Annotated in this window: 51 protein-coding genes and 3 pseudogenes (1 of these 54 only partly in view); 29 read left to right on the top strand and 25 right to left on the bottom strand. The window is 73.2% G+C overall.

Features of this window, described 5'->3' with window-relative positions; genetic code table 11:
* On the top strand, positions 1 to 1,318 hold the 3' portion of the coding sequence (locus tag E6R62_RS04140) for an APC family permease (protein WP_136211438.1). It extends 242 nt beyond the left edge of the window; 1,318 of the gene's 1,560 nt are visible here — the last part of the coding sequence; the start codon falls outside the window, past its left edge; its stop codon occupies positions 1,316 to 1,318.
* 19 nt (positions 1,319 to 1,337) lie between these two features.
* Positions 1,338 to 1,763: a universal stress protein gene (locus E6R62_RS04135; protein WP_136211436.1), complete on the top strand. Its 426-nt coding sequence runs from the start codon at positions 1,338 to 1,340 to the stop codon at positions 1,761 to 1,763.
* A gap of 73 nt (positions 1,764 to 1,836) precedes the next feature.
* Here the strand turns inward: E6R62_RS04135 and E6R62_RS04130 are convergent, their stop codons facing one another.
* Both E6R62_RS04130 and E6R62_RS04125 read right to left on the bottom strand, forming a co-directional pair.
* Entirely contained in the window at positions 1,837 to 2,022 is a 186-nt protein-coding gene (locus E6R62_RS04130) for a hypothetical protein (RefSeq protein WP_136211434.1), read from the bottom strand.
* 162 nt (positions 2,023 to 2,184) lie between these two features.
* A pseudogene (locus tag E6R62_RS04125) lies at positions 2,185 to 2,384 on the bottom strand (DUF5988 family protein).
* Positions 2,385 to 2,538: 154 nt separating this feature from the next.
* Between E6R62_RS04125 and E6R62_RS04120 the strand changes: the two are divergent.
* The 5 genes from E6R62_RS04120 (at position 2,539) to E6R62_RS04100 (ending at position 9,663) form a co-directional block, all read left to right on the top strand.
* Positions 2,539 to 4,638, top strand: a complete 2,100-nt coding sequence (locus E6R62_RS04120; protein WP_136211432.1) for a SpoIIE family protein phosphatase — start codon at positions 2,539 to 2,541, stop codon at positions 4,636 to 4,638.
* A 40-nt stretch (positions 4,639 to 4,678) separates the two neighbouring features.
* Positions 4,679 to 5,422: a PP2C family serine/threonine-protein phosphatase gene (locus E6R62_RS04115; RefSeq protein WP_136211430.1), complete on the top strand. Its 744-nt coding sequence runs from the start codon at positions 4,679 to 4,681 to the stop codon at positions 5,420 to 5,422.
* 272 nt (positions 5,423 to 5,694) lie between these two features.
* Positions 5,695 to 7,188 (top strand): FUSC family protein, encoded by a 1,494-nt coding sequence (locus tag E6R62_RS04110; RefSeq protein WP_136211677.1) that lies wholly within the window; start codon positions 5,695 to 5,697, stop codon positions 7,186 to 7,188.
* Positions 7,189 to 7,399: 211 nt separating this feature from the next.
* On the top strand, positions 7,400 to 8,539 hold the full coding sequence (locus tag E6R62_RS04105) for a nitric oxide synthase oxygenase (protein WP_136211428.1): 1,140 nt from the start codon (positions 7,400 to 7,402) through the stop codon (positions 8,537 to 8,539).
* A 53-nt stretch (positions 8,540 to 8,592) separates the two neighbouring features.
* Complete coding sequence (locus E6R62_RS04100) at positions 8,593 to 9,663, top strand: lactonase family protein (RefSeq protein ID WP_136211426.1); 1,071 nt, start codon at positions 8,593 to 8,595, stop codon at positions 9,661 to 9,663.
* A gap of 79 nt (positions 9,664 to 9,742) precedes the next feature.
* Here E6R62_RS04100 and E6R62_RS04095 read toward each other — a convergent pair whose 3' ends face one another.
* The 3 genes from E6R62_RS04095 to E6R62_RS04085 form a co-directional block, all read right to left on the bottom strand.
* Positions 9,743 to 10,663 carry a sirohydrochlorin chelatase gene (locus E6R62_RS04095; RefSeq protein WP_136211424.1) on the bottom strand — a complete coding sequence of 307 codons (921 nt, stop codon included), beginning with the start codon at positions 10,661 to 10,663 and terminating at the stop codon, positions 9,743 to 9,745.
* A 130-nt stretch (positions 10,664 to 10,793) separates the two neighbouring features.
* Entirely contained in the window at positions 10,794 to 11,480 is a 687-nt protein-coding gene (locus tag E6R62_RS04090) for a uracil-DNA glycosylase (RefSeq protein WP_136211422.1), read from the bottom strand.
* Between the two features lie 31 nt (positions 11,481 to 11,511).
* Positions 11,512 to 12,603, bottom strand: coding sequence for an exo-alpha-sialidase (locus tag E6R62_RS04085; protein ID WP_136211420.1), 1,092 nt, complete (start codon positions 12,601 to 12,603; stop codon positions 11,512 to 11,514).
* Between the two features lie 224 nt (positions 12,604 to 12,827).
* Between E6R62_RS04085 and E6R62_RS04080 the strand changes: the two genes are divergently transcribed.
* Both E6R62_RS04080 and E6R62_RS04075 read left to right on the top strand, forming a co-directional pair.
* Positions 12,828 to 13,928, top strand: a complete 1,101-nt coding sequence (locus E6R62_RS04080; protein WP_136211418.1) for an NADH:flavin oxidoreductase/NADH oxidase — start codon at positions 12,828 to 12,830, stop codon at positions 13,926 to 13,928.
* Positions 13,929 to 14,088: 160 nt separating this feature from the next.
* Complete coding sequence (locus E6R62_RS04075; protein WP_136211675.1) at positions 14,089 to 14,454, top strand: helix-turn-helix transcriptional regulator; 366 nt, start codon at positions 14,089 to 14,091, stop codon at positions 14,452 to 14,454.
* A gap of 69 nt (positions 14,455 to 14,523) precedes the next feature.
* Here E6R62_RS04075 and E6R62_RS04070 read toward each other — a convergent pair whose 3' ends face one another.
* From E6R62_RS04070 to E6R62_RS04050, 5 genes are all read right to left on the bottom strand, one after another.
* The gene (locus E6R62_RS04070; RefSeq protein WP_136211416.1) at positions 14,524 to 15,879 is read right to left on the bottom strand and encodes an FAD-dependent oxidoreductase; all 1,356 of its coding nucleotides are present in this window, start codon (positions 15,877 to 15,879) and stop codon (positions 14,524 to 14,526) included.
* Between the two features lie 112 nt (positions 15,880 to 15,991).
* Positions 15,992 to 16,615: a TetR/AcrR family transcriptional regulator gene (locus E6R62_RS04065; RefSeq protein ID WP_136211414.1), complete on the bottom strand. Its 624-nt coding sequence runs from the start codon at positions 16,613 to 16,615 to the stop codon at positions 15,992 to 15,994.
* A gap of 301 nt (positions 16,616 to 16,916) precedes the next feature.
* Complete coding sequence (locus tag E6R62_RS04060) at positions 16,917 to 17,192, bottom strand: hypothetical protein (protein ID WP_136211412.1); 276 nt, start codon at positions 17,190 to 17,192, stop codon at positions 16,917 to 16,919.
* A gap of 116 nt (positions 17,193 to 17,308) precedes the next feature.
* Positions 17,309 to 18,247 (bottom strand): M56 family metallopeptidase, encoded by a 939-nt coding sequence (locus E6R62_RS04055; protein WP_136211410.1) that lies wholly within the window; start codon positions 18,245 to 18,247, stop codon positions 17,309 to 17,311.
* A gap of 79 nt (positions 18,248 to 18,326) precedes the next feature.
* Entirely contained in the window at positions 18,327 to 18,908 is a 582-nt protein-coding gene (locus E6R62_RS04050) for a DUF5134 domain-containing protein (protein WP_240801458.1), read from the bottom strand.
* A 131-nt stretch (positions 18,909 to 19,039) separates the two neighbouring features.
* On the opposite strand from E6R62_RS04050, the gene E6R62_RS04045 reads away from it, so the two are divergent.
* Positions 19,040 to 19,579, top strand: a complete 540-nt coding sequence (locus tag E6R62_RS04045) for a GNAT family N-acetyltransferase (RefSeq protein WP_136211406.1) — start codon at positions 19,040 to 19,042, stop codon at positions 19,577 to 19,579.
* A gap of 89 nt (positions 19,580 to 19,668) precedes the next feature.
* Here E6R62_RS04045 and E6R62_RS04040 read toward each other — a convergent pair whose 3' ends face one another.
* Both E6R62_RS04040 and E6R62_RS04035 read right to left on the bottom strand, forming a co-directional pair.
* The gene (locus E6R62_RS04040) at positions 19,669 to 20,352 is read right to left on the bottom strand and encodes a glycerophosphodiester phosphodiesterase family protein (RefSeq protein ID WP_136211673.1); all 684 of its coding nucleotides are present in this window, start codon (positions 20,350 to 20,352) and stop codon (positions 19,669 to 19,671) included.
* A 417-nt stretch (positions 20,353 to 20,769) separates the two neighbouring features.
* Positions 20,770 to 21,135: pseudogene (locus tag E6R62_RS04035) on the bottom strand (methyltransferase domain-containing protein); the annotation flags it as partial.
* 107 nt (positions 21,136 to 21,242) lie between these two features.
* Here E6R62_RS04035 and E6R62_RS04025 point away from each other — a divergent pair.
* Together E6R62_RS04025 and E6R62_RS04020 are read left to right on the top strand one after the other, a co-directional pair.
* Complete coding sequence (locus E6R62_RS04025; RefSeq protein WP_136211404.1) at positions 21,243 to 21,557, top strand: 4a-hydroxytetrahydrobiopterin dehydratase; 315 nt, start codon at positions 21,243 to 21,245, stop codon at positions 21,555 to 21,557.
* A 133-nt stretch (positions 21,558 to 21,690) separates the two neighbouring features.
* A complete protein-coding gene (locus E6R62_RS04020; protein ID WP_136211402.1) occupies positions 21,691 to 22,308 on the top strand; it encodes a hypothetical protein in 618 nt (205 codons plus the stop codon).
* Between the two features lie 16 nt (positions 22,309 to 22,324).
* Here the strand turns inward: E6R62_RS04020 and E6R62_RS39350 are convergent, their stop codons facing one another.
* On the bottom strand, positions 22,325 to 22,696 hold the full coding sequence (locus E6R62_RS39350; protein ID WP_168713954.1) for a hypothetical protein: 372 nt from the start codon (positions 22,694 to 22,696) through the stop codon (positions 22,325 to 22,327).
* Between the two features lie 838 nt (positions 22,697 to 23,534).
* Positions 23,535 to 24,395 (bottom strand): glycoside hydrolase family 25 protein, encoded by an 861-nt coding sequence (locus E6R62_RS04010; protein WP_136211400.1) that lies wholly within the window; start codon positions 24,393 to 24,395, stop codon positions 23,535 to 23,537.
* 938 nt (positions 24,396 to 25,333) lie between these two features.
* Between E6R62_RS04010 and E6R62_RS04005 the strand changes: the two genes are divergently transcribed.
* The 5 genes from E6R62_RS04005 (at position 25,334) to E6R62_RS03985 (ending at position 30,252) form a co-directional block, all read left to right on the top strand.
* Positions 25,334 to 26,185 (top strand): LLM class flavin-dependent oxidoreductase, encoded by an 852-nt coding sequence (locus E6R62_RS04005; RefSeq protein ID WP_240801457.1) that lies wholly within the window; start codon positions 25,334 to 25,336, stop codon positions 26,183 to 26,185.
* Between the two features lie 153 nt (positions 26,186 to 26,338).
* Entirely contained in the window at positions 26,339 to 27,745 is a 1,407-nt protein-coding gene (locus E6R62_RS04000) for a DUF6421 family protein (protein ID WP_136211396.1), read from the top strand.
* Between the two features lie 26 nt (positions 27,746 to 27,771).
* Positions 27,772 to 28,533, top strand: a complete 762-nt coding sequence (locus tag E6R62_RS03995) for an SDR family oxidoreductase (protein ID WP_136211394.1) — start codon at positions 27,772 to 27,774, stop codon at positions 28,531 to 28,533.
* Positions 28,530 to 29,606, top strand: a complete 1,077-nt coding sequence (locus E6R62_RS03990) for a low specificity L-threonine aldolase (RefSeq protein WP_136211392.1) — start codon at positions 28,530 to 28,532, stop codon at positions 29,604 to 29,606. The genes E6R62_RS03995 and E6R62_RS03990 overlap by 4 nt, the downstream gene beginning before the upstream one ends.
* Positions 29,607 to 29,649: 43 nt before the next feature.
* Positions 29,650 to 30,252 carry a transglutaminase family protein gene (locus tag E6R62_RS03985; RefSeq protein WP_136211391.1) on the top strand — a complete coding sequence of 201 codons (603 nt, stop codon included), beginning with the start codon at positions 29,650 to 29,652 and terminating at the stop codon, positions 30,250 to 30,252.
* Here the strand turns inward: E6R62_RS03985 and E6R62_RS03980 are convergent.
* A complete protein-coding gene (locus E6R62_RS03980; RefSeq protein ID WP_136211389.1) occupies positions 30,188 to 31,438 on the bottom strand; it encodes an MFS transporter in 1,251 nt (416 codons plus the stop codon). The two genes, E6R62_RS03985 and E6R62_RS03980, sit on opposite strands and share 65 nt — an antisense overlap.
* Positions 31,439 to 31,545: 107 nt before the next feature.
* A complete protein-coding gene (locus E6R62_RS03975) occupies positions 31,546 to 32,268 on the bottom strand; it encodes a 1-acyl-sn-glycerol-3-phosphate acyltransferase (protein ID WP_136211387.1) in 723 nt (240 codons plus the stop codon).
* 224 nt (positions 32,269 to 32,492) lie between these two features.
* Between E6R62_RS03975 and E6R62_RS03970 the strand changes: the two genes are divergently transcribed.
* From E6R62_RS03970 to E6R62_RS03950, 5 genes are all read left to right on the top strand, one after another.
* Positions 32,493 to 32,819 carry a thioredoxin family protein gene (locus tag E6R62_RS03970; RefSeq protein ID WP_240801456.1) on the top strand — a complete coding sequence of 109 codons (327 nt, stop codon included), beginning with the start codon at positions 32,493 to 32,495 and terminating at the stop codon, positions 32,817 to 32,819.
* A gap of 290 nt (positions 32,820 to 33,109) precedes the next feature.
* The gene (locus tag E6R62_RS03965) at positions 33,110 to 33,646 is read left to right on the top strand and encodes a flavin reductase family protein (protein WP_136211383.1); all 537 of its coding nucleotides are present in this window, start codon (positions 33,110 to 33,112) and stop codon (positions 33,644 to 33,646) included.
* A gap of 202 nt (positions 33,647 to 33,848) precedes the next feature.
* The gene (locus tag E6R62_RS03960) at positions 33,849 to 34,634 is read left to right on the top strand and encodes an electron transfer flavoprotein subunit beta/FixA family protein (RefSeq protein ID WP_136211381.1); all 786 of its coding nucleotides are present in this window, start codon (positions 33,849 to 33,851) and stop codon (positions 34,632 to 34,634) included.
* A 95-nt stretch (positions 34,635 to 34,729) separates the two neighbouring features.
* On the top strand, positions 34,730 to 35,692 hold the full coding sequence (locus E6R62_RS03955; RefSeq protein ID WP_136211379.1) for an electron transfer flavoprotein subunit alpha/FixB family protein: 963 nt from the start codon (positions 34,730 to 34,732) through the stop codon (positions 35,690 to 35,692).
* A gap of 174 nt (positions 35,693 to 35,866) precedes the next feature.
* Positions 35,867 to 37,165 carry an aldolase/citrate lyase family protein gene (locus tag E6R62_RS03950; protein ID WP_136211377.1) on the top strand — a complete coding sequence of 433 codons (1,299 nt, stop codon included), beginning with the start codon at positions 35,867 to 35,869 and terminating at the stop codon, positions 37,163 to 37,165.
* 32 nt (positions 37,166 to 37,197) lie between these two features.
* On the opposite strand, the gene E6R62_RS03945 is transcribed toward E6R62_RS03950, so the two are convergent.
* Entirely contained in the window at positions 37,198 to 38,184 is a 987-nt protein-coding gene (locus E6R62_RS03945) for a LacI family DNA-binding transcriptional regulator (RefSeq protein WP_136211671.1), read from the bottom strand.
* A 219-nt stretch (positions 38,185 to 38,403) separates the two neighbouring features.
* Between E6R62_RS03945 and E6R62_RS03940 the strand changes: the two genes are divergently transcribed.
* Positions 38,404 to 39,441 (top strand): NUDIX domain-containing protein, encoded by a 1,038-nt coding sequence (locus E6R62_RS03940; RefSeq protein ID WP_136211375.1) that lies wholly within the window; start codon positions 38,404 to 38,406, stop codon positions 39,439 to 39,441.
* Between the two features lie 50 nt (positions 39,442 to 39,491).
* Here the strand turns inward: E6R62_RS03940 and E6R62_RS03935 are convergent, their stop codons facing one another.
* Both E6R62_RS03935 and E6R62_RS03930 read right to left on the bottom strand, forming a co-directional pair.
* On the bottom strand, positions 39,492 to 40,190 hold the full coding sequence (locus tag E6R62_RS03935; protein ID WP_136211373.1) for an MBL fold metallo-hydrolase: 699 nt from the start codon (positions 40,188 to 40,190) through the stop codon (positions 39,492 to 39,494).
* Between the two features lie 121 nt (positions 40,191 to 40,311).
* The gene (locus tag E6R62_RS03930; protein ID WP_136211371.1) at positions 40,312 to 41,676 is read right to left on the bottom strand and encodes a dipeptidase; all 1,365 of its coding nucleotides are present in this window, start codon (positions 41,674 to 41,676) and stop codon (positions 40,312 to 40,314) included.
* Positions 41,677 to 41,945: 269 nt separating this feature from the next.
* On the opposite strand from E6R62_RS03930, the gene E6R62_RS03925 reads away from it, so the two are divergent.
* A complete protein-coding gene (locus E6R62_RS03925) occupies positions 41,946 to 43,130 on the top strand; it encodes a geranylgeranyl reductase family protein (RefSeq protein ID WP_240801470.1) in 1,185 nt (394 codons plus the stop codon).
* A gap of 635 nt (positions 43,131 to 43,765) precedes the next feature.
* Here E6R62_RS03925 and E6R62_RS03920 read toward each other — a convergent pair.
* Positions 43,766 to 44,230 (bottom strand): nitroreductase/quinone reductase family protein, encoded by a 465-nt coding sequence (locus E6R62_RS03920; protein WP_136211367.1) that lies wholly within the window; start codon positions 44,228 to 44,230, stop codon positions 43,766 to 43,768.
* Between the two features lie 166 nt (positions 44,231 to 44,396).
* Here E6R62_RS03920 and E6R62_RS03915 point away from each other — a divergent pair, with 166 nt between their 5' ends.
* Together E6R62_RS03915 and E6R62_RS03910 are read left to right on the top strand one after the other, a co-directional pair.
* The gene (locus E6R62_RS03915; protein ID WP_136211365.1) at positions 44,397 to 45,122 is read left to right on the top strand and encodes a TetR/AcrR family transcriptional regulator; all 726 of its coding nucleotides are present in this window, start codon (positions 44,397 to 44,399) and stop codon (positions 45,120 to 45,122) included.
* Between the two features lie 173 nt (positions 45,123 to 45,295).
* On the top strand, positions 45,296 to 46,348 hold the full coding sequence (locus E6R62_RS03910) for a spherulation-specific family 4 protein (RefSeq protein ID WP_136211363.1): 1,053 nt from the start codon (positions 45,296 to 45,298) through the stop codon (positions 46,346 to 46,348).
* A gap of 143 nt (positions 46,349 to 46,491) precedes the next feature.
* Here the strand turns inward: E6R62_RS03910 and E6R62_RS03905 are convergent.
* Positions 46,492 to 47,252 (bottom strand): annotated as a pseudogene (locus E6R62_RS03905) (maleylpyruvate isomerase family mycothiol-dependent enzyme).
* A gap of 50 nt (positions 47,253 to 47,302) precedes the next feature.
* Between E6R62_RS03905 and E6R62_RS03900 the strand changes: the two are divergent.
* Positions 47,303 to 47,953 (top strand): alpha-ketoglutarate-dependent dioxygenase AlkB, encoded by a 651-nt coding sequence (locus tag E6R62_RS03900; protein ID WP_136211361.1) that lies wholly within the window; start codon positions 47,303 to 47,305, stop codon positions 47,951 to 47,953.
* Positions 47,954 to 47,993: 40 nt separating this feature from the next.
* Positions 47,994 to 49,292, top strand: coding sequence for an ROK family protein (locus E6R62_RS03895; RefSeq protein WP_136211359.1), 1,299 nt, complete (start codon positions 47,994 to 47,996; stop codon positions 49,290 to 49,292).
* Between the two features lie 175 nt (positions 49,293 to 49,467).
* Here E6R62_RS03895 and E6R62_RS03890 read toward each other — a convergent pair whose 3' ends face one another.
* Positions 49,468 to 50,010 (bottom strand): ATP-binding protein, encoded by a 543-nt coding sequence (locus tag E6R62_RS03890; RefSeq protein WP_136211357.1) that lies wholly within the window; start codon positions 50,008 to 50,010, stop codon positions 49,468 to 49,470.
* A 330-nt stretch (positions 50,011 to 50,340) separates the two neighbouring features.
* Between E6R62_RS03890 and E6R62_RS03885 the strand changes: the two genes are divergently transcribed.
* Positions 50,341 to 51,468: a PLP-dependent cysteine synthase family protein gene (locus tag E6R62_RS03885; protein ID WP_136211355.1), complete on the top strand. Its 1,128-nt coding sequence runs from the start codon at positions 50,341 to 50,343 to the stop codon at positions 51,466 to 51,468.
* A gap of 46 nt (positions 51,469 to 51,514) precedes the next feature.
* Here E6R62_RS03885 and E6R62_RS03880 read toward each other — a convergent pair whose 3' ends face one another.
* The 3 genes from E6R62_RS03880 to E6R62_RS03870 form a co-directional block, all read right to left on the bottom strand.
* Positions 51,515 to 51,991, bottom strand: coding sequence for an SRPBCC family protein (locus E6R62_RS03880; RefSeq protein WP_136211353.1), 477 nt, complete (start codon positions 51,989 to 51,991; stop codon positions 51,515 to 51,517).
* A 104-nt stretch (positions 51,992 to 52,095) separates the two neighbouring features.
* Positions 52,096 to 54,546 (bottom strand): right-handed parallel beta-helix repeat-containing protein, encoded by a 2,451-nt coding sequence (locus tag E6R62_RS03875; protein ID WP_136211351.1) that lies wholly within the window; start codon positions 54,544 to 54,546, stop codon positions 52,096 to 52,098.
* A gap of 126 nt (positions 54,547 to 54,672) precedes the next feature.
* Entirely contained in the window at positions 54,673 to 55,287 is a 615-nt protein-coding gene (locus E6R62_RS03870; RefSeq protein ID WP_136211349.1) for a hypothetical protein, read from the bottom strand.
* Between the last annotated feature and the right edge of the window lie 110 nt (positions 55,288 to 55,397).

Genomic DNA, 55,397 nt, shown 5'->3' with positions numbered 1-55,397 from the left:
GATCGCCGCCGCCTTCTACTACCTCAACAAGGTCGACCAGGACTGCGGGACCACCTTCTCCTGGGTGACGCGGGCGATGGGCCCCTGGGCGGGCTGGTTCGGAGGTTGGGCGATCACCATGACCGGCGTGCTGGTCGTCGGCTCGCTCGCCGACGTCGCGGTGCGCTTCGGGCTGCTCGCCGCCGGCCTGGACGGGGCGGCCGCGAACGAGGCCGTCCGCCAGACGCTCGCCGTCGTCGTCATCCTGATCATGACCGCCGTCTGCGTCATCGGCACGGAGATGTCCGCCCGCGTCCAGGACGTGCTGATCCTGGCCCAGGTGTTCTTCCTCCTCGTCTTCGCCGTGGTCGCCCTCTACCGCGTCTACGCCGGCACCAGCAGCCTCGACGCGATCGAGCCGTCCGTCGAGTGGCTCAACCCCTTCGGGGCGGGTGGCGCGGCGCTCACCGGCGGACTGCTGCTCGGGGTGTTCATCTACTGGGGCTGGGAGTCCGCCGTCAACCTGACCGAGGAGGTCGAGGACTCCGCCACCGCGCCCGGCAAGGCGGGCATCTGGTCGACCGTCGTGCTGCTGGTGACGTACCTGTCGGTCGGGTACGCCGTCGTCGCGTACGCCGGGACCGGGTTCCTGACCCGGAACGCGGGCCAGGAGGAAGCGGTCTTCGGCGTGCTGGCCCACGAGGTGATGGGCGGTTGGGACTGGATGGTGCTCCTCGCGGTCTGCACCTCCGCCCTCGCCTCCACCCAGACCACGATCATCCCCGCCTCCCGCACCGCCCTGTCGATGGCCCGCCGGCACGCGCTGCCGCCGTCACTGGCGCGCGTCTCCCCCCGGTTCCGGACCCCGGACGTGAGCACCTGGTGGGTGGCCGGGATCGCCATCGGCTGGTACCTCGTGGTCAACCAGATCAGCGAGAACGCGCTCCTCGACTCGCTGACCGCGCTCTCGCTGCTGATCGCCTTCTACTACGCGCTGACCGGGCTCGCCTGCGCCGTCTACTACCGGCGCCATCTGCTGGAGAACCTCCACAACCTCCTGCTGATCGGGCTCGGGCCCGTGGTCGGCGCGGGACTGCTGATCTGGTTGCTCGTCGAGTCCGTCCACGACATGTCGGACCCGCGGACCTCGGCCGGGGGCGTCTCCTGGCTGGGCATCAGCCCGCCGCTGCTCATCGGGATCGGCATCGCCGTCGTCGGGGTGCTGGTCATGTGCTTCTGGCGGATCAAGGACGGGCGGTTCTGGCAGGAACGGCGCGGGGTGGCCGACCCGGCGCTCGTCCCGGGCCGGCACCGACCCAGACCCGAGAGCCCGGTGTGAGGCAAGGGAGGAGTACACGATGTCGTCCGTGGTCCTGGGATACGACGAGTCGCCCGGCGCGGAACGGGCCCTGCGGGTAGCCCTGGAGGTCGCCGCCGCCTTCGGCGAGCCCCTCGTCCTCGTCTTCGGCGCGGCGGCGCCGGGCGGCGCCGGAGAGGAGTACCGCGCCCACCGCGAAGCCGTCCGGCAGGCCGGGCGCGGCGCCCTCGCCCGCGCCGTGGCGGCCGCGGACGAGGCGGGCGTCCCCTCGACGGTCGAAGTGGTCGACGAGAAGCCCGCCCAAGCCCTCCTGGAGGCCGCCGACCGTCACGGGGCGCGGGTCATCATCGTCGGCACCTGGGGCGAGGGCCCCCTCCGCGGCGCCCTCCTCGGCTCGACGCCGCACAAGTTGCTGCACCTGTCGTCGGTACCGGTGCTGTGCGTGCCGACCGGGGAACGGGCCTGACCCGGGAGTCCGGGGCGTATCCGGGAACTCCCGCCCGGCCCGCGGGCGCCCGGCGCCACCCTCGCGCCACGCCTCAGTCGTAGATGTGCCCGGCGTACCGCGGGCCGTAGTGCAGCTCCCGCTTCCACCGGTCGGAGCGCAACAGCGCCTTGCCGCAGCGGAAGAACACCGAGTCGATCTCGACGACCAGCGCGACCCTCGGCCGGTTGCCCGGGGACCACCATCTCGTCGAACCGGGTATCAGGAAGAGCAGCCCCACCCGTGGATTGGCCAGGACATCGCGGAAGCTGTCGACGCGCCTGTGCCCGTGGTCGCTCCCCCGTACGACTGGTGGTCAAGACCCTTCCAGCCTGCGTCGGGGGGCGGACACATCGGGCGGCGGGCACGGGAAACGGGGCGGGGGACCGGGAAGGCGGTCCGGTCACTCGGCGATCTCCGTGCGCTCCCACCACTCGTACACGGGAACCCGCCCCTGCGGGGCGTCCCGGAACCGGGACGTGGCCTTGAAGTGCTCGTATCCGCCGCGGTGCGCCACCTTCACGTCTCGCCCGGCGCGGGGGCCGGCACCAGACGCTCCGGCAGGTCCTCCGGGCCGCCCTCCAGGGCCGCCGTGGTCGCCATGGTCGTCATGGGACCAGTCTCGCCACCCATCCGGCCCGGCGCACCTCGGCGGGCCGCTCCCCGACGCGGCGGGCAGAATTGAAGAGGCCGCCCGGGCCCGCCGCGCGGGCGCCGCACAGCCACCGCCACACTCGGCGCGCAGAAGGGGGCAGCGATGCCACCGGACCGACAGGGGGACGGCGACGCGGACCCCGGCCCCGTGCGGGGCGAGGCGGACGCGGGCCCCCTGCGGTCGGAGCCGGGCTCGCTGCTGGAGCACGTGCCGGTCGCCGTCCTCGGCTTCGACGACGAGGACCGGATCTGCTACTGGGGTCCCGGCGCGCGCAGCCTCTTCGGACACGAGGCCGCCGCCGTACTGGCCCGGCCCGCGCGGATGCTCTTCCCCGGCCGCGACCCCGGCGCCGCCGCGCTGCTCGCCGAGCGCGCCCGCAGCCTCGGTTACTGGCGCGTGCGGATGCCGGCGCTCCACCGGGACGGCACGGTCTTCGACTGTGGCTTCCGCGTCTTCCCGCTCACCGGCAGCACGGGCCGCTCGGTGGTGATGGGCCTGGCGAGCAGGAGCGTCGAGCTGGACCGGGTCAAGACCAACCTGGCGTTCCTCGACGCCCTCTTCGAGACCTGCCCGATCGGCCTGGTCATGCTGGACGAGGAACTGCGCTACGTCCACCTCAACCAGGCCCTCGCCGACATGGACGGCATCACGGTCGCCGACCACCTGGGCCGCCGGATGACGGACGTCATGGTCACCTCCGACGCCGGGGAGTTCCAGCGGCTGCTGCGGGCCGTCGCCCGGGAAGGTCGGACGGTGGTGGACACCCTCGTCGGACTGCGCACCCGAGGTCACCCCGACCGCGACCAGGTGCGGTCCGTCAGCCTCTTCCCGCTGAGCGGCGCGGTGGGCAGCCGGCGGGGCGTGGGCGGCCTCCTGGTGGACGTCACCGACCGCGAACGGGCCATCATGGAGGCCACCGCGGCCCGGCAGCGGCTGGCGCTCCTGGACCGCGCGGCCGCCGGCATCGGCACCACCCTCGACCTGAACGTCACCGCGCGCGAGCTGGTCGACGCGGTGGTCCCGGAGTTCTGCGACGCCTCCGTGGTGGAACTGGTGGAGTGGATGTACGAGCCGGAGATATTCGACCCGCGACTGCCGCTCGTGACCCGCCGGATCGCGCGGGGCACCACCCTCCCCCCGCCCGCCGAGGAACTGCTGACAGGCCTGGAACGGGTCACGTATCCGCCCGGCTCCAGCATCCACGCGATGCTCGACAGCGGCCGCCCCCTCTCGGTCCCGGTGAACGACGACTTCGTGACCAGGACCGTCGCCCACCGGGAGCGCGCCCGGCTGCTCCTGGAGAGCGGCCTCGCCTGCATCCTCATCGCCCCGCTGATCGCACGCGGCACCGTCCAGGGCATCACCATGTTCGGCCGCTCCGCGGCCCGCCCCGCCTTCACCGAGTCCGACCTCGCCCTCGCGAGCGAGTTGGCCTCGCGGGCCGCCCTGTGCCTGGACAACGCCCGCCTCTACGGCAGGGTCCAGGACATCGCGCTCACCCTCCAGCGCGCCCTGCTGCCCAGCGCACCCGTCGCGGGCCCCTACGCGGACATCGCCCACCGCTACCTGCCCGGCAGCCGGGTCACCGAGGTCGGCGGCGACTGGTACGACGTCATCCCGCTGCCCGGTGACGAGCTGGCCCTGCTCGTGGGGGACGTGATGGGACACGGCGTCCCGGCCGCCGCCGCCATGGGCCGGCTCCGCATCACGGCCAAGACGCTCGCCCGGCACACCCGCGACCCCGAGGCCCTGCTCGCGGAACTCGACACCTGCGCCCAGGAGGCGGGCATCGAACTCGCGACGTGCCTCTGCATCGGCTACGACCCCCACACCGGCCACGCCCGCGTCGCCAGCGCCGGCCACCCCCCGCCCCTGCTGCGCCACCCCGACGGGACCGTCGAGCGGATCGGCGGGGTGCTCGGCGTCCCCCTAGGGGTGGGCGGCGTGCCGTTCCGCTCGACCGGGGCGCTGATCCCCGACGGCGCCGTCGTCGCCCTCTACACCGACGGGCTCATCGAGGCCCGCGGCCAGGACATCGACGCCGGCATCGACGCCCTGTGCGACCAACTGCGCGGCCCATTGGACTGCCTGGAGGAGGCGGTAGACCGCATCTTGGCCCACCTGCTGCCCGACACCGCGACCGACGACACCGTCCTCGTGCTCGCCAGGCTCCGCCGCGCCCCTCCCACGGGGCCACAATGAGAAGGGAGAGCTCCCCGCGGGCGCCGGAGAGGCGGGACCGATGCCGTACGCAGCCGTCAGCGCACTGAGCCACGCAGGACTGCTGCGCGAGCACAACGAGGACAGCCTGGTCATCGGACCGTGGACGTTGTGCGCCACCGAGACCCGCAATCCACAGCTGCTGGTGTTCCCCCTCGGCGCGCCCCTCGTCGTCGCGGTCGCCGACGGCATCGGCGGACAGCCGGCCGGCGAGGTGGCCAGCGCGCTCGTCGTACGGCGGCTCGCGGAACTGGGGCCGTCGCTGGACGGCGAGGACGCAGTCCGCGAGGCGCTGGAGTCGTGCAACCGCGCCGTGTACGGCGCCGCCGAGCGAACGCCGGAGCTGGCGGGCATGGGAACCACCGTCGCCGGTACGGTCGTCCTGGAGGAGTCCGTGCTGACCTTCAACGTGGGGGACAGCCGGGTGCTCGACGCTTCCGACGGGGCGCTGCGCCAGGTGAGCGTCGACGACAGCCCGCCGCTTCCCCCGGGCCGCCGGACGACCTCCCTCATCACCCAGGCGCTCGGCGGTGCCCGTGACTTCCACCCCGTCACGCCGCACGTCCGTACCTCCCCCCTCACCGTCGGGGGCCGCTACCTGATCTGTACGGACGGGCTCACCGACCCGGTGCCCGAGGACGTCCTCGACGCGTTGCTGCGGGAGCACGACGACGGCCGCGCCGCCTTCGAGATGTGGCGGGCCGCCATCGACGCCGGGGGACCGGACAACATCACCCTCGCGCTGGTGCGCATCGGCGAGGCGTGACGGGCCTGGTCCGTTGGCATCCGACGGCCGACCGGAGGCCCGGTTCCCCGGGCCAATGGCACAGCCCGACGAGCCGGGGTTGAGCCAGTGGGCTCCCGGGTGGTTATCTGTGTCGTATCCATGTACTTACGGCGCCACGCAGCGCCGGACGGCAACGAGGCCGTTCCGGACGGTGGCGCCTTCGCCGTGCCCGTACGCCGCCCACCACCCCCGGGCGGACACCGGCCCGGCGCGCACCATCGCAAGGGGGGCGGCACACCGCCGTGAAGAGGATGTTCGTGGCTCCGGACCCGGGGCTGATGAGACTCAGGAACTCACTGCGCGCCGTCGTGGGCGTGGGGCTCGCCGTCGCCGCCACCCAGGCCGTGGGGCTCTCGCTGGTCGCCTCCATCACCGGGGGACTGGCCGCCCTGCTGGCGCTGTTCACCGTGCTCGACGCGAGCGTGCGCGCCCAGCGGGTGACCACCGCGCTGCTCCCCGTCGCCGGGTTCCCCGTCCTCGCCCTGGCCACCGCCCTGCACGGGCTGCCGCTCGCCCGCGACCTCGCCTTCCTGACCGTCGTCTTCGTCGGCGTCTACGCGCGCCGCTGGGGGCCGCGCGGCCACGCCCTCGGCGTCTTCGCGTTCATGAACTTCTTCATCACGCAGTTCCTGCACGCCGTGCCCGCGCAACTGCCCGAGTTGTTCGCCGCCGTCGGGTTGGCGCTGGCCGCGGCCGGCGCCGCGCGGTTCGTGCTCTGGCCCATCGAGCGACGTACACCGCCGCCGGCCGCCCCGCCCGGTCTGCCGGGCACCGGCCTGGCGCGGCCCACCACCCGGCAGGCCTTCCAGGCCACCGCCGCCTGCGCCTTCGCGCTCGGCGTCGGCCAGGTCCTCTCCCAGGACCGCTGGTACTGGGCCGTGGGCACCGCCTGGTGGATCTTCGTCAACACCGCCTCGCGCGGGGAGACCCTCGTCCGCGGCTTCCGCCGGGTCGTGGGCACCGTCACCGGGATCGCCGCCGGACTGCTGATCGCCGTACCGCTGCACGGCGCGCCCGCGCCGACGGCCGCACTGGTCGCCGTATGCGTCTTCGGGATCTTCTACACCGCCGGGCCGTCGTACTCGTGGATGATGTTCTTCGTCACCGTGATGGCCGGCCTGCTCTACGGCCTCCTCGGCGTGCTGCACCCCGGCCTGCTCCTGCTGCGCTTCCAGGAGACCGCCATCGGCGCGCTCGGCGCCGCCCTCGCCGTGGTGCTGGTGCTCCCCGTCACCACGCACGCCGCCAACGACGCCTGGATCCGGCGCGCCCTGCACTGCGTCCGGGCCTGCGCGGCGGCCTGCCACGACCGTCTGGCCGGCCACCCCGACGCGGACCCGGCCCCGCACGCCGCCGAACTCGAACTGCTGCTGGGACGCGTCCGGATGGCCCTCGCGCCGCTGGTGCACCCGCTGAGCCCGCTGCGCGCCCGCAAGGCCCGCGCGAGGCAGGTGCTGGAACTGCTCGACGCGTGCGCACGCGAGGTACGGGGCCTGGCGGCCGTCGCCGCCGACCCGCAGGCCTCGCACGACGCCCGGCTCGCGGCGGCGTGCCGGCGGGTCGAGGCGGCGGCGGAGGCGCTGACCGCCCCGGGCGCCGCCGGCCCCACCGTTTCGGCCATTGCGTCCCGGCCCGATCCCGCGGAGCCGGTCCTCGCGCACCTGCACGGTCTGGAGCACGCCCTCGTGGCGCTGCACGTCCCGCTGCGGACGCATCCGCGCGCCCCGCTCGTCGTCAGCGCCTGATCCCGGGTCCGCCGCGCGGTCGAACAGGCCCGCATGTTAGTTGACTTGCAGAAACCTTTCCGGGTCGTTCCGGAAAGATCACCCAGAGGGGTGTTCCGGCCGTCGGCCGCCCCCGCCGCTGACCTGCCCCGTGTACAACGGGTCAGGTTCACCGCACATTCATCCGGCATGTACAGGGTGGATCTGAACGGACAGGGGGTAACGGCCCGAAATGGAAATCCTTCGACAGCGCCCGGGCACCGCTCAGGTGTGGGAGGCGGCCGAGGAGTTCGTCCGGCTCTTCCACCGGGAGAACCCGGATGCCGGCGATCCGCGGGACCGGCTGGCCGCCGTGCGCGCCGAACTGGCCGAAACCGGAACCTACCGGCACACCCCGGCCGAGCTCGTCCACGGCGCCCGGGTGGCCTGGCGCAACAGCAACCGTTGCATAGGCAGGCTCTACTGGAACTCGCTGCGGGTCCGTGACCGTCGGGAACTCGCCGACGCCGACGCCATCGCCGAGGAGTGCTTCGAACACCTGCGGGAAGCCACCAACGGCGGCCGGATACGTCCCACCATCACGGTCTTCGCGCCCGATGCCCCGGACCGCCCCGGACCGCTCATCTGGAGCGAGCAGCTCATCCGCTACGCCGGGTACGGCGACCACCCCTCCATAACCGTCGGCGACGCCCGCAACGCCCCGCTCACCAGTGCCCTGCTCGACCTCGGCTGGGCGGGCGGCCCCGGCACCCCCTTCGACCTCCTGCCCCTCGTCGTACAGGGCGTCGACGACAAGCCACGCTGGTTCGACGTCCCGGCCGACTCCGTGCTGGAGGTGCCGATCCGCCACCCCGACGGCCCCGACCACTGGGACGACTGGGGCCTGCGCTGGCACGCGGTCCCGGCCATCTCCAACATGTGCCTGGAGATCGGCGGTATCCACTACCCGGCCGCCCCGTTCAACGGCTGGTACATGGGCACCGAGATCGGCGCCCGCAACCTCGCCGACACCGACCGGTACAACCTCCTCCCCGCCGTCGCCCGCAGGATGGGGCTCGACACCTCCAGCGACCGCTCGCTCTGGAAGGACCGGGCGCTGGTGGAGCTGAACCGGGCCGTCCTGCACTCCTTCGACGGGGCCGGGGTGAGCATCTCCGACCACCACACCGAGTCCCGACGGTTCCTCTCGCACCTGGAGCGCGAGGAGCGCAAGGGCCGTGCGGTGGGCGCCGACTGGTCCTGGATCGTCCCGCCGATCTCCGGGGCGGCGACGCCGGTCTTCCACCGCACCTACGAGGACCGGCCGAGCGCCACCACGTACGTACACCACGCAGGGTCCCACGAACGGGCCAGGGGACGGGACTTGGTCTAGACCTTCTGTTACCGTCGTTGCGACCGGATCCGGGACGGCGGAATGAGGCACCTGTGGATGGCGCGCGCAGCACGGACCAGGGCGGCGGACACCGGGCCTACATCGGCTCTTTCACCTCGGGGGGCGGCCGCGGCATCACCACCGCGGCCGTGGATCCGGCCACCGGGGCGCTGACGCCCCTGGCCGTCACCGAGACGGCCGCTAACCCGTCCTGTCTCACCCTCGACCGGCACACGGGCGTGCTGTACGCCGTGAGCGAGGCCGAGGACGGCGGGGTCGCCGCCTTCCGGACCGGAGGCGAGGGGCTGACCGCCCAGGGACCGCTCGCCCCGGTCGGCGCGTCGGGCCCCACCCACCTCAGCCTGGCGGGGCGGCGGCTGCTGACCGCCAACTACACCTCGGGCAGCGTCAGCAGCCTCCCGCTCGACGCCGACGGCATCCCCTCCGGGCCCCCGGCGGTCCTGGCCCACCAGGGCTCGGGGCCCGACCCGGAACGGCAGGAGGGTCCGCACGCCCACCACGTGGCGCCCGACCCGAGCGGGCGCTGGGTCCTCAGCGTGGATCTCGGGGCCGATTCCGTCCGGGTCCACGCCCTCGACCCGGCCGACGGCCGGCCGCGCCCGCACGAGGACACGGTGCTCCGGGCGGGCTCGGGGCCTCGCCATCTCGCCTTCCACCCGGACGGCGAGACGGTCTACGTCCTGCACGAGCTGGAGCCGATGTTGACCGTCTGCCGCTGGGACGCGCGGGACGGGCGGCTCGAAGCGGTCACGGAGGTCCCGGTGCTCTCCGAGGCCGCCCCGGCGGACACCCGGCCCTACCCCTCGGTCGTCGCCGTCTCTCCCGACGGGCGGTTCGCGTGGGCCGCCGTGCAGGGCGTCGACACGATCGCCGTCCTCTCGCTCGACGACGGGCCCACCAAGCCCCGGCTCACCACGAGCGTGGGCTGTGGCGGCGTCTGGCCGCGCGACCTCGTGGTGGATCCCTCGGGGCGCAGGCTGTACGTGGCCAACGAATGGTCCGGGGATGTCACCTGGTTCGACCTGGACCCGCTGACCGGCGAGCCGCGCGCGGCGGGCTCCGTCGAGGTGCCGGCGGCCGCCTGCGTGGTCTTCGGGCCGTAGGGCCGGTTCCCGGGAACGCCCGAGGGGCCCGCGTACCGGTGATCGGTGCGCGGGCCCCTCGACGCTTCGTGGAGTCGGATCAGTGGGCGGAGGCGCCCTGGGTGATGCCGAGGGCCGCGCTGTACTGGGCGACGGCCAGCTTGCCGAGCGCCGGGTAGGCGCCGAGCACCTCGCCGGTGGCGCAGCCCGCCTCCTTGCAGGCCGTGTCCAGCAGCCCCTCGGCCACCTCCGGGCCGATCAGGTACGGCGCCAGGGCGAGCTGCGTCGAACCCTCGGCGCGCAGCTGCTCGGCGATCGCGGCCACCGAGCCCTCCTGGTCCAGCGCGGCGGCCTTCACCGGCACCGCCAGGCGCGCGGCCAGCAGCATGCCGGTGATCCCGGCGGCCTGGACGGCCTCCTCGCCGCCGGTGGTGGCCAGGATGATGCCGTCGGCGGCGGTGGTGACGGTGAACAGCCGGGCCCGGTCGGCGCGCGCCAGGCCCGCCTCGGAGAGCCGCACGTGCAGGCCCTCCGCGAGCAGCGGGTGCGGACCGAGCACGTCGGCCAGCTCGGCGGCCGCGGACGAGTCCATCAGCGCCTGCCGGGCGCGGCGCAGCAGGTCGCCGTCGGGGCCGACGAGCAGGGGCACGACCACGGCGTCCGGGCCCGTCGGCGCGGGCACCTCGTGGCCGGCGGCGCGGGCGAACTCGGCACGCGCCGAGCGCTCCTGCGCGACGGCGGTGAGGACACCGGCCAGCGAGGGGAACTCGGAGCCGTCGGAGTCGTCACCCTCCAGGTAGCCGATCCGCCCGTCCAGGCCGGGCAGCTCGGAACGGCCGATGCTCAGGATCTCTTCCGCGAGCCCGCGCGAGGCGGCCGAGGGGGCACCGGGCACGGCGAGCACCAGCGCGGGCGCGCCCTCGGGCGCCACCGCGGGCTCGGGGCGGCGGTGCCGTCCGGCAGGGCGGGGTCGCGGCATTCGTACGGGCAGGCCATTCGCGGGCCCAGTGGGGGAGCTCATGGCGCCGCATGCTACTGGTTTATCGGAACCGGTTGTTCAAGCAGGGTCATTTCCGGCGGCTTCTGTCCGTATTTATCCGCTGAATGTGAGACACGGTCGGCTGTAGAGGCCACCTATCGACCGGAGTGGTTCAACCGGCGGTCGGCAGACGCCAGTCCACCGGCGCCACGCCCTGTCGCACCAGCAGGTCGTTCACCTTGCTGAACGGCCGGGAGCCGAAGAACCCGTTGGCGGCCGACATGGGCGAGGGGTGCACGGACTCGACCGCCGGCAGTTCGCCCAGCAGCGGTCGCACGTTGCGGGCGTCCCGACCCCACAGCACCGACACCAGCGGCTTCCCGCGCGCGGCCAGCGCGCGGATCGCCTGCTCGGTGACCGCCTCCCAGCCCTTGCCGCGGTGGCCGCCGGTCTTGCGCGGGGCGGTGGTGAGCGCGCGGTTGAGGAGCAGGACGCCCTGGCGGGTCCACGGGGTCAGGTCGCCGTTCGCCGGCCGGGGCACGCCGAGGTCCGCGTTCAGCTCGCGGAAGATGTTGTCCAGGCTCGGCGGCCACGGGCTGACGTCGGGCGCGACGGAGAAGGACAGGCCCATGGCGTGGCCCGGCGTCGGGTAGGGGTCCTGCCCGACGATCAGCACCTTGACCTCGTCGAAGGGCTGCTGGAAGGCGCGCAGCACGTTCGGCCCGGCCGGCAGGTAGGTCCTGCCCGCCGCGATCTCGGCGCGCAGGAAGTCGCCCATCGCGGCGACCTGCGCCGCCACCGGCTCCAGAGCCCGGGCCCAGCCCGGCTCGACGATCTCGTTCAACGGTCGTGCTGCCACGGGCAGTCACTCTACTGGCCCATTCGCCGCCCTATCGACGCAGGGCCGCCGCCCGCACGCAGAGCACGTCCGGCAGGTGCTCCGCCAGCAACTGCCAACTGTCCCCGTCGTCATGGCTCGCGTACAGCTCGCCGTTGCGGTTGCCGAAGTAGATCCCGGCCGGATCCGCGTCGTCCGTGCACAGCGCGTCCCGCAGCACGGTGCCGTAGTGGTGTTCGGTGGGCAGGCCGTTCGACAGGGGTTCCCACGTCGCCCCGGCGTCGCGGGTGCGAAAGACCCGACAGCGGCGCTCCGCCGGGACGCGGTCGGAGTCGGCGTTGAGCGGGAAGACGTAGGCGGTGTCGGGCCGGTGGGGGTGGGCGGCCACCGCGAAGCCGAAGTCGGACGGCAGCCCCGCGCCGATGTCGGTCCAGGCGGTGCCCGCGTCGTCGCTGCGGTACACCCCCCAGTGGTTCTGGAGGTACAGCCGGTCCGGGTCGGCGGCGTCCCGGGCGATCTTGTGGACGCACTGCCCGAACTCGGGCTGCGGGTCAGGCAGGAACACCGCGGAGACCCCGTGGTTGGACGGGGCCCAGCTCTCGCCGCCGTCCTCGGTCCGGAAGACGCCCGCGGTGGAGACGGCCACCGTGACCGCGTCCGGGTCGGCCGGGTGGGTGATCACCGTGTGCAGCCCCTCGCCGCCGCCGCCCGGCACCCAACGGGACCGGGTGGGGTGTTCCCACAAGGCGCGGACCAGGGTGAAGGATTCGCCGCGGTCGGTCGAGCGGAACAGCGCCGCCGGTTCCGTCCCGGCATAGACCACGTCAGGTGCCTCCGGCCCCGCCGGCTGGAGCTGCCAGACCCGTTCCAGCGAGGCGCCGGTGTCCTTCGGGAACCTCACGGCGGCGGTGGCGGGTTCGCGCCAGGTGGCGCCGAGGTCGTCGGAGGTGAAGACGGACGGTCCCCAGTGCGCGCTGTCGCCGCCCACCAGGAGGCGCGGCGCGGGCGCCCGTACGTCGATGGCGACGGCGGACACGGCCTGGGCGTTGAAGTGGGGACCGTCGAACCTCCAGGGGCCGGCGTCCGCGCGCCGGCCGATGAAGAGCCCCTTGCGGGTGCCCGCGAGCAGTAGCACGTCGGACATGGCCGACACCTCCGGACGTTCTCGTCGTGCACGGCAGCTTTCCGGCCAGTGTGCACCCGACCGCCGACAGCGGCGCGGAGCGGCGGCCCGTGGCGGCGGCGTGGCGGTGTCGGGCCACTAGTACGAGAGGTCTCGTAGTACGAGGAAATTCGTAGTACGGTGACCCTCGTACTTGCCGCCGGGTCGTCCGGTGGCGCGCGTCCCGGTGATCCCTGGAGAGACTGATGAGTGCCGCCCCGGCCGACTTCGCCGCCTTGTTCCAGCCCTACACCGTGCGGTCGGTGACCATCCCGAACCGTGTGTGGATGGCCCCGATGTGCCAGTACAGCGCCGAGCCCGACGGCCCCCGCGCGGGCGTGGCCGACGAGTGGCACGTCGCCCACTACGCGGCCCGCGCCGTCGGCGGCACCGGCCTGATCATCCAGGAGGCCACCGCCGTCTCCCCGGAAGGCCGGATCACCCCCTACGACCTCGGCCTCTGGAACGACACCCAGACCGAGGCGCTGCGCCCGATCACCGCCTTCGTCAAGGCGCAGGGCGCGGTCCCGGGCATCCAGATCGCGCACAGCGGCCGCAAGGGCTCCACCGAGCGCCCCTGGAAGGGCGGTCGGCCGGTCGGCGCCGAGGCGCACGGCTGGCAGCCGCTCGCCCCGAGCCCGGTGCCGTTCGCCGAAGGCGACCCCGTACCGCACGAGCTGACGGGGGAGGAGATCCGTACGATCGTCGCCCAGTTCGCCGGCGCCGCCCGGCGCGCCCTGGCGGCCGGCTACGAGCTCCTGGAGATCCACGGCGCCCACGGCTATCTCATCGGCGAATTCCTCTCCCCGCACAGCAACCGGCGCACCGACGAGTACGGCGGCTCCTTCGAGAACCGCACCCGCCTCGCCCTCGACATCGTGGACGCCGTACGGGAGGTGTGGCCCGAGGAACTGCCGCTGTTCTTCCGGATCTCCGCCACCGACTGGCTGGAGGAGGGGGGTTGGACCGCCGACGACACCGTCCGTCTGGCCGGACTGCTCCGGGAGCACGGTGTGGACCTGCTGGACGTCTCCACGGGCGGACTGGCCCCGCGGGTCGGCATCCCGGTCGGCCCCGGCTACCAGGTGCCCTTCGCCGCCCGGGTCAAGCGCGAGACCGGCCTGCCGACGGCCGCGGTGGGACTGATCACCGAGCCGGCCCAGGCGGAGAAGGTCCTGGCCAACGGCGAGGCCGACGCGGTCCTGCTCGGCCGCGAACTGCTCCGGGACCCCTACTGGGCCCGCCGCGCCGCCGTCGAACTGGGCGTGGAACCCCGCACGCCCGCCCCCTACCACCGCGCCTGGTGAACGCCGGGCGGCGCCGGTCGCCGCCCGCCGGCGCCCCCGCGTGTCCTACGATGGTTCTCGTACCTCGGTGCGGGCGTCCCGCGCCGTCGGCCGGCCGTGCCGACCGGATGACCGACCGGTGACCGACCGACCATGGACGAGCGAGCGAGTGGAGGAGCAGATGCCCGAACCGGCCGCCGCCACCCGCCCGCTCGCCCATCCCGAGACCGCCGAGATCAGGCTGGAGGGTGTCCTGCACGCCCTTTCCGATGCCGTCCGGCTGTCCATCGTGCGGGAACTGGCCACCGTCGACGAGGAGCTGGCCTGCTCCCACTTCGAGCTGCCGGTGACCAAGTCCACCACCACCCACCACTTCCGCGTCCTGCGCGAGGCCGGTGTCGTGCGCCAGACCTACCGGGGCACCACCAAGCTGAACGACTTGCGCCGCGCCGACCTGGAGTCCCTCTTCCCGGGCCTCCTGGACGCCGTCCTCACGGCGGCCACCGCCGAAGCGGCCCGCCTGACCGGACCGGGCGCGCACGCCTGAGGGCCGCGTCACCCGCCGTACGCCCGAGGGCGACCACCGCGGCTACCCAACCCGACGCGCGCCCGAGGGCTACGAACCGGCCGCGCCCAGCAGGCCCGCCCAGTCCGGGATCTTGACCGAACGGCGCCCCAGCGAGCGGCCCAGATCGGCCTCGGCCGTCTCGATGGCCAGCCATCCGGGCCACAACACGGGCCGCAGCCCCGCCGCGCGCATCGTGTCCAGGGGGTCCGGCCCCGGCTCGCGGCGGGCCAGCGCCCCCGCGTCCTGGAGCAGGGAGGACGCCGTCTCCTTGGCGCACGGCCGGTTGGTGCCGATCACCCCGGTGGGACCGCGCTTGATCCAGCCCGCGACGTACTCGCCGACCGAGGCCCGTCCGGCGCGCAGCACCCGGCCCGCCGCGTGCGGGACGGTGCCCGTCGTCGGGTCGAAGGGCAGCCCGGGCAGCGGCACGCCCCGGTACCCCACCGAGCGCAGCACCAGGCGCGCCTCGACGTCCTCGTACACCCCCGTGCCGCCCACCCCGCCCCGCCCGTCGGGCGCGGTCCGCTCGAACCGCACCGCGGCGGCGCTCCCGTCGGGCCCGGCCAGCACCTCCACCGGCCGCAGGTAGAACCGCAGCGTGATGTCCCGCTCCGCCGGGTCCGGGTCGGCCGCGCCCCAGGCGCGCAGCACCTCCAGGTTCCGTCGGGCCACAGCGGGCAACGCGGCGGCCGCCCCCGGGTCCGCGTACGCGGGGTCCAGCGCCAGTTCGGCGGGCCTCACCCGGACGCCCACCCCCGGCAGCGTGCCCAGCTCCCGGAGTTCCTTGGTGGTGAACTTGCCCTGGGAGGGGCCCCGTCGGGCCACCATCGACACCGCGCGCACCCCACTGGCCGCGAGCGCGCCCAGGGCGGCCTGCGGCATGTCCGTCGGGGTCAGCTCGGGCACGCCGCGGGCCAGGATGCGGGTCACGTCGACCGCGACGTTGCCCGCGCCGATCACCACCGCGGACGTGACGCCGGACAGGTCGAAGGCCGCGTCCGCCGCGTCGGGGTGGCCGCTGTACCAGGAGACGAAAGCCGTCGCCGAGTGGACGCCGGGCAACTCCTCGCCGGGGACGCCCAGATGACGGTCCTCGGCGGCGCCGACGCAGTACACGACCGCGTGGTACAGCTCACGCAGCCGGGTCACCGGCAGGGCCGGACCGCCCACCTCCACGTTGCCGAGGAAGCGGATCCGCTCGTCCTCCAGGACGGAGCGCAGGCTTCCGGTCAGCGACTTGATCTTCTCGTGGTCGGGGGCCACCCCGTACCGCACGAGCCCGTACGGCGCCGGCAGCCGGTCCAGTACGTCCACCCGGACGCCCGGCACCTCGCGCTGCTGGACCAGGGTCTGCGCGGCGTAGACCCCGCTGGGGCCCGAACCGACGACGGCGACACGAAGCACGGCGGAGCTCCTCCCGCAGGTGCTCCCAGCATGACACCGGGTGCCGTGCCCGTCAGCCCGCGGCGCGCATCCGGTGGACATCGGCGTCCCGGGTGGCCGCCGCCCCGGTCACTCAGCGCGGAAAGGTTCCCTCGGGCGGCCCTCCGGCCGGCGGGAAGCCGAGCTCCCAGTCCAGCCCGTACCGCTGGAACAGCTCGGCCCGCAGTCGAGCGGCCGGCATCGGCGCCCCCGGCAGCAACACCGCCACCACGGCACCCATCAGCAGCGCCCGCAGGAGGGGGTAGTCGGTGTCCACGTCCGTCGAGCCGTACCGGACGACGGTGTCCCGCAGCAGCTCCGCGAGGCGCTGCTGCTCCGCGCACCGGACGAAGCCGTCGGCTTGGAGGATGCCGGCCATGTGGGTGCGCATCAGGCGGGGCCGGTCCACGGCCAGCCCGAGGACGGCGTCGATGGCGCGGGCCATCCGCTCGCGGCCGTCGTCGGTCCGGGGCGGCCGCTCCAGGGCCGCCTCCAGGGTCAGGTGCATCAGCCGGTGGACGGCGGACTGGAGCAACTGGCGTTTGCCCGGGAAGTAGTACGAGATCAGGCCCCGGGCGGCTCCGGCCCGGTCGGCGATGTCGCCGAGGGTGGTGGCTTCGTAGCCGCGCTCGCCCACGAGTTCCACCGCTGCCTGGAGCAGTCGTTCCCGGGAACGCCTGCGCAATTCTTCATTGACCGATGCGCTGCGCGGGACCATGCTTACTCCTGCGTTGACTGGCTCCGGGCCAATATACTCAGCGCGCGGTCTGTTGTTCTGGGCGACGCGGGGGATCGCCCAGAACAGCGGGCCACGGCGGGCCCGAGCCGGCCGGCCCCCACGCTCGCCGGTGCCGCGCGAACGCCCGGGGCGTGTCTCAGTTCCGCCCGGGGCCCGGCAACTCGAAATGGGCGCCGACGCCCGCACCGTCCACATGGACGACGTGCCGGCCGACGCGGACGGTCTGGCTTCCGCCCGCGCGCCAGGAACCCTCGGGCCCTTCGACGCCGCCCAGGGGGGTCTACACCTCCAGGAACGTGCTCCCGTCGGTGTTCGTGCCGGTCTCGACCAGTCCGTCGCCCTCCGCGCGCAGCGCTCCGACGTCCTCGCCGGGGGAGCCGACCTCGTGGTGGAAGGTGACCCGCCGCCCGTCGTAGGACGTGGTCCCGGCGAAGCCGCGGCTGTCCGCGTAGCAGGGGCCGCTCTGGAGCCAGACGACGTGCTCGTCCTCGCGCAGCGGTCCGCCGTCGCGACTGATGCCCGCGCGCAGCCATGCGCCGGGGGTGGGTGCGTCCATGGCACCAGCCTGCCAGGCGCCGCGGTCCCGGGCGCCTCCCGGAGGCACCGGTCGGGGGAGCGGCTTTCGCGGACGGGACCGGGCCGCGGGCGCGGCGCGATCCGGAAGGGTGCGGCCTACGTGAGCGCGCTCAGGCCCGGGACGAAGGCCACCGCCAACGGGAGCGCGGGCATCAGCGTCGCCAGTGCCGTCAGCCGCAGCCGCCGGGCGGGGGACAGCCGCGGAGCGGCGGACAACAGGCGTCGCACCCGCTGGGGCACGTGCGCCTCCGGGGCGGCGCCCAGGGCGAACACCCCGCGGTCCTCGTTGAGCCCCACCAGGGCCAGCGCGACGGTGAGCCGCCCGAACCGCCGCGAGGCGACGTCGTCGGCGGCGAGCTCCACCAGGCGGTGCATCTCCGCCTCGAACGCCGCGAACACCGGCACCTGCGGGAAGCCCCCGGCCAGCGCCCGCGAGCAGTGCAGCAGCCAGTCGTGGCGGGCCGCCACGTGTCCCTGCTCGTGGGCCAGCACGGCGTCCAGTTGGCTGCCCTTCAAACGGCCCAGCGCGGCGGTGGTGACCACCAGCTGCGGGACCGTACCCGGTTGCCACCACGCCTCGGGGCGCGGCCCCTCCAGTACCACGAGACGCGCGGCCTGCGGGTCCTCCCCGGGCAACAGCGGTGCCCGCTCGCGCAGTTCGGCCCCGCGGGCGCGCCGCCGGGCCCGTGCGCGCAGCACCTCACGGGTCAGCATCGCGCCGGTCCACAGGCCGCCGGCCGCCAGTACCAGCGCGGTGGCGGCGGCCCACGCACCGCCCGCCGCGCCCAGCGCGTAGGCGTCGACCACCCCGCGCGGGGCGGCGGCGAAGAGCCGTCCGCGCACCGCCTGCCAGGCCGCCGCCGCGCTCAGCAGCATCGACAGCGCCAGGCACAGCAACACCGCGCCCACCACGCACTGCCACACCCACAGCGCCACGACCGGCTCGCGGTCGGGCCACTCGGCCCGGGCCAGCAGGCGGGGGGCGAGCACCGCGGTCAGTGCGCCGAGCAGCAGGAGAACGGCGGGGACCATCATGGCCGCCACCCTATGAGGGGGGCGCTACCTGCGGGTACGGTCCGCGCCATTGGTGACGCAGGACACGTTTCGCGACCGGTCACATGCTCAGCAGCATCGCCAACATCCCGATGCCCATGGTCAGTCGACAGGCCCGGGTCAATTCGCCGGGGGCCTCGACGACCGGCCCCGCCCCCACGGTGGCGGCCTGCGTACCGCCGGCCGCCACCAGCCGGGCCCCGCCCAGCAGGACGTACCCCGCGAAGTACACGAGCAGGGCCCCGGTCACCAGGGGCGGCCCCGCGCCCTGGCCGTGCCCGTGTACGTGCCCGGCGCCCGCCGAGAGCCCGAGGTACGCCATGTAGGCCATCGCCAGCGAACCCACGGCGTGGTGCGCGTGGTGGGCGTGGCGGGGGCCGCTCCGCAGCAGCCACAGCGCGTGCGCGGCGGCCGCGCAGAAGACGCCCAGCAAGATCCGGGGCCCCCAGGTCCCGACGCCGGAGGGCGCGGCCATCACGGCCATCCCGAGCCCCATCAGGGCCTCGGCCGCGGCCGCGCCGCGCGAGGCCCGGCCCGCTCTGCTCGCCCGCAGCAGGCAGTACGTACCGCTGGTCGCGCAGAGGGCGACGAGCAGCCAGCCGGAGACGGCGGAGGCGGTGGAGGGCAGCGGGGATTCGTGCACGGCGGAACCTCCCGGTTCGTCGGCGTCAGGGGAAGAGATGCCCCTGCGGCGGGGACCGCACGCCGCCCCGGGATAGGCTCTGCGTGCCGTACCCGGCATGTCATATGCCGATCAGATGAACGGAGTCGTCGATGTCGACCGCCCACCCCGCCGCCCTGAGCTTCCGGCCCGCCGTCGACGCGGACGTACCGGACCTGGTGGCGCTCGTCGAGTCGGCCTACCGCGGTGACGCCAGCCGGGCCGGCTGGACCACGGAGGCGGACGTCCTCGACGGTCAGCGCACCGACCCCGACGGCGTCCGCCAGATCATCGACGCCGCCGACGGCGTCCTGCTCGTCGTCGAGCGCGCGGGTGAACTCGTCGCCTGCTGCCAGCTCGAACACCGTGATGACCACGCCTACTTCGGCATGTTCGCGGTGCGCCCCGGGCTCCAGGGCGGCGGCCTCGGCAAGGAGGTCCTGGCCGAGGCCGAGCGGCGAGCCCGCGAGCAGTGGGGCGCCAAGGAGATGCGGATGACGGTGGTCAACGTACGGGAGGAGCTCATCGCCTACTACGAGCGCCGCGGCTATCGGCGCACCGGCGAGCTGAGCCCCTTCCCGTACGGCGACGAGCGCTTCGGCATCCCGCTCCGCGGCGACCTGGCCTTCGAACTGTTGGTCAAGCCGCTGTAGCCCCGCTCACCCGGCACGCCGCGTACCGCCGGGGTCGCGGGGCGCCGGGCCGGCAGCGGGGGCGGGGGGCGGACGTCCCGGCCGCCGGCTCAGGCGGTGAAGCGGCCCGTGCTGCGGATCTCCGGGAAGCCGGTGAGCGCGCCGTCCAGTTCGAGCGCCCGCGCGAGGCGCAACTGGTCCAGGGAGTCCACCGTCCAGCCGGTCACCCGCAGCCCGGCCGCGTGCGCCGCCTCCACCGTCTCCAGCGTGATCCGGCGCAGCCGCAGGGCGACGGTCCGGGCGTGGGCGGCGAGCGCCCGTTCCACGACATCGGTGCCGTGCGGGTCGGCGTACAGGATGGTGCGCAGGCCCGGCACCCGTCGGGCCGTCCCGGCGAGGACCGCCTCCTGGTGTGAGGCCACCTCCACGCGGGCGCTCAGGTCGCGGCGCAGGACCAGTTCCGCGAGCGCCCCAGCGGCGGCCTCGTCCCGCACCGAGACCTGGAGCGGAACGCGCACCGCTTCCAGCACCTCGTCCAGGACCGGTACGCGTTCGCCGTGGCCGGCGTCCAGCTCGCGCAACTCGGCCAGGGTCAGTTCGGCGACGGCTCCCGCGCCGTCGGTCGTGCGATCGACTTCTTCGTCGTGGAGGACGACGAGCCCGCCGTCCTTGCTCAGGCGCACGTCCAGCGCGATGGCGTCCATACCGCAGCGTTCCGCGCGGACGAAGGACCGCAGGGTGTTCTCCGGTTCGACACCCATGACCCCGCGGTGACCGATGGTGAGGAAAGTCAAGGTTCTCTCGCTTCCGTCGACGGCGGCTCCCGCGCGGTCGCGGTGTCCCGACCGGCCGCGCGCGGTGAGGTCGCATGCTAGTGCGCCGCGGACGGGATGGGACCGCCCGTGCGGCGCCCCGAAAGGGCCGACCGGCCGCTTCCCGTCAGGGCCGCGGGTCCCGTCCGGCCGGTGCGCCGTCACCCGCGGGTGGGCGCGTCCCCCACCCGTTGACGACCACGCCCGCCGGCCTCTACGGGAGCGGTCGGTCCCGTAGAGGCGAAGCACTTCCTGACTCGGGACGCGTCGGGCGCGGCCCTGGAGGCATCGTGAAATCCTCCGTGATCTTCGAAGTTGGGTGACGAACCGGCCTTCGGCCGTCCCGTCGTCGTTCACGGTGACCTTGGCGAGGCCGGTCCCGGTGAGCAGTGATCCGATGGTGGCGAGGATGATCCCGCCGGGGCGCGTCTGTCGCACCCACGTGGAGGGGATGCGACGGACTCCGCAGGTGGCGATCACCCAGTCGTACGGTGCGCGCCGGGGAAAGCCGAGGAGCCCGTCCCCGGTGACGGTCCAGGTGGAGTACCCGATCGCTTCCAGGGCTGTGTCCGCGCGTGCGGCGACATCCGGATCGACCTCGATCGTGGTGACGTTGTCCTCGCCCAGGCGGTGGCACATCAGGGCGGTGGAGTAGCCGGTCCCGGTGCCGATCTCCAGCACACGGTGCCCGTCCTCGACCTCCAGTTCCTCGGAGATCGCGCGGGTCGCTGCCGAGATCGCCGTCGAGACTGGTTCCGCACGCATGCGCCGTGAGCTGATCACCCTGGAGCGGGCCATGAGGCCATGGCACGATGCCCCCGTAGGCCGGGACCTTGCTGAGATCCTGGCGCCTGTCAAGGAGGGGAACTGACATGGGCGTGCCGAAGCCGATGACGCATGAGGAAATCGCCGAACACCTGGCCGGGCTGCCCGGGTGGGAGCAGGACGGTGACGTAATCACCCGTACCTATCCGATTCGCTATCACGCGGCGGTGGCAGCGATCGTCACCATTGCGGACCGGTCCCGGCGAATTCAGCACCACGCCGATCTCGACCTCCGCATCGACCACCTACGCGCGTCGATCACCACGCACGATGCCGGAAACCGTTTGACCCGGGCTGACTTCGACCTGGCGCACCGCATCGACGCGATAGTGGCCGCGCACCAGGCGCTCCCGCTGGACTGACCCTGGACGCACGAAAGCGCCCCCTCCCGGCCCGAAGGCCGAGAGGGGGCCCGTCGCAGTTCGGCAACTCGCGTCACCCGGCGGCATACCGGGCGCTACGGTCTCCCCGCCCCCGCGACCTCAGGAGCCGACCATGCGCGTCCGACTCACCGTCATCCTCGCTATCGCCGCGATCACCCTCACCGCGTGCAGCTCAAGCGACCCGAAGCCCTCGGACAAGTCGGCCCCGCGCCCCAGCTCCTCCGCGCCAGCCATAGCGCCACCGCAGCCAGCCCCCACGGCCGCGACGCTCCAACTGGGGCAGGCCGCCGAAACAGTCGGCGCCGGAGGCACTGGCCGGCTGGAGATCACACCGACGAACATCGTCTACTCCACCGGTAACAGCGTCATCAAGCCGACGAAGGCGACGTTCGCTTTCGTCGGCTACAAGGCGCGAGCGGTGACCGCGGTCGCGGCCGACCAGGCCGCGCCCATCGATGGCGGCGGCTGGAGCTGGGTAGCCCCCGACGGGCAGGCCATCGCCCAGGGCAACGGGGAAGCCTTCAACGTGGTCGCTGACTCCTTCAACGCAGGCCGCACCGTCCAGCCAGGCTCATTCGTTTTGGACGGGGCTGTGTTCGACCTGGAGACCGTCCAGGCTGGCGGCACCCTCATCTACACGGATGGGGAGGGGAAGGCGTACCGGTGGACGATGCCGAACCAGGACACAGGCCCCGAGGCAGCACAGGTCAAGAAGGAACTCACCTCGTAACGCGCGAAAGCGCCCCCTACCGCTGCCCGAAGGCGGCGCAGGGGGGCGTTGTTTTGCTCAGGGATGCCGTTACCGAGCGTCGGGCGGTCCCGGGCACTTCTCCTGCGGGTGTCGACTGGGCGCGTACAACCGTCCACGTCCGCTGGGTCATCAGCGCGGTGATCGCGACGAGGACCGCAGTGCGCATGCCGCGCACGACCACCGCCGCGCAACCCGCCGGCCACACCGTGATCAGGATGGTGTAGAGGCACAGGGCGCCGACGGCAGCCGCGAATGCCATGAGGTTGCGGCCGACGGCACTACGCCACCAGGGAGCACTGAAGTGGTAGGAGATCGCGAACACCGCGCACGCGCCGGCGGCGATCCCGGAGGCGATGACGTTGCCCACTGGTCTGCACTCAGGTGCGTCACGTGGCCCCTCCTCGCAGCGCCGCAGCGATCCGCTCGGCGAAATGGTTCTCAAGGCGGGCCGCCCGCAGCATCCTCGCAGCGGCCTCGACCTCCGGGCGCCCGGTCCTCCGCCTCTTGGCGCGCGCACCGCGCTCGATCCAGACTCGGCGGCGCGTTGGCCGGCGCGCGGCCTACCCCTGCACCCGGTCAGTCGCTTCCACCAGCGCATCGCCGCCCACCTCCCTCGCCCGAGGCAGGGAGGTCGGGACGTGTCCGGCCGTCCGGGACGGTTCCAGCAGTTCTGTGACCTGCTCGTTGTTACGGCTTGGCGGGCGGCCTCCGATTCCGTGTGTGCTGAACGCCAGGTGTCCCGCTCGTCGCGCATGTCGAGGAGCGTCGAGCGGGGGACGAGGCGGCCGGTGAGGATGAGGAGGACTACGAGGACGAGCAGGCCCGCCGCGCCGAGATTTGTCGGGCTGACCCCGATAAGCTCGTTCGCGCCCACCTCCCGGCGTGGGCCCGCATCAGACGCCCTTGGCGAGGCGAGGCTCGCGGAGTTGGTCACGTCCCGCCAATGGGCGGCGAGGCCCTTGAGGAGCGAGGTCGACGCGGCGGCTCCGGCGAGAGCGGCGGTGCGCCACATGCCGAGGTCGAGGGGGTGGTGACGACGATGGTGGCGTTGGCGCCCTGGAGGCCGGTGGAGACGACGCGTTCGGCGAGGTCTCGGGCGTATGCCGCGCCGGTCCTGATCACCAAGTCGGCGGAGGGAAGAGTTCGGACGTGGACATGCGGATCTCCTGCTCGGTCGATTCGGGTGGGACGGGAGCCGCGGCCGGTCAGGTGCCGGACGGCTTGGCGACGACGGAGACTTCGACCTTGAGCGTGCCGTTGACGAGTGCCTGCTTGATCTGGTCCGGGGTGAGGGCTGCCGCGTGGATGGCGTTGATCGTCTGGACCTGGAAAACGTCCTGCCAGACCAGCCACCAGAAGGCCGCTTTGGACGTGCCGGTCCGGGTTCCGTCCTCGTTCAGGTTCGGGAGCTGGTAGTTCCAGACGGCCGCGGCCACGGCCTGGATGTCCTCAGGGGTCACGATGTCCTCCTGGTGTGTGGGTGAGGCGAAGGAGTGCGCCCAGGCGCGGAGTTCCGCGGTACTGGCGAGCGGGCAGTAGTCCTTGTCGACCGGGCTGTCGCCGTACTGGTGGAACATCCACTTGGCCTGAATGCCGGGGTCGCCTGCCTTGCGGCCGGCGGTGGCGATCCACAGGAAGTCGCCGCAGAAGCTGGTGTTGTCGACGTTGCGCCAGTAGTCGACGTTGCAGTACATGCCGACCGGGTTGTGCGGCATGCGGCTCTTGACGTACCGGAGCCACTGCTCCTTGTACTGGAGTTGCCGGGCGTGGGAGATGTCGGTGTTGGCGTCGTCGTAACCCTCCCAGTCGAGAACGAGCAGATCGCCGGGCTGCCAGGCGACCTGCTTGAGGAAGTAGTCGGCCTCGGCTTCGACGTCGTTGCCCATGTGGGGGTAGTGGTAGGCGCCCCAGACCAGGCCGGCGGCCTTGGCGTGGTTCCGCTGGCCGAGCCACTTGGGGTTGATGTAGCTCAGCCCTTCAGTGATCTTGGTGAAGGCGAACGACAGCCCTGCGGTGTCCGGCGTGCTGCTCTGGTAGGACGCCCAGTCCTGCCCGTAGATGCCCATCGGGGTCTCACTTTCTGGTGCGTATGGCCTTCTGGGCGCGCGAGAGCCAACACCTGTGCGGCGTGGGCGCGGGAGAGATCCGGACGGGGACGGTGACGTCGCCTTGCCGGGAGAGGAGCCGGCTGAGATCGGCGGCGGTGAGATAGCCGGAGCCTGACTGTCCCCATGAGGCTCCCCAGGAATTGGTGAGCCAATACGCTCCGGTTCCGTCGTATCGGTTCAGCTCGACCTCGTGGCCACCGGCGACGCCGGAGGAGCGGTCGACGCGATCCGCCCGTCTGCCGTGGGCTCGAACATCGAGTTCAGCCAGGGAATACCCGCGGGCCGGGCCGAGCGTCTTCAGCGCCTTCGCGACCCCCAGCCCGACGAGCCGGTGTCGGTGGGCGGGTACTGGCGCCGGGGACCGCATCGAGGACGGTGGCAAGGGAGGGCAGGCCGACTGCGTACGCCTCGTCGAGGGCGTGGACTCCGGCGGTGAACCCGCCGTGTGAGGCGGCAGCCGCGGCCGGGGTGACGGTGACAGACGTTCGACCCTGCCGCCCGGCCGAGTCCGTGCCGAGGAGGCCGGTACCGGCCTTGCCCGTGCACGCGCCGAGCCGGCCCTGGTCGAGAACGGGTATCCGCCGGGTCCGGTCCACCGGCCCGATCGCGACTCCGGGGAGGACCCCGTGCGCGTAGGCCGGCGACCGTGGATCGTGTTCGACGTGCCGGCCGAGCCTGGAGGCCTGGGCCGGCAGTAGTTCGATGTGGGTCATGCACCCTCCAGGGTCATGCACCCTCCAGGGCAGAGCGAGCCGGGCTGGGCTCGGGGTGGGGGTTACCAGCCGGGCGGCAGGCGCTTCTCTGGCTTGGCGGGGTCGCCGGGGAAATCCGGTGCGGGTGCCTGTTCCGGAGTGCGGTCTGGCGGAGTTCCTTCCCGGGCCCGTTGGCGGGCCGCGATGCTCGACCTGCTCTCCGGCGGGCGGCTCGACCCGGGCGCCGGGTCGCGGCGGCACCACGCAGGAGACCTCGCTGTTCGGCGTCGACAAGGAACGGACGACCGCCGAGGCGAGGAGGCGCTGCGGATCATCGGGCGGCCCTGGCGGGAGGAGGAATCGGAGTACCACGGGGAGCTGATGGACGTCGGCCCGCATCCGATCCTGCCCCGGCCGGCCCGGACGCCGCGCCCGCCGCTGTTCCTGGCGTGCAGCCGGGCCGAGACGCCGGCGCAGGCCGCCGAGCTGGGCGTGGGCGCCCTGGTCATGGACTTCGCCGGGCCCGACTCGATCGCGGGGATGCGGACCGTCTACGACGCCGCGATCGCCCGCCGGGACGGCGGCCGCTTCGTGTCGAGCGTGGTGAACGACCACTTCGCCGTGCTCTGCCCGACCATCGTGCTCGACGACCCGCGCGAGGCCCGCCGCGTCGGCGTCCGCGGGCGGCGGTTCTTCGCCCAGTCCATCGGCCACTGGTACGGCGGTGCCGGCGTCCCGGACGAGGCGGTGGTGCCCGGCGCCGACGGGGCGGCGGGCATGCGCGAGGCGGCCGAGCAGGTCGTGGCCCGGCTGCACGAACAGGAGATCCCGGTGCGCCCCACGTCGACGGCCCCCTTCAACGCCGACCACGCCTACGGGAGCGCCGACGTCGCCATCGCGTACGTCGAACGGCTCCGCGCGGCCGGGGCCGACGAGGTGATGTGCCTCATACGGATGGGCACGGTGCCCCAGGAGGCCTGTCTGGAGACCTTGCGGCAGCGGGGCGACAAGGTGATCCTCCACTTCGCGAACGCGTGGGCCCGCAAGGCCGAATGAGGGACGGATGCGACCGTCTGCGCACCGGAGGACGGGAAGAATTCCCGTGGAGTGGGGGGTAGCGCAGGATATTTTCCCGAGTCTCCTCTTGAACAGGAGAGCCTCGCGCCCTTACGCTGCTCTGACGTGAGGTTCTCCTGTGGAGGAAGTGACATGACGGAAACTCTTGTGCCGGGCACCGGTGGCGCCGTGATAACCGCCGGGACGCGGGTGGTCGACCACCCGGCGTGGCCCGAGCTCAAGGCCGCCGTGGAGGAGATCCGCCCCTGGCAGGCCCCGGACGGTTCGATCGACTTCGACGCGGAGGGAGCCCCCGACCGGGCCGACGCCGCCGCCGCCGTCGAGCGCGTGGTCGCGGCCGTGGAGACCCTGTCGCCGCTGCTCCCGCACGCCACCGCATACCACCGCGCGCTCGCCGCGGACCTGCGCAAGTGGGCCGAGGCCGGTTTCCCCGTGCCGGACTTCCTGGACTCGCTGCTGGCCTTCCAGCCGGCCGCCCAGCGCGCCGACGGGCTCCAGCACCTCGTGGTCTTCCCGATGTACACGCAGAACGGGAACCCGGACCGCAACCTGGAGGCCGTCGTCCTGAAGATGGTCTGGCCCGAGTGGCTCTCCGAGCTGGAGCGCACCCGGTACGACAACCCGCTCTTCCTCGGCATCACCTTCGAGGACTTCACCCCCGGTTACGACACCCACTCCGCGGTGCTCTTCCCGGAGACCATCGCCGTCCGCGAGGCCCCCGAGCGCTTCACCTGGGGCGGCATCTTCTGCGACCGCGAGGCCGCCCGCTACCGCAAGGTCACCGCGGCCGCCGTCGACATCCTGGGCATCGAACTGCCCGAGGACATCGCCCGGATGGTCGAGGACCAGGAGCGCTGCGAGAAGGCCTTCGTCCTGTGGGACATGGTCCACGACCGCACGCACAGCCACGGCGACCTGCCGTTCGACCCCTTCATGATCAAGCAGCGCCAGCCGTTCTGGATGTACGGCCTGGAGGAGCTGCGCTGCGACCTCACCGCCTTCAAGGAGGCCGTGAAGCTGGAGTCCGAGGGCAACGAGCACGGGCGCGACGTGCAGTACGCCGTCCTCTTCGACCGCATGTTCCGCTTCCCGGTCTCCGGTGACCGCAACCGGAACTACGACGGCCTCGGCGGGCAGCTGCTCTTCGCCTACCTGCACAAGCACGACGTCGTGCGCTGGACGGACAACACGCTCAAGATCGACTGGATGCGCGCGCCGCAGGTCACCAACCAGCTCTGCGCCGAGATCGAGGACCTCTACCGGGCCGGCATCGACCGCCCCAAGCTCGTCCACTGGTTCAAGGCGTACGAGCTCGTCTCCACCTACCTGGCCCCCCACCCGGGCTCCAAGTGGGCCAAGGGCCCCGACGCCCTCGACCTCACGCAGCCGCCGCGCAAGCTCGTGGACGACGTGCTTCCGGACGAGTTTCCGCTGAGCATGTTCTATGAGGCGCTCGCCAAGAAGCTCAAGGGAGTGATCGCCTCCACGAAGGGCATCACTGCTGTGAACGCTGACGACGCGCAGCGAGTGGTCGCGTGACCACTCGCCCTCAGGAGGCTGCACGGATGAACGGCTCGGGGAACGACAACGGGACGCTCCAGGGAGCGGTGGTGGCGGTGGCCGGCGCCGGCGGGCCCGCCGGGCGCGCCGCCCTGCTCCGTCTCGCCGAGGCGGGCGCGACCGTCGTCGCGTCGGACGCCGACCCGGCGCGTCTGGCCGAGGCCGTGGACGCGGCCCGGTACGCGCACGGCGGCGCCACCGTCATCGGTGACACCGTCGACCTGCTCGACCTGGCCGCCACCAAGGCCTGGGCCGAGCGGATCGAGAAGGACTTCGGGCACGTCGACGGCCTGGTCCACCTCGTCGGCGGCTGGCGCGGGAGCACCTCCTTCACCGAGACGGACCTCGCGGACTGGGACTTCCTGGAGAAGCTGCTGATCCGCACCGTCGCGCACACCTCCATCGCGTTCCACGACGGCCTGCTCCGCAGCGACCGCGGCCGATACGTCCTGATCAGCCAGTCCGGCGCCCACAAGCCGGTCGCCAACAACGCCGCCTACAACGCGGGCAAGGCGGCCGCCGAGGCCTGGACGCTGGCCATGGCGGACTCCTACCGCAAGGCGGGGGGCGAGGACGGCCCGCAGGCCGCGGCTGCGATCCTGGTCATCAAGGCATTGGTGCACGACGCCATGCGCGCGGAGCGCCCCAATGCGAAGTTCGCGGGCTTCACCGACGTCAAGGAGCTGGCCGAGGCCATCGCCGGCGTATGGGACCGGCCCGCCTCCGATGTGAACGGACAGCGTCTGTGGCTCACTCCGCAACCGTGAGAACCGCGAGCGGGACGACCGACGCGCGCCGCCACCACGACCCGGCGGTGCGCGGATTCGCCAGTGACAACTACGCGGGGGTGCATCCGGAGATCCTGGAGGCCGTCGCGCTGGCCAACGGAGGCCACCAGGTCTCCTACGGCGACGACGAGTACACCGAGTACCTGCAGAAGATCTTCCGCAGCCACTTCGGCCCGTACGCGCAGGCCTTCCCCGTCTTCAACGGCACCGGCGCCAACGTCACCGCCCTCCAGGCGATGACCGACCGCTGGGGCGCCGTGGTGTGCGCCGAGTCGGCGCACATCAACGTGGACGAGGGCGGCGCGCCCGAGCGGATGGCCGGTCTGAAGCTCCTCACCGTCCCCACGCCCGACGGCAAGCTCACCCCCGAGCTCATCGACCGGCAGGCATGGGGCTGGGAGGACGAGCACCGCGCCATGCCGCAGGTCGTCTCGATCACCCAGAACACCGAACTCGGCACGGTCTACACCGTCGAAGAGATCCGGGCGATCTGCGAGCACGCGCACTCCCTGGGCATGAAGGTCCATCTCGACGGCGCCCGGATAGCCAACGCCGCGGCCTCGCTCGACGTGCCCATGCGCGCCTTCACCAACGCGGCCGGTGTGGACGTGCTCTCGTACGGCGGCACCAAGAACGGCATGATGGCCGGCGAGGCCGTGGTCGTGCTGAACCCCGACGCCGTGCGGCAGATGAAGCACATCCGCAAGATGTCGATGCAGTTGGCGTCGAAGATGAGGTTCGTGTCGGTGCAGCTCGAAGCGCTGCTCGCCAAGGACCTGTGGCTGCGCAACGCCCGCCACGCCAACGCGATGGCGCAGCGGCTCGCGGCCGGCGTCCGCGAGACGGACGGCGTCAAGATCCTCTACCCGGTGCAGGCGAACGCGGTGTTCGCGCGGCTGCCGCACGAGGTGTCGCGGCGCCTGCAGGAGCGTTACCGCTTCTACTTCTGGAACGAGATCGCCGGCGACGTCCGTTGGATGTGCAGCTTCGACACGCAGGAAGAGGACGTCGACGGCTTCCTCCAGGCGTTGAAGGAAGAGCTCGCCCGCTAACTCGATAGTCATGCGTTATGGCGCATAGGTATGCTCCTGGGTCATGGAACTGATCCAGGAGCATTCCGACATCCGCGCGTACTTGGCCGCCGACGAGGCGATCGATCACGGGCATCCCCTCGTCCGCGAGACCGCCGACGCGCTGTGGACCGCCGCCGACGGCGACCCGTACGCCTACGCCGAGGCGGCCTTCGAGTTCGTCCGCGACACCATCCCGCACTCCGGCGACTCCGGGGACACGCGCGTCACCTGGCGCGCCTCGGACGTGCTGGGCACGCGCAACGGCATCTGCCACGCCAAGTCCCACGCCCTCGTCGCCCTGTTGCGCGCCAAAGGCGTCCCGGCGGCCCTGTGCTACCAGCGCCTCACGGAGGACGACGGCTCCCAACCCCTCCTCCACGGGCTCGTCGCGCTCCGGTTGCCCGGCGGGAACGGCTGGGCCCGACTGGACGCGCGCGGCAACAAGGAGGGCGTCGACGCCCGGTTCGACCTCGACCGGGAGCGACTCGCCTTCCCCGTCCGCCCCGAGCTCGGGGAGGTGGACTACCCGACCCTCCACGCCACCCCGCACCCGGGCACGCTCACGGCTCTCCGGGAGTCCGCCGACCGGCCGGAGCTGTGGCGCAGGCTCCCGACGGCCCTGTGACCGCCCCGCCCCCGCTCCCGCCGCCACGTGCCCCGGGCCGGGCCAGCACGACGTGCAGCAGGGCCGCGGCCGCCTGGAGCCCGGCGATCCCGAGCAACAGCGCCCGCGGCGGCGCCCCCGCCGCCAGCCCCACCAGGGCGGCGCCGGCGGAGGCGGCCGTCAGCTTGAGTCCGGCGCCCAGGGTGAAGACCTGCGTCCGCACCGCCGCGGGGGCGTAGTCCGAGCGGATGCGCAGGGTCGCGGTGAGCAGGGGGCCGTCGCACACCCCGGCCGCGGCGAAGGCGGCGGCCGTCCAGGCCACCGAGGGCGTGAACGCGGCCGCGGCCAGGGCCACCGCGGTCCCGGCCAACGCCCCACAGGCCAAGGGGCCCGGTGCGACGGTCGTGACCCGGCCCAGCGTCAGGGAACCGGCGAGCGCGCCCACCGCGAAGGCCGTCATCAGTACCCCGCCGGCGTCCGGGCTGCCCAGGGCCGAGGCCAGCAGCACCGAGGTGGTGGTGAGGGAGCCGACCCCGACGAAGGCCAGGGTCGTCGCGGAGGTGATGGCCCGCAGTTGCCGCACCCGCCACAGGGCGGCGAGCCCGGCGCCGATCCCGGCCCGGGGTCCCTCGGGCGCCGAGCCCGCGCCCCGGTCCTCGTAGCGCAGGCCGGCGGCCAGGGCCGCGGCCACCGCGCCGGAGGCCCCCAGCAGGGCCATCGCCGGCCCCGCCGAACCCAGCGCAGCCACCACGCTGACGGCCGCCGGCGCGGTGACCGCGGCGGCGTTGTACGTGGATGCGTCCCACCCGTAGGCGCGGTCGCGGCCGGGGCCGGCCGGGACCAGCCCCGCGACCAGGCTCGACAGGCCGCCCGTCACCATCGGCCCGCAGGTGCCGCCGACCAGGGCGACCGCCAGGACCACCGGAGTCGGAGCGCGGCCCAGGAGCAGCGCCAACGCCCCCACGGCGCCCGTGAACCCGGCCAGCGCGCCCGCGTGGAACAGTCGGGGCCGGCGTGTCCGGGCGGCCGCCGCCCCGGCGAGCGGAGCGGCCAGGACGTGCGGCGCCAGCCAGGCGGTCAGTACGAACGCCCCGTGCGCCGCGCTCCCGGTCCGCTCCTGGGCCAGCAGCACCACGGCCATCCCCATGCCCTCGGAGGCGAACCGCGCGGCGAGCGCCGCCCCCAGATACCGTCCGAACCCCCGCACCGTGACCCCCCCCCGGAGGTGTTACGACGTGCCGACGGCCGGAACGCTACGGCAGAAGGGTGTACACCGAAAGGGTCGCCCTCCGCCCGGTAAGCCCGGGCGTGCGCTCAGCCCGCTTCCTTGACCTGGGCCGGGGTGGGGGCGGTGCCACCGAGGTGCGCCGGGAGCCACCAGGCGTCCTCCGGACCCTTCGGCTTGGCCGGATACGCGCGCTGGGCGGCGTCCAGCAGTTCCTGCACCCGCTCCCGCAGGCGCCGGGTGATGGCCCCGGCGTACTGGTCGGTCGGCGCCTCCAGCGGCTCGCCCACCCGCATCGTCACCGGGATGTGGCTGCGCTTGAGGTCCTTGGGGCGGCCCTTGGTCCACAGCCGCTGGGTGCCCCACAGCGCGACGGGGATCAGCGGGACCCCGGCGTCCTGCGCCATCCGGGCCGCGCCCGACTTGAAGCTCTTGAGCGTGAAGGACTGGGAGATGGTCGCCTCGGGGAACACCCCGATGATCTCGCCGGAGCGCAGGGAGTCCAGGGCATGCTGGTACGCCGTCTCACCCTGCGCGCGGTCCACCGGGATGTGCTTCATCGCGCGCATCAACGGGCCCGAGACCTTGTGCCGGAACACCGACTCCTTCGCCATGAACCGCACCAGCCGCTTCTGCGGGCGGGCGGCCAGACCGGCGAAGATGAAGTCGAGGTAGCCGATGTGGTTGGACACGAGGACCGCCCCGCCCTTGCGCGGGATGTTCTCCGTCCCCTTCATGTCGATACGGATGTCCAGCGCGCGGAAGAGCGTGTGCGCTGCGCCGATGACGGGAGGGTAGACGAGCTCAGCCATGGTGGGGAGACCCCTTCTTTCTGCCTGGGGAGGTGCTCCCGGCTGGAAGTTACGGAAGCGTAGGTACGCGACCATGGGGATGGTGCCCCAGATACCGGCCGATGAGCCAGTCCTGGCGCGTGTGCCCGGGGAGATTCTCGTCACGCCGGGAATGCGGCGCGCCCACGGGGTGCTCGGATCAGCGTACGACCGGAGCGGAAGCAGCGGTACGGAAGGGAGCAGGGGTGCGCGGGCACGGGGACGGAGCACGGCTGGGCGCGGCCGAACTGGGCGCGGAACCGGGGGAACGGGCCACCCTGGTCCAGTTCTCCAGCGCGTTCTGCAGGCCCTGCGCGGCGACCCGGCGGATCCTGGCCGATGTCGCCTCCATGGTGGACGGCGTCGCGCACGTGGAAGTGGACGCCGAGCTGAACCTCGACCTCGTACGCGCCCTCGGCATCGAGAAGACGCCCACCGTGCTGGTGCTGGACTCCGGCGGGCGGATCGTCCGGCAGGCCGCCGGGATGCCGCGCAAGGCCGACGTGATCGCCGCCCTGGGAGCCGCCGTATGACGAGCCTGCGTGGGACGTGCCTCTGTGCGGGCCGTGCGGGCGGCCGGGGCCGCACGCGCCGGTGCGCGCGCCCGTACACGGCGTGACGCGCCCGACATCTGGCCGGTGCGGCTTGACTGTGTACACGAGAGATCGACAGGCTGACGGCATGAGGTATGAACTCCTGCTTTACGGACGGGCCGACGTGGACCTCGTCCGCTACGCGAGCGCGCGCTGTTGGGATCACTGAACGCCCCCGACGCCCGATCCCCGACCGTGCCCGCGCCCGACGCGGCAGAAGGAAGCCCCTCATGACGGCCCCGACGGCTCCGTCCCCCCGTTTCGTCACCGGTACGACCGGATCGCCCGACCTCCTGCGCTCCGTCTTCCGTCAGCACGCCGCGGGAGTCGCGGTCATCACCGCCACCTCGGGCGCCGGCGCCCCGGTGGGGTTCACCGCGACGTCCCTGAACTCCGTCTCCGCCGACCCGCCGATGCTCTCCTTCACGATCGGCACCGGTTCCTCCACTTGGCCCGCGATACGCGACTGCGACCACCTCGGCGTGCACATACTCGCCGAGCACCAGCGGGAGCTGGCCGGCCTGTTCGCGCGCAGCGGCGCGGACCGCTTCGGGCCGGACACCGACTGGGCCGAGGGTCCGCACGGGGTGCCGGTCCTGTCCGGGGTGTTGGCGTGGCTTGTGTGCCGGGTGGTGGCCCGGGTGCCCGCCGGCGCCCACCGGGTGATCATCGCCGAGCTGGTGTCCGGCGACCCCGCGGTGCATCCCGGCGGCGGAGGCCGTCCGCTCCTTTACCACCAGGGGCGCTTCAACGCGCTGCGGGACTGAATCGTCCCTGCTGGGGTGGGTTCGGGTGGCGTTGGCCAGATCACAGTTCGTCGGCCTTGCCACCGGGGAAGACCCACTGTGTACTGACGAGTAACATTCCCGTGGGGGCGCGGGTCGCCCCGAACGGGATCCGCCCGACAAGGCGCCTATGCTGCCTGCACAAGGCGGTATCAGAAAAAGACGATGCGGTAGGAGAGTCGGCGTGAGCCTGAGGATCGTTGTCTGTGTGAAGTACGTACCCGACGCCACCGGCGACCGGCACTTCGCCGATGACCTGACCGTCGACCGCGACGACGTCGACGGTCTGCTGTCGGAACTCGACGAGTACGCGGTCGAGCAGGCGCTCCAGATCGCCGACGAGGCGGACGAGGCGGAGATCACCGTCCTGACCGTCGGTCCCGAGGACGCCAAGGACGCGCTGCGCAAGGCGCTCTCCATGGGCGCCGACAAGGCCATCCACGTGGAAGACGACGACCTGCACGGCTCCGACGTCATGGGCACCTCGCTCGTGCTCGCCAAGGCCATCGAGAAGGCCGGTTACGACCTGGTCATCACCGGCATGGCCTCCACCGACGGCACCATGGGCGTGCTGCCCGCGATCCTCGCCGAGCGCCTGGGCGTCCCGCAGGTCACCCTGCTCTCCGAGGTCAAGGTCGAGGACGGCACCGTGACCGGCCGCCGCGACGGCGACACCGCGAGCGAGCAGCTCCAGGCGTCCCTGCCGGCGCTCGTCTCGGTGACCGACCAGTCGGGCGAGGCCCGCTACCCGTCCTTCAAGGGCATCATGGCGGCCAAGAAGAAGCCGGTGGAGTCCTGGGACCTGGAGGAGCTGGAGATCGAGGCCGACGAGGTCGGCCTGGAGGGCTCCTGGACCGCGGTCGACTCCGCCGCGCAGCGCCCGGCCCGCACCGCCGGCACGATCGTCAAGGACGAGGGCGAGGGCGGCAAGCAGCTGGCCGAGTTCCTGGCCGGCCAGAAGTTCATCTAAGGCCGCAGCCTGGCCGGTCGGAAGTTCGCCCCAGAGCTTCGGCCGACACCCTCTCGATCGCCCCCTGACTACTTCGCATTCGCAGGAGCACTCCCATGGCTGAAGTCCTCGTCTACGTCGACCACGTGGACGGCGCCGTCCGCAAGCCCACCCTCGAACTGCTGACCCTGGCCCGCCGCATCGGCGAGCCCGTCGCGGTCGCCCTCGGCGCCGGCGCCGAGAACACCGCCGCCGCGCTCGCCGAGCACGGCGCCGTCAAGGTCCTCACCGCCGACGCCCCCGAGTTCGCCGAGTACCTCGTCGTACCGAAGGTGGACGCGCTCCAGGCCGCGTACGAGGCCGTCTCCCCGGCCGCCGTGCTCGTCCCGTCCTCCGCCGAGGGCAAGGAGATCGCGGCGCGCCTCGCGGTCCGCATCGGCTCCGGCATCATCACCGACGCCATCGACCTGGAGGCCGGTGACGAGGGTCCGGTCGCGACGCAGTCCGCGTTCGCCGCGTCCTTCACCACCAAGTCCCGCGTCTCCAAGGGCACCCCGGTCATCACCGTCAAGCCGAACTCGGCTCCGGTCGAGGCCGCCCCGGCCGCCGGGACCGTCGAGGCGCTCGCCGTCACCTTCGGCGCCCTGGCCACCGGCACCAAGGTCGTCTCCCGCACCCCGCGCGAGTCCACCGGCCGGCCGGAGCTGACCGAGGCCGCGATCGTGGTCTCGGGTGGCCGTGGCGTCAACGGTGCCGAGAACTTCCACCTCATCGAGGAGCTCGCGGACTCCCTCGGTGCGGCGGTCGGTGCCTCGCGCGCCGCCGTCGACGCCGGTTGGTACCCGCACACCAACCAGGTCGGCCAGACCGGCAAGTCGGTCTCCCCGCAGCTGTACATCGCCTCCGGCATCTCGGGTGCGATCCAGCACCGGGCCGGCATGCAGACGTCGAAGACCATCGTCGCCATCAACAAGGACGCCGAGGCGCCGATCTTCGACCTGGTCGACTACGGCGTGGTCGGCGACCTCTTCACGGTCGTCCCGCAGCTGACCCAGGAGATCCAGGCGCGCAAGGGCTGACCTGCGCTTCTCCTCTCCGTCGAACGCCTTCGGGGCCGTGTGGTGTTTCTCACCGCACGGCCCCGAGTCGTTTGCCCACGGCGGCGGAGGGACCATTGACGGAGCGGAACCCCATGGCTAAATTCTGCTATGCGGATCTAAGCTTCCGTGAAGCGGAAAAGAGGAGAGTGCACGATGGGTCAGCAGGAGAAGGTGGCGACGAGCCTCGCAGGCGCGGTCAGCGAGGGCATCAGCGCCTCCCTCGCCCCGGTGGACGCGGAACTCGCGCGGCACTACCCGGGCGACCCCGGGACCCGTCAGCCCATCCACACCGTCTACGTGCCCGGTGACGTCTTCGCCGCCGACACGATCCGCTCCTGGGGCGACCAGGCCCTCGCGGCCCTTGACGAGCACGCCCCCGACGCCGCCACCTTCGCCAAGGTGCTCGGCATCTCCGACGACCTGGCCGTCCCCGTCTACGAGCGCGTACGCGCCAAACTCGCCTCCGAGCCCATCGAGGACCTCCGCGTCGACTTCGAGGACGGCTTCGGCGTGCGCTCCGACGAGGAGGAGGACCAGGCCGCCGCCCGCGCCGCCCGCCTCGTCTCCGAGGCCTTCGCCAACGGCACGAACGCCCCGTACATGGGCATCCGCATGAAGTGCATGGAGTCCAACGTCCGCGACCGGGGCATCCGCACCACGGACGTCTTCCTGTCCGGGCTCCTGGAGCGCGGCGACCTGCCCGAGGGCCTCGTCCTGACCCTGCCGAAGGTCACCTACGCGGAGCAGGTCACCGCCTTCGTCGAGTTGCTGGAGGCCTTCGAGACCGCCCGCGGGCTGCGTCCGGGCCGGATCGGCTTCGAGATCCAGATCGAGACCAGCCAGTCGATCCTGGCCTCCGACGGCACCGCCACGGTGGCCCGGATGATCGAGGCCGCCAAGGGCCGCGCCACCGGTCTGCACTACGGCACCTTCGACTACAGCGCCTGCGTCGGCGTGTCCGCCGCCTACCAGTCGAGCGACCACCCCGCCGCCGACCACGCCAAGGCGATCATGCAGGTCGCCGCCGCGGGAACGGGCGTTCGGGTCTCCGACGGCTCGACGAACGTCCTGCCGATCGGTACCACCGAGCACGTCCACGAAGCCTGGAAGCTGCACTACGGGCTCACCCGGCGCGCCCTGGCGCGGGCCTACTACCAGGGGTGGGACATGCACCCGGGCCACCTGCCGACCCGCTACGCGGCCGTCTACACCTTCTACCGCGAGGGCCTCGAAGCCGCGGCCGCCCGCCTGAAGGCGTACGTCGCCAAGATCGAGGGCGACGTGATGGACGAGCCCGCGACCGCCAAGGCCCTGGCCGGCTACCTGGTCCGCGGCCTCGACTGCGGGGCGGTCGGCACCGAGGAGGTCACGGCCCTGACCGGGCTCACCCGCGCCGAGCTCGACGCCTTCGCGATCCCGCGCCGCTCCGCGACGCTCAAGTCGACGGGCTGAGCCGGGGCGTCGGCCTGGAACCCCCGGGGGTTTCAGGCCGCCGGGGGCAGTTCGCCCGAGCCGCGCGGGACGAGGCGGGTGGGGAGTTCGATGCGCGCCGGCGGGAGGTCCGCGCCCCCCAGGCGCTGGAAGAGGCGGTCCGTCGCGACCCGCCCCAGGGTCGCCGCGTCCTGGGCGACCACCGTCACGCCGGGGCGCAGCAGGTCGGCCAGCTCGAAGTCGTCGAAGCCGACGAGGGCGACGGGACGCGGTTCGGCGGTCAGGACCCGTACCACCGTGACCGTCACTCGGTTGTTGCCCGCGAACAGGGCGGTGACCGGCTCCCGGCCCGTCAGCATCAGGCGGGCGGCCGCCGCGACCCGGGCGGGGGCGGTGGGGCCCAGGGCCACCCAGGACTCGTCCACCGGCAGACCGGCGGCGGCCATGGCCGCGCGGTAGCCCCGCAGGCGCTCCGTCGCCGTGTGGATACGGGGGTGGTCCCCGATGAAGCCGATCCGGCGATGCCCCGCGGCTATCAGGTGCGCCACGCCGTCCAGGGCGCCGCCGAAGTTGTCCGACAGGACCACGTCCGCGTCGATCCGGCCCGCCGGGCGGTCCACGAACACGGTGGCCACGCCCGCCCGGATCTCCGGCTCCAGGTAGCGGTGGTCGTCCCCGGCCGGGATCACGATCAGCCCGTCCACCCGGCGGGCGCACAGGGCAAGGGCCAACTCCCGCTCGCGCTCCGGGTCTTCGGCGCTGGAACCGTTGATGAGCAGCGCGCCGTGGGCGCGTGCCACTTCCTCCACCGCCCGGTTCAGCGGCCCGTAGAAGGGGTCGGCGAGGTCCTCCAGGACCAGGCCCACGGTGGCGGTGCGGCCCTTGCGCAGCACGCGTGCGCTGTCGTTGCGGCGGAACCCCAGGGCGTCGATGGCCTCTTGGACCCGCCGCTCGGTGTCGGGCGTGACGCCCGGCTCGCCGTTGACCACCCGCGAGACCGTCTTGAGGCCCACGCCCGCCCGGGCGGCCACGTCCTTCATGGTCGGTCGGTTGCCGTAAGGGGGTACGGCGGGGCGGCGGGTGTGGGGCACGGGACCTCCGGCGGAGCGGTCGGGCGGGGCACGGGCGGGCCGCGGACAGGCCGCGGGACGAGCTCTGACCTCGAGGATAAGCACTGCGTCGGGGAGCGGGTTTCCGTGGCAGGGTGAGGCGGGCAAGCCACTGGGGGCTTCGAGGCGAGCCATCGGAGAGGGGTAGACGTGATTGTCTGGATCAACGGCACGTTCGGCGCCGGGAAGACCAGCACGGCCCGCGAACTGACCGGACTCCTGCCGGACAGCACCGTGTTCGACCCGGAGTCCGTCGGGGACGCGCTGCGGGCGCTGCTGCCGCGCAAACGGCTCGCGGAGGTCGAGGACTACCAGGACCTGCCCAGTTGGCGTCGGTTGGTCGTGGAGACGGCTGCGGCGATGCTGGCGGAGCTGGGCGGGGTGCTGGTGGTGCCGATGACACTGTTGCGCCAGGAGTACCGCGACGAGATCTTCGGCGGCCTCGCGGCCCGGCGGATACCGGTGCGGCATGTGCTGCTGGCCCCTGCGGAAACGATTCTTCGTCAACGGATGGCGACCCGGGAGGAACCGGGGGCGTCCGAGGAGGTCGACGTCCGGGTCAGGCGGTGGGCGTACGACCACATCCCCGCCTACCGGCAGGCGCTGGGCTGGCTGACGGCCGACGCCCACGTCATCGACAACGGGTCGCTGACCGTGCGGGAGACCGCGGAGCGGATCGCGGACGCCGTACGGACGGGGGCGGCGCCGGTGTGCGAGATAGTCCAGACGCCCGAGCCGACGCGGGAGACGGTGGCGTCGGGGGTGTTGTTGTTCGACGAGCAGGGCCGGGTGCTCCTCGTCGATCCGACGTACAAACCGGGGTGGGAGTTCCCGGGCGGCGTCGTGGAGCCGGGCGAGGCCCCGGCCCGCGCCGGAACGCGGGAGGTCGCCGAGGAGCTGGGCCTGGTGCTGGAGCGGCCGCCGGAGCTGCTGGTGGTGGACTGGGAGCCGCCGGTGTCCCCGGCGTACGGGGGGCTGCGGCTGCTGTTCGACGGCGGGCGGCTGGGGGAGCCGGAGATCGCGCGGTTGCGGCTGCCGGGGCCGGAGCTGAGGGCGTGGCGGTTCGCGACCGAGACCGAGGCCGCCGGCATGCTGCCGCCGGTCCGATTCGAGCGCCTGCGCTGGGCCCTGCGGGCCCGCGAACGCGGCCGCCCGCTCTATCTGGAGTCGGGCCGGCCGGTCCCGTAGCCCCGCCCGGGCCCGGCCCGGCTGTTCCCGCCCGGCCCGGCCGGGCTCCGTCAGGCGCTGGCGGCGGCCGACCGGAGGGTGTCGGCCGCGGCCGTGGTCACCGGGTCGCCATGGCCGAAGCAGGCCACCGACGGGGCCAGGTCGGCCAGCCGGCGGAAGGAGGCGAGGGCCTGGTCGCGATCCACGTTGAACACGCCCGGCATGACCCGGCCGACTCCCGCGACGCAGTCCCCGGTGAACAGCACGCCGTGCTCCGGCAGGTGCACGGCGACGCTGCCCGGCGTGTGCCCCGGGGCGTGCACGATCACCGCGCCGTCCCCGAACGGCAGTCGCTCGCCGTCCTCCACCTCCTGGTCCACCCGGGTGGGCGGCGCCTGCGGGATGGTCAGGCCGTGCGCGTACAGCGGGAGTTCCCAGTCCAGGAGCACCGGCTCGGGGACCGGCTCCTCACCCCGGATCACGGGGGCGTCCAGGCGATGCGCCACGATCCGCGCACCCCACCGGGCGGCGAGTTCGCCCGCCGCCCCCACGTGGTCGCGGTGGCAGTGGGTCAAGACGATCCGCTCCAGCCGCTCGGGGCGCAGCCCCAGCGAACGGACGGCCCCTTCGATCGCGTCGGCGGCCCCCGCGTGCCCGGCGTCGACCAACGTCAGGGCCTCGCCGTCACGCCACAGGTAGGCCTGGCCGATGGGGAAGCGCAGCATGTGCAGGCGGTGGGGGACGACCTCCACCACTTCGAGTTCGGTCATGGGCCGAACGTAACCGGGCACCCGCCGCTCCCGGTGAAAGGTTCACCGGGAGCGGAGTTCACCCGCGGCGTAGACCGCCTCGTGCGGGTCGCGACCTCGGGCCCGAACGGCGCGCCGCGGGTCAGGCGCGCTTGGACCGGGCGTAGTTCACGAGGAACAGCGCCTCCGCGACGGCCAGGCGCTCCAGCTCCTGGGGCGAGACGCTCTCGTTCACCGCGTGGATCTGCGCCTCGGGCTCGCTCAGACCGATCAGCAGCATCTCCGCGTCCGGGTACAGCGACGTCAGCGTGTTGCACAGCGGGATGGACCCGCCCATCCCGCTGACCTGCATCTCCTCGCCCGGGTACGCGACCTCCATGGCCGCCGCCATCGACGCGTAGGCGGGGCTGCTCGTGTCCGCCTGGAAGGGCTGCCCCTGGCCCACGACCTCCAGCTCCAGCCGCGCCTGCCACGGGGTGTGCGCCACCAGGTGCGCCTGAAGCAGCTTGATGGCCTCCGTCGTGTCGACACCCGGCGGCACGCGCAGGCTGATCAGCGCGCCGGCGCTCGCGTGCACCGAAGGCGTGGCGCCGGACACCGACGGGCAGTCGATGCCGAGGACGGTGACGGCCGGACGGGCCCACAGCCGGTCCGCGATCGTGCCCTCGCCGATGAGGCCCACACCGTCCAGCACCTTGGCGTCGGCGCGGAAGTCCGCCTCCGGGTACTGCAGGCCCTCCCAGACGGCGTCCGAGTCCAGGCCGTCCACCGTCGTGGAACCGTCCGCCGCCCGCAGCGAGTCCAGCAGGCGGATCAGCGCGGCCAGCGCGTCGGGGGCGACACCGCCGAACATGCCGGAGTGCAGGTTCCCGGCCAGGGTGTCGATCTTGACCTTGACGAGGGTCATACCGCGCAACGTGGCCGTCACCGTGGGCAGGCCCAGGCGGAAGTTGCCCGCGTCCCCGATGACGATGGTGTCGGCGGCCAACAGCTCCGGGTGCGCCTCGGCGTACTGCTGGAGGCCGCCGGTGCCCTGCTCCTCCGAGCCCTCGACGATCACCTTCACGCCGACCGGCACGCCGCCGTCGGCCTTGAGGGCCCGCAGCGCCAGCAGGTGCATGATGAAGCCGCCCTTGCAGTCGGCGGCGCCGCGCCCGTACCAGCGGCCGTCGCGCTCGGTCAGCTCGAAGGCGGGGGAGATCCAGGCGGCGTCGTCCAACGGCGGCTGCACGTCGTAGTGGGCGTACAGCAGCACCGTCGGCGCGCCCTGGGGGCCGGGCAGGTACCCGTACACCGACTGCGTACCGTCCGGGGTGTCGAGCAGGGCCACGTCCTGGAACCCCTCGGCGCGCAGGGCGTCCGCCACCCAGTTCGCGGCGGCCTCGCTCTCGCTCCGGGGGAACTGCGAGAAGTCCGCCACCGACCGGAAGGCCACCAACTCGGCCAGCTCCTGCCGGGCACGGGGCATAAGCGAGGCGATGGTCTCGGCGACCGGAATCGGCGACATGGGCACGCTCCTCTTGGGTGCGACGTTGGTGTACGTGTACGCCTCCCGCATCCGCGTGGTGCGCGTAGGGGGTACGGCGAAAGACAGCATCGATCCTCGCACAGCGAGGCGAGACGATCTCCCGCCGTAGGATTTCCCCGGCATCCGAGGACCAGCCTGATCAGGAGCAGCAGCACATCGTGAGCAGCGACGACGACGTACAGGGCACGAGCGCGGAGCAGAACGCCGCCGGACGGGCCGAAGAGGAGGGCGCCGGGGCGCCCGGCGAGGTGTGGGACGTGGTCGTGGTCGGGGCCGGACCGGCCGGGGCCTCGGCGGCCCACGCGGCGGCCGTCGCCGGGCGGCGCGTCCTGCTGCTGGAGAAGGCCGAACTGCCCCGCTACAAGACGTGCGGCGGAGGCATCATCGGCCCTTCGCGAGACGCCTTGCCGCCGGGCTTCGTCCTGCCCTTCAAGGACCGGATCAACGCCGTGACCTTCTCGATGAACGGGCGGCTGACCCGGACCCGGCGCTCGCGGGGCATGCTGTTCGGGATGGTCAACCGGGCCGAGTTCGACGCGGCACTGGTCGCCGAGGCGGAGAAGGCGGGCGCGACCGTCCGTACGGGAACGGCCGTGAGCCGCGTCGAGCAGCACGGGGCGGCGGTACCCGACCGGCGCACGGTGGCCGTGGTCCTCGCGGACGGGGAGACGGTGCTGGGCCGGGCCGTGGTCGGCGCGGACGGCAGCGCGAGCCGGATCGGTGCCCATGTCGGCGTCGAGATGGAGCAGGTCGACCTCGGCCTGGAGGCGGAGATCCCGGTCCCGGAGACCGTCGCCGAGGACTGGAAGGGGCGGGTGCTCATCGACTGGGGCCCCCTGCCCGGCAGTTACGGCTGGGTCTTCCCCAAGGGCGACACCCTCACGGTGGGGGTGATCTCGGCGAAGGGCGAGGGGGCCGCCACCAAACGCTACCTGGAGGACTTCATCGCCCGCCTGGGGCTGGCGGGCTTCGAGCCGTCGGTCTCCTCCGGGCACCTCACCCGCTGCCGCACGCCGGAGTCGCCGCTCTCGCGCGGACGGGTGCTGGTGGCGGGGGACGCGGCCGGGCTGCTGGAGCCGTGGACGCGCGAGGGCATCTCCTTCGCACTGCGCTCGGGGCGGCTCGCGGGGGAGTGGGCCGTGAAGATCTCCGAGGCGCAGGACGCGGTGGACGCCCGTCGCCAGGCGCTGAACTACGCCTTCGCGGTCAAGGCGGGGCTGGGCGTGGAGATGGGTGTCGGCAAGCGCATGCTCGCCCTGTTCGAGGCGAAGCCGGGATTGCTGCACGCGGCGATCACCGGTCTGCGCCCGGCCTGGATGGCCTTCGCCCGGATCACCCGGGGGTCCACGACGCTGGCGGAGTTGGTACGCGCGTACCCGCTGGCCCGCAAGGCCCTGCACGTACTGGACGCGCGCCAGGCACGCCGGCGCTAGGGCCTCTTCGAAACTCCCTGAAACTCCCGCCTGACCCGCGACGTCCGGCACCGCGCCTCGCCGCCTTGTCGACAAGCGCCCGCTTACACCCGGTAAGCGGGCGATCCCCCGCCTTGCGACGCACGCACGGCACCGTACGCCGCGCGCCGGCGGTAGAGGACCCGGGACCAGGGGACCCGGGAGGGGCGTGGCCCCGCCGGGCCCCTCATACGGGCGCGGGCGGTGCCCGCGGCGCGGGATGCCGGACTGACGGTGGTTTCCCGGGTGCCGCTGTCGTGATCGTCGTCGTGGCCGTTGCTCCTCTTCGCCGGGCTGGGAGAGGGATCGCATCCGGCCCCGGCCGCCGTGGACGGGGACGAGACCGGATGCCGGGCGTCGGGTGTGCCGGGGTGCGGGGTGGCCCGGCGGCGCCGGCGGTCGTATCGGCGGTACGCGACAGACGCGGCGTTCGGGGGCGTACGGGGCGCGGGGCGTCCCCTCCTGCGCCGGGCGCGGGCACGGCACAGCCGGTCGACGAAGGCGCCCGAGCACACGGCGGGCCGGCACGGCCGTGTCCGGCGTCCGGCCGTCAGGCCGAGTGGGTGTCCCGGACCGCCGCGCGGTGGAAGGCCGTGGCCGCCCCTGCGGTCCCGGGCTCAGCGTGGGACGTCGACGCGGAAGACCGGGTGGTCGGCGGCGATGGCTCGCAGCTCGGCCTCGGAGGACTGCGCGGTGACGCCCTGGAAGAACTGCGACACCTGCCACCCCCACCGCTCCAGGTAGGCGCGCAGCACGGCGGCCTTCCGCGCCGGGTCGGTCATCTCGGTGACGGTGAAGGCGCGCACCTTGCGGCCCACGCGGAGCTCGCCGCCGCCGGCCGCCCGGATGTTGGCGACCCACTGGGAGTGGCCGCGAACGGAAACCAGGTACTGGGAGCCCTCGTGGGTGTGCGGGTTGACCGGAATCCGCTGCATCCGGCCGGAGCTGCGGCCGCGCACCGACAGTTCGGCGCTGCCGGCAAGGCTGATGCCGAGCCGGGCGAGCTTGCCGAAGAGGGCGTTGACGCGGAGGCCGAGCCTGCTGCTCTTGGCGTAGTACGGCTGGGGCGTGGACGCGGTCATGATGACCTCCGGCGGATGGGAGAGCGGTGCTCTCGCTTGAGATCAGTGTGCACGGAGCGACCGCACCAAAACAAGAGCAATGCTCTCGGAATCGGGCGGCTGTCTCATTCGAGAGCGCCGATCTCCTCCTTGAGCACTGCTCCGCCCACATGGCACACTGACCCCCATGAGCACCGTGCGAGGGGTACGCGAACGGGCCCGCATCGAGGTCACCGCCGCCATCAAGGACGAGGCGCGCCGCCAACTCGCGGCCGAGGGCGCGGCCAAGCTGTCGCTGCGCGCCGTCGCCCGTGAGCTGGGCATGGTCTCCTCGGCCCTCTACCGCTACTTCCCCAGCCGGGACGAACTCCTCACCGCGCTGATCATCGACGCGTACGACAGCGTCGGCGCGGCCTCCGAGGCAGCCGACGCCACCGCCCGGACCGCCGGCGCCCCGCCCCGCGCCCGCTGGGTCTCGGTCTGCGAGGCGGTCCGCGCCTGGGGACTGGCCCACCCGCACGAGTTCGCCCTGATCTACGGCTCGCCGGTTCCCGGCTACAGCGCGCCCCTCGACACCGTCGGTCCCGCCTCCCGCGTCGCCAACACCTGCATCGGCATCCTGCGCGCCGCCCACGCCGACCGGGGCCTGGCCCTGCCCCCGCTGCCCGAGGCGCTGCGCCCCGAAGCCCTGCGGATGACCGCCGACTTCGCCGAAGGCCTGCCTCCAGAAGTAACCGTGGCCCTCGTCGCGGCCTGGGCGCAGCTCGTCGGCCTGGTCTCCTTCGAGCTGTTCGGCCAGTTCAACCGGGTCGTCGAGGACCGCGCCGGCTTCTTCGCGCACGCCGCGGACCGGATGGCGCACGAGGTCGGGCTGCCCGTCGACCCGAGCGGCCGCGAGGCGCAGGCGCCGTGATCCGGCCCGGCCGCGGTTGTGCCGCCCGGCCGTGGTCGGAGGGGTGATCGGCTGATCGAAACGATTCGTCGCTCGTCTGTTCGCCGTATGAATGCCTGGCAGTTCGGCCTCGTCCGCGCCACCGCGCCTCTACTGTTCCTCGGGTCACCCCTGCCGCCGTCGGAGGAACAGCCATGGCCCGCGCCCGCGCCGCGAAGGCGCTGTACGCCGTTGTGACCGTCCTCTTACTGACCGCCCCCGCGCCCGCCTGCGAGGCGTCGGGGCGCACCACGTCCGCGGGAGACGGGGCCGCGACGCCCTCGGCCTCCGCGCGCCCGGCCGAGCCGGTGCCCGGACCCGAGCGCGACGCCGCGGCCGGATCAACGGCCGAATCCCTGCCCGCACCCGGCACTCCGCCCGGCCCGCGTGCCCCTGGGACGCGGAGCCTGGAGGTCGCGGTCCCCGCCTACGTCTGGGCGGACGACCCGATGCTGTCGGGTCTGACCGCCTCCGGCCCGGCCGTCTCCGTGGTCGTCCTCAACCCGGGCAACGGAGACTCCCCGTTCGGCGCGCGCTGGCAAGCCCGCGCGGACACCCTGCGCCGCGGCACCACGGCGACGGGGGAGCGGACCAAGGTGCTCGGCTACGTCCACACCGACCACGGCAACCGCGACCCGGTCGCGGTCAAGGCCTCCGTCGACAACTACCTCAAGACGCCCGACGGTCGCCGGCACGTCGACGGCATCTTCTTCGACGTCGTCAGCCGGGATTGCGGCCCGGGCGACGCCACCCGCGACCTGTACGAGCGGCTGCGCCGCTACGTCGAGGACACCATGCGCTCCCTCGACCCGACCGCGCCCGTCCTGGTCGTGGACAACCCGGGCACGGCCATCGCGGATTGCTACCTGGAACCCGGCCACCGTACCGCCGACGTCTTCGTCACCTTCGAGGACACCTACGCCGCCTACACCTCCGGCGGCCGGCTCGGCGGGAACGTGTTCGACGAGTCCGGCGGCTACCGGGCCGGCGTCGAACTCGACCCCGACGGAACGGCGTTCTGGCACCTCGTCCACGACGTCCCGGACGCCGCCGCCATGCGCTCCACCCTCCGCACCGCCTTCGACCGCGGCGCGGGCTACGCGTACGCGACCAGCGCCGCCATGCCCAACCCCTGGAACACGCGACCCGCTTGGGCCGCCTCCGCCCAGACGGCCTTCGCGGCCACCCTCGGGCGGGGCGCGCCGTGAAGGTGGGCCCGAGTGACGCGTGCGGCGGCGGGGGCGGACGATGACGTCGGACCATGGGGTCGGACCGTCGGGTCGGGGGACGGGGTCGGACCCCCGGGTCGGGGGACGGGGTCGGGTCGGGGGACGGGGTCGGTCGACGGGGGTCAGGCGACGGGGGAGGTCTCGCTCCACAGCCGTGCGAGCCGCCGGTCGCCGGCGATGATGCCGTCACCGTCGCCGTCACCGGTCAGGGGGAGGCGGTTCCACAGGGCCGCGTAGAGCCAGGCCGCCTCGCCCGTCAGGTCCAGGTCCGCCGGGCCTCGCGTGTCGCCCCGCACGGTGTGCGGCGGTTCCTGCGAGAGGCGCACGGTCCACACCGCCCCCGTGTCGCTCGCCCGGACCCGTATGACCCGGGGCTCTCCTCGCTGCGCACCCCGCTGCGCGAGCGCGCGTGGAACCCGGTCAGCAACTCGTCCACGCCGTCCTCGGCGAACTCCGCCGTCACCGCCGAGAACGGGACGCCGAGCGCCGCCTGCGCGTCGAACCGATGGACGGTCGTCTCGTGCGCCTGACGGCGGGCCCAGAAGCCCAGCGGCGACGGCGCCGTGGGCATGAACGTCCAGCACTCGACATCCGCCGGAGCCTCGCTCAGCGTCCGCACCAGCTTCGCGTGCCCCTCCCGGAACCACTCCGTCAGCTCCGGTCCGGTCAGCTCGGGTGCCTCCGGTATCGGGCGCGGCCGCGTCACCCGGTCCCGGACGTTCCCGGCCGCCCAGCGGTGTACCGCCCCCGTGTGCCGCAGCAGGTCGGTGACCCGCCAACCGGGACAGGTGGGCACCGGAGCGTCGGTACCCGCCTCTTCGGCCGCCCGCGCCATCAGTTCGCCCTCGCGGGCCAGTGGGTCCACAAAGTCGATGATCTTCATGGAGCGGAGTGTGCCGGTCACCACCGACAGCGGTCACCCACAATGGGGACATGGAAGGAGAACTCTTCCCGCGCGAGCGCACCGAGATCGCCCCCGGCGCGGTGCACGTGCCCGACTGGCTGGACCGCGGCCTGCAGCGCGAGCTGCTCGCCGCCTGCCGCGCGTGGGCACGACCGCCGGCGGGCCTGCGCACCGTGCACACCCCCGGGGGCGGCGTGATGACCGCCCGCCAGGTGTGCCTGGGGCTGCACTGGTACCCCTACGGATACGCGCGCACCGCCGTCGACGGCGACGGCGCGCCGGTCAAGCCGATGCCCGGCCGGCTCGCCGAACTGGGGCGGGCCGCCGTCGCGGACGTCTACGGCCGGCCACCGGAGGAGGAGTACGACATCGCCCTCGTCAACTTCTACGAGGGCGACTCCCGCATGGGCATGCACCGGGACTCCGACGAGAAGTCGGCGGCGCCCGTCGTCTCGCTCAGCCTCGGTGACTCCTGCGTGTTCCGCTTCGGCAACGCCGCCTCGCGCGGTCGCCCCTACCGCGACATCGAGCTGCGCAGCGGTGACCTGTTCGTCTTCGGCGGACCGAGCCGGCTCGCGTACCACGGCGTGCCGAAGGTACTGCCCGGCACCGGGCCGCCCGAATTGGGCCTGACCGGGCGGCTGAACATCACACTGCGGGTCGGCGGCCTCCTGCCGTGAGCGGCGCCCGGCACCTCCCGCTCGTGCGAGGATCGCTGTCATGAACGGCAACGGGGCCCCGCGGCGGGTGGGGGACGCGTCCACGGTGTCCACGGTCTCATCGGCGGCCTCCGCCGCCGACCGCGCCGCGGCCGCCACGAGGACCAAACTGGAGCGGGGCCGCGGCGCGCTGGGCCCCGCACTGGAACTCGTACACACCGGCCGGGCCCCGACCCGGGCGGTGCTGACGGCCGAGCTGGGAGTCACCCGTGCCACCGCCGGAGCCGTGGCCGCCGAACTGGAGGCACTCGGCCTGATCCGCGTCGACTCCCGCCCCGGTGGCGCCGGCGGGACCCAGGGCCGTCCCTCGCACCGGCTCGCCGTGGCGGAGAACGGCCCGGTCGCGCTCGCCGCGCAGGTGCACCCGGACGGCTTCCGGGCGGCGCTCGTCGGCCTCGGCGGCCGGATCGTGGCCACCGCCCCCGGCAAGGTCACTGTCTCCGCCGACCCCGCGCAGGTCCTCGGCGCCGTCGTCGACGCGGGCGCCGCGCTGCTCGCGGAGTCCGGGAGGCGCTGCGTCGGCGCGGGCCTCGCCGTGCCGTCGGCGGTCGCGGAGCCGGAGGGCACCGCACTGAATCCCCTGCACCTGGCCTGGCCGGCCGGCTCCCCGGTGCGGGCCATCTTCGCCGAACGGGTGAAAGCGGCCGGGATCGACGGGCCCGCCCTCACCGGAAACGACGTCAACCTCGCCGCGCTCGCCGAGCACCGACACGGCGCGGGCCGCAGCGCCCAGCACCTGCTGTGCGTGGCCACCGGCCACCGGGGAGTCGGCGGGGCGCTGGTGCTCGACGGTCGTCTGCACAGCGGCAGCTCGGGTCTCGCCCTGGAGGTCGGCCACCTCACCGTGAACCCGGAGGGTCGGGCCTGTCACTGTGGCAGCCGGGGCTGCCTGGACGTGGAGGCGGACCCGCTGGCCTTCCTGACGGCGGCGGGGCGTACGCCCGGTCCGGAGGTGTCGTTGCTCCAGCAGGCGCGGGACCTGCTGCACGCCGAGGCCGCGGACCCGGCCGTACGGACGGCCGCCGAGGAACTCATCGACCGGCTGGGGCTGGGGCTCGCGGGCCTGGTGAACATCCTGAACCCGGACCGGATCATCCTGGGGGGCCTGCACCGGGAGCTGCTCTACGCGGACCCGGAGCGGCTGCGCGCGGTGGTCGCGGACCGGAGCCTGTGGGGGCGCAGCGGCGGGGTGCCGATCCTGCCGTGCACCCTGGACCACAACAGCCTGGTCGGCGCGGCGGAGCTGGCGTGGCAGCCGGTGCTGGACGACCCGCTGGGAGCCCTGGGCGCCGCCGCCTGACCGAGCGGAGCCGCACCCGCGGGTCACCAGGTCCGAGCCAACCCGGGTCCGGCGGCGGCCCGGTCCGGGCCACCCGGGCCCGGCGCCGACCCGTCCCGGGCCACCCGGGGCCGGGCCACCCGGGGCCGGGCTGACCGGGTCTGGGCTGACCGGGTCTGGGCTAACCGGGTCTGGGCTAACCGGGTCTGGCGACCGCCCGGGCCGATACCGGCACGGCGGTGACGACCGGCGCGGGCTCCACCGGGTAGAGCGCAGCCGGGGCGTGCTCCCGTACCGCCTTGGGGGAGATCCGTACCGTGCGGGCCGGCGCCGTCGTGGCGGGGGCGGCCCGCATGGAGAACCACACGACCTTGCCCGGGCCGTCCGGCTGGTGTCGGGCGCCCCAGGCCTCGCTGATCGCCGCCACGAGCGCGAGACCGCGTCCACCGGTCTCCAGGGCGGCGGACTCGCGCACCACGGGCAGCCGGGGATCGCTGTCGTGCACCGAGACGGTGAGCCGACCGAGCCGGAATTCGATCTCCACCCGGCACACTTTGTCCGGCTGGGCGTGGCGGTGCACGTTGCTGAGCAGCTCCGTCACACCGAGCGCGGCCCGATCGATGAGGGGGTCGAGCCGCCAATGACGCAATTGCGCTGAAACGATTCTGCGGATCTGGCCGATCCGCGCGGGCAGGGCCTGCAGTTCGACGACGCAGTGCCTGCGGGAATGACTTATCACGGCTGCGACTCCCCGACATGAGTGTTACGGGTGCTGCACCCTCTGTGACGCCTCACCAGGGTCACCCACGGTGCGCCGGTGTGCAACCGAACCGGCGTGACGATCTGCGCCGGGCGTCCGGGACCCGTCCGAAAGTCGTCGGTGGGCCGTCCGAAAGTAATCCACGGGCCGCGCGCAGGTCGCCGGCGCCTCGTATGCGGTGCGTGCGTACGGGCGGCCGCGCGCCGCCCTAAAGCGATTCGCATGGAGACCCAAAGGAACTGTTTGCGCAGGTGAGGGAGGTACATTGCGAAGGCAGGGGGTCATGGAAGTGATGAAGGAGCAAGGCGCATGAGCACGACCAGCACCACCGCGAGGGCCGACGACGTCGACCGCAGCGACGCGGACTACCGGGCCTGGCTGAACGAAGCCGTGCGCAAGGTCCAAGCCGACGCCAACCGGTCCGCCGACACCCACCTGCTGCGCTTCCCGCTCCCCGAGGAGTGGGGCATCGACCTGTACCTGAAGGACGAGTCGACGCACCCGACGGGCTCCCTCAAGCACCGCCTGGCCCGCTCCCTGTTCCTGTACGCCCTGTGCAACGGCTGGATCCGTCCCGGGCGCCCGGTCATCGAGGCCTCCTCCGGCTCGACGGCCGTCTCCGAGGCGTACTTCGCCAAGCTGATCGGCGTCCCCTTCGTCGCCGTCATGCCTCGCACGACCAGCCCGGAGAAGTGCCGCCTCATCGAATTCCACGGCGGCACCTGCCACTTCGTGGACGACTCGATGAAGATGTACGAGGAGTCCGCCGAGTTGGCCGCCCGCACGGGCGGGCACTACATGGACCAGTTCACCTACGCGGAGCGGGCCACGGACTGGCGCGGCAACAACAACATCGCGGAATCGATCTACCAGCAGCTGCGCCTGGAGCGTTACCCCGAACCCACCTGGATCGTGGCGACGGCCGGCACCGGCGGCACTTCCGCGACCATCGCGCGCTACGTCCACTACATGCAGCACGACACCCGGATCTGCGTACCCGACCCGGAGAACTCCTGCTTCTTCGACGGCTGGACCCAGGGCGACCCGAACGCGAGCAGCGACTGCGGCTCGCGCATCGAGGGCATCGGCCGTCCCAGGATGGAACCGAGTTTCGTGCCGGGCGCCATCGACCGGATGATGAAGGTGCCGGACGCGGCGAGCGTCGCCGCCTGCCGGGCGCTGGAGCAGGCCATCGGACGCAAGGCGGGCGGCTCGACCGGAACCGGGCTGTGGAGCGCGCTCAAGATCGTCGCGGAGATGGTGGCCCAGGGCTGGACGGGCAGTGTGGTGACCCTGCTGTGCGACCCGGGCGACCGCTACCTCGACAAGTACTACTCGGACGACTGGCTGGCCGCGCAGAAGCTGGACATCGCCCCGTACACGAAGACCATCGAGACGCTGCTGACGACGGGGACCTGGCAGGAGCCCTCGGCCTGAGCCGCCCCCGCCCGACACCGGGCGCGGCCGCGTGGGCGGCGCCCGGTCAACGCCCGGCGCTCAGCCGGGTGTCGAGCGCGCCCACCGCCGAGCGGAACGAGCGCCCCAGCCCGGGGCGCGCGGCGGCGAGGGCGAGGCGGAACGGGGCCGGCCCGTCCGCCGCGAAGGTCCACCGGATCCGCGTACCGGAACCGGAGGGGCTCAGTCGCCACTCCTCCAACAGCGCCCGGACGCCGGGGACGTTGGTCTCGTCCACCCGGTACGCGTAGCACCGCTCCCGCTCCGCCGCCACGACGGTCTCCCGGAACCGGACCCCGCCCCTCAGCCCGATCTCGCGGCCCGCGCCGTCGTGCGTGGAGCGGGCCAGGGTGACGGCCTTGAACCAGGCCGGCCAGTCCGCCACCTGCTCGGCGAGGGCCCGGTAGACCGGCGCCGGCGCCTGGGTCGCGCGCGCCGTGAAGACGAGCCGGACCGGCGCCGTCTCGGCGAAATCCAGCTCCACTGCCCGGAGTCGGCGAGCCATCGGGATACCCCCTGCGAGACGCGGTGCGCACCGGCGGCGCCGGACGACGGTGCGCGAACACTACCCGTCGGCCCCTCGGATGTCTCCAGGGCGGCCCCTTCGTCTCAGGAGCCGGCCGACGCCCCCGCGGGCAGCGCCGGCAGGTCCGCCGGGAACAGCAGGGTGAGTTCGTCCGTGTCCGGGTCGCTCAGCTGGGCCACGCGTCCCGCGTGCCGTTCGACCAACGACTCGAAGGTCTGGCGGGCGGTGCGGCCGTTGCCGAAGGCCGGCCCCTTGGGCAGCTCCGTGAAGTACGCCAGCAGCGCCTGCGCGGTCCCCTCGCCCAGCCGGTACTCGTGCTCCTCCGCCTGCTGCTCCACGATGCGCAACAGCTCCTGCGGTCCGTAGTCCCCGAAGGTGATGGTCCGGGAGAAGCGGGAGGCCACGCCCGGGTTGACGGTCAGGAACCGTTCCATCTCCGCCGTGTAACCGGCGACGATCACCACCACCGCGTCCCGGTGGTCCTCCATCAGCTTCACCAGCGTGTCGATCGCCTCGCGCCCGAAGTCGCGGCCCGAGTCCTCCGGCGCCAGGGCGTAGGCCTCGTCGATGAACAGGACACCGCCCCGAGCCCGTTCGAAGGCCTCCTGCGTACGGATCGCGGTGGACCCGATGTGCTCGCCCACGAGGTCCACCCGGGAAACCTCGACCAGGTGCCCCCGCTCCAGCACGCCGAGGGAGGCGAGGATCTCCCCGTAGAGCCGGGCCACGGTGGTCTTGCCGGTGCCGGGGGAGCCGGTGAAGACCAGGTGCCGGCGCACCGAAGCCGCCTTGAGCCCCGCCTGCCGCCGCCGGCGCCCCACCTCGATCATGTCGGTCAGGGCGCGTACCTCGCGCTTGACGCTGTCCAGGCCCACCAGCGCGTCGAGCCGCTCCAGCACCTCGCCGGAGGCCGGGGCGGCGGGGGCCGGGTCCGGCTCGTCGGCGGGACGCTGCGCCGGTACCTCGACGGCTCCGGGGGCGGGCGCCCGCGCGGGCGTCACCGTACGGATTCCGGCGCGCTCGCGGGCCGGGCCGCCGGCGGCGGCCGACTGGGCGGCGAGGCGCGGCCCGGACTCGTCACTGGTGCAGTCCTGCGCGACGGGGCCGTCCTCCGCGAACTCGTAACCGCCGCGCGCGCAGCGCTCGGTGTGGCACTTCGCCAGCGAGGTACGGCTGCCGTCGATCACATGGAAACCGAAGCCGGAGCTGCCGCTCACCCGGCAGGCGGTGAAGGTGCCGCGACCGCCCGCCGAGACGTAGAAGCCGGCCTCGGAGGGGGAGGTGACGACGCAGCGCTCCAGGACCGGGTCGGCCCCCTTGGTGACGATCACGCCCGTCTGGACCGAATCGACGGAGCAGTTGGCGAGGGTGCCGCCGCTGCCGTGATCACGGAACCAGGCCCCGGTCGACGCCTCCCGGATACGGCAGTCGTCGAGCTGCGCGGTGGCCCCGTCGCTCACCGAGACGGCCGTGTTGCGCACCTGCGACAGGTCGCTGTCGACCACGTCCACGCGCGAGCCGCGGTCCAGCACGAACAGGGCGTCCGGTACGTCGTGTACCCGGCAGGAGTCCAGCGAGGCGGTGGCCCCGTCGCTGATCCACACCGCGGGATAGTCCCCCGTGCTGTCGTGGATCTCGCAGGACCGGGCGTCGACTCGGGTGCCCGGGTCCCATACCGACAGGCCGTTGCGGCCGAAGCGGCGCACGGTGGTCCGGCTCAGCGTGAGCACCGAACGCGAGCGCAGGTCCACCGCGTTCTCGGGGATGTCGTGGATGTCGCAACCGGCGAGCGTGAGGACGGCGTCGGTGTCGAGGGTGACCCCGTCGGCCGAAGTGCGGTGAACCGCGCAGTCGGTGAGCCGGGCCACGGCCCGCGCGGCGATCTGCACTCCGGTGCCCTTGACCTCGTACACCTCGCACCCCAGCGCCTCCAGCCCGGAGCCCTCGCCGGTGACGGCGATGCCCGCGCCCGTGGCGTGGTGGACGCGGCAGCGCTCCAGGCGAGGGTGTCCGCCCCGCACCGAGATCCCGTTCTGCCCGGCGGCCACGACCTCGCATTCCTCGAACACACCACCCCCGCCGTCCAGGACGGAGATCCCGACCCCGGCCGGGTTCTCCACGGTGCACCGGCGCACCAGCGGTCTGGCCCCGCCGCCGCGGACCTCGATGCCGGACGACGAGCGGGTGCTGATCCTGAGGTCGCTGAGCTCGGGCGAACCGTCTTCGACGAGCAGCGCGGGCGCTGTGCGGTCCTGGCCCTCCAGGTAGAGGTCCTGCACCACGGCCGAGGCGCTCACGGTCAGGGCGACGCCGTCGGGCGGGGCGATGCGCACGGACCCGACCGCGCCCTCGGGTCCCCGCAGGGTGACGGCGTGGCGCAGCACCAGGTTCTCCCGGTAGGTGCCGGGAGCGATGGACAGGACGTCCCCGTCGCCGGCGACGGCGAGCGCGGCGGTCAGAGTCGCGTACTCACCGGAGCGGCGCCGCCAGCGCGAAGACCCGCCGTGTGTGACCTGGACCGTGCCCTGAGCCATGGTGCTGTCGTGCCCCCACCCTCGTCCTCGCATTGACGGCAGTCACCGCCGCAGCCGGCGCCGCGGTCGCCCGCGGCCGGTCTGCCCGGTCCACCGTAGCGCGCGCGGGGCCCGTGAGTTGCCAGGTCAGCTGCCCGCGCCTGCCCGGCCCCAATCAGGCCCGACCGCCGCCCATGCTCGGTCCAGGCGCGTGTACCGCCGATGCATGAGCCGCCGTACGATCAGCCGGCGGACGGTCTCCACCAGCGCGGCCACGCCCAGGGCGGCCGCCAGACCGGCCATCACCGCGTGGAACGCGGCGGCCGACGAGGCGAGCGGCTGCCCGACGAGCCGGCCGCTGGTGTCCGTCCATATCCGGAACCTGTCACCGGGCCGGGGCGGTTCCTCGGCGGCCGGTACGGTCCCCTGGTGGCTGCTGCCGTCCGGCGCGGTCCAGGAGGCGAGGATGCGCGTCCGCTGCGGCGTTTGCGGCCCCGCCGACTTGTCGGCGGCCGGACCGCCCGCAGGCGTCGTCTGGGACGGCCGGAGCACCACCGCCGGCACGAGGTAGCGCCCCTGCCGCTGCTCGCGCACGGCGCGCTGGAGCGTGTCGTCCACCCGCACGCCCGCGAACCAGCCGATGGCCGGGGCGAGCACGAGGACGCACACCGCCGCGCTCAGCGCCAGCCACGCCTCGAAAAGATCAGTTCTGCGGCGCAGCGGATTGCGCCGCCAACGCCACACACCCACTGCTGTCCACACGGTCCGGCACCCCCTCGCCTCCGCCTGCCTGCGCGTCCAGCTTCCCGCACGCCCGGCGGACGCGCATTCCGGACGCGGGAGACGCGCGCATCCGGCGGCGTCCGGTCCGG

Origin of the sequence: Streptomyces sp. A1136, assembly GCF_004795055.1 — a bacterium.
Classification (GTDB): domain Bacteria; phylum Actinomycetota; class Actinomycetes; order Streptomycetales; family Streptomycetaceae; genus Streptomyces.
The sequence above is the reverse complement of the archived record's forward strand: the minus strand, read 5'-3'. Positions and strand labels throughout refer to the sequence as shown.

What these genes read in the sequence shown, in the direction of transcription:
- E6R62_RS04000 (WP_136211396.1), top strand. Translation starts at nt 26,339, where the DNA reads ATGACGGAAACTCTTGTGCCGGGCACCGGTGGCGCCGTGATAACCGCC.
- E6R62_RS03975 (WP_136211387.1), bottom strand. Translation starts at nt 32,268, where the DNA reads ATGGCTGAGCTCGTCTACCCTCCCGTCATCGGCGCAGCGCACACGCTC.
- E6R62_RS04005 (WP_240801457.1), top strand. Translation starts at nt 25,334, where the DNA reads ATGCTCGACCTGCTCTCCGGCGGGCGGCTCGACCCGGGCGCCGGGTCG.
- E6R62_RS04060 (WP_136211412.1), bottom strand. Translation starts at nt 17,192, where the DNA reads ATGGACGCACCCACCCCCGGCGCATGGCTGCGCGCGGGCATCAGTCGC.
- E6R62_RS04065 (WP_136211414.1), bottom strand. Translation starts at nt 16,615, where the DNA reads ATGGTCCCGCGCAGCGCATCGGTCAATGAAGAATTGCGCAGGCGTTCC.
- E6R62_RS03950 (WP_136211377.1), top strand. Translation starts at nt 35,867, where the DNA reads ATGGGTCAGCAGGAGAAGGTGGCGACGAGCCTCGCAGGCGCGGTCAGC.
- E6R62_RS03880 (WP_136211353.1), bottom strand. Translation starts at nt 51,991, where the DNA reads ATGGCTCGCCGACTCCGGGCAGTGGAGCTGGATTTCGCCGAGACGGCG.
- E6R62_RS04045 (WP_136211406.1), top strand. Translation starts at nt 19,040, where the DNA reads ATGTCGACCGCCCACCCCGCCGCCCTGAGCTTCCGGCCCGCCGTCGAC.
- E6R62_RS03965 (WP_136211383.1), top strand. Translation starts at nt 33,110, where the DNA reads ATGACGGCCCCGACGGCTCCGTCCCCCCGTTTCGTCACCGGTACGACC.
- E6R62_RS04115 (WP_136211430.1), top strand. Translation starts at nt 4,679, where the DNA reads ATGCCGTACGCAGCCGTCAGCGCACTGAGCCACGCAGGACTGCTGCGC.
- E6R62_RS03895 (WP_136211359.1), top strand. Translation starts at nt 47,994, where the DNA reads ATGAACGGCAACGGGGCCCCGCGGCGGGTGGGGGACGCGTCCACGGTG.
- E6R62_RS04075 (WP_136211675.1), top strand. Translation starts at nt 14,089, where the DNA reads ATGCCCGAACCGGCCGCCGCCACCCGCCCGCTCGCCCATCCCGAGACC.
- E6R62_RS03875 (WP_136211351.1), bottom strand. Translation starts at nt 54,546, where the DNA reads ATGGCTCAGGGCACGGTCCAGGTCACACACGGCGGGTCTTCGCGCTGG.
- E6R62_RS04110 (WP_136211677.1), top strand. Translation starts at nt 5,695, where the DNA reads ATGTTCGTGGCTCCGGACCCGGGGCTGATGAGACTCAGGAACTCACTG.
- E6R62_RS04120 (WP_136211432.1), top strand. Translation starts at nt 2,539, where the DNA reads ATGCCACCGGACCGACAGGGGGACGGCGACGCGGACCCCGGCCCCGTG.
- E6R62_RS03930 (WP_136211371.1), bottom strand. Translation starts at nt 41,676, where the DNA reads ATGTCGCCGATTCCGGTCGCCGAGACCATCGCCTCGCTTATGCCCCGT.
- E6R62_RS03985 (WP_136211391.1), top strand. Translation starts at nt 29,650, where the DNA reads ATGGAACTGATCCAGGAGCATTCCGACATCCGCGCGTACTTGGCCGCC.
- E6R62_RS03945 (WP_136211671.1), bottom strand. Translation starts at nt 38,184, where the DNA reads ATGAAGGACGTGGCCGCCCGGGCGGGCGTGGGCCTCAAGACGGTCTCG.
- E6R62_RS03935 (WP_136211373.1), bottom strand. Translation starts at nt 40,190, where the DNA reads ATGACCGAACTCGAAGTGGTGGAGGTCGTCCCCCACCGCCTGCACATG.
- E6R62_RS04020 (WP_136211402.1), top strand. Translation starts at nt 21,691, where the DNA reads ATGCGCGTCCGACTCACCGTCATCCTCGCTATCGCCGCGATCACCCTC.
- E6R62_RS04085 (WP_136211420.1), bottom strand. Translation starts at nt 12,603, where the DNA reads ATGTCCGACGTGCTACTGCTCGCGGGCACCCGCAAGGGGCTCTTCATC.
- E6R62_RS04025 (WP_136211404.1), top strand. Translation starts at nt 21,243, where the DNA reads ATGGGCGTGCCGAAGCCGATGACGCATGAGGAAATCGCCGAACACCTG.
- E6R62_RS04010 (WP_136211400.1), bottom strand. Translation starts at nt 24,395, where the DNA reads ATGGGCATCTACGGGCAGGACTGGGCGTCCTACCAGAGCAGCACGCCG.
- E6R62_RS03910 (WP_136211363.1), top strand. Translation starts at nt 45,296, where the DNA reads ATGGCCCGCGCCCGCGCCGCGAAGGCGCTGTACGCCGTTGTGACCGTC.
- E6R62_RS03995 (WP_136211394.1), top strand. Translation starts at nt 27,772, where the DNA reads ATGAACGGCTCGGGGAACGACAACGGGACGCTCCAGGGAGCGGTGGTG.
- E6R62_RS04135 (WP_136211436.1), top strand. Translation starts at nt 1,338, where the DNA reads ATGTCGTCCGTGGTCCTGGGATACGACGAGTCGCCCGGCGCGGAACGG.
- E6R62_RS04080 (WP_136211418.1), top strand. Translation starts at nt 12,828, where the DNA reads ATGAGTGCCGCCCCGGCCGACTTCGCCGCCTTGTTCCAGCCCTACACC.
- E6R62_RS03885 (WP_136211355.1), top strand. Translation starts at nt 50,341, where the DNA reads ATGAGCACGACCAGCACCACCGCGAGGGCCGACGACGTCGACCGCAGC.
- E6R62_RS03920 (WP_136211367.1), bottom strand. Translation starts at nt 44,230, where the DNA reads ATGACCGCGTCCACGCCCCAGCCGTACTACGCCAAGAGCAGCAGGCTC.
- E6R62_RS04055 (WP_136211410.1), bottom strand. Translation starts at nt 18,247, where the DNA reads ATGATGGTCCCCGCCGTTCTCCTGCTGCTCGGCGCACTGACCGCGGTG.
- E6R62_RS03915 (WP_136211365.1), top strand. Translation starts at nt 44,397, where the DNA reads ATGAGCACCGTGCGAGGGGTACGCGAACGGGCCCGCATCGAGGTCACC.
- E6R62_RS03955 (WP_136211379.1), top strand. Translation starts at nt 34,730, where the DNA reads ATGGCTGAAGTCCTCGTCTACGTCGACCACGTGGACGGCGCCGTCCGC.
- E6R62_RS04095 (WP_136211424.1), bottom strand. Translation starts at nt 10,663, where the DNA reads ATGAGCTCCCCCACTGGGCCCGCGAATGGCCTGCCCGTACGAATGCCG.
- E6R62_RS03900 (WP_136211361.1), top strand. Translation starts at nt 47,303, where the DNA reads ATGGAAGGAGAACTCTTCCCGCGCGAGCGCACCGAGATCGCCCCCGGC.
- E6R62_RS04105 (WP_136211428.1), top strand. Translation starts at nt 7,400, where the DNA reads ATGGAAATCCTTCGACAGCGCCCGGGCACCGCTCAGGTGTGGGAGGCG.